48 protein-coding genes (2 of these 48 running past the window's edge) are annotated in these 57,115 nt (G+C 71.6%); 24 read left to right on the forward strand and 24 right to left on the reverse strand.

The window, feature by feature from the left end; genetic code table 11:
- Window positions 1-199, reverse strand: the start of a protein-coding gene (locus ACZ49J_RS00525) for an acetyl/propionyl/methylcrotonyl-CoA carboxylase subunit alpha (protein WP_467454779.1). The gene continues 1,718 nt to the left of window position 1, outside the view; the window shows 199 of its 1,917 coding nt (coding positions 1-199); its start codon is at window positions 197-199; the stop codon falls past the left edge of the window.
- Window positions 200-210: 11 nt separating this feature from the next.
- Window positions 211-1,842, reverse strand: a complete 1,632-nt coding sequence (locus tag ACZ49J_RS00530) for a carboxyl transferase domain-containing protein (protein WP_467454778.1) — start codon at window positions 1,840-1,842, stop codon at window positions 211-213.
- Between the two features lie 86 nt (window positions 1,843-1,928).
- On the opposite strand from ACZ49J_RS00530, the gene ACZ49J_RS00535 reads away from it, so the two are divergent.
- The 3 genes from ACZ49J_RS00535 (at window position 1,929) to ACZ49J_RS00545 (ending at window position 5,006) form a co-directional block, all read left to right on the forward strand.
- Window positions 1,929-2,531 carry an SACE_7040 family transcriptional regulator gene (locus tag ACZ49J_RS00535; RefSeq protein ID WP_467454777.1) on the forward strand — a complete coding sequence of 201 codons (603 nt, stop codon included), beginning with the start codon at window positions 1,929-1,931 and terminating at the stop codon, window positions 2,529-2,531.
- A gap of 316 nt (window positions 2,532-2,847) precedes the next feature.
- Window positions 2,848-4,005, forward strand: a complete 1,158-nt coding sequence (locus ACZ49J_RS00540; protein ID WP_467454776.1) for an acyl-CoA dehydrogenase family protein — start codon at window positions 2,848-2,850, stop codon at window positions 4,003-4,005.
- A 104-nt stretch (window positions 4,006-4,109) separates the two neighbouring features.
- Complete coding sequence (locus tag ACZ49J_RS00545) at window positions 4,110-5,006, forward strand: acyl-CoA thioesterase (RefSeq protein WP_467454774.1); 897 nt, start codon at window positions 4,110-4,112, stop codon at window positions 5,004-5,006.
- On the opposite strand, the gene ACZ49J_RS00550 is transcribed toward ACZ49J_RS00545, so the two are convergent.
- Both ACZ49J_RS00550 and ACZ49J_RS00555 read right to left on the reverse strand, forming a co-directional pair.
- A complete protein-coding gene (locus tag ACZ49J_RS00550) occupies window positions 4,996-5,787 on the reverse strand; it encodes a phosphatase (RefSeq protein ID WP_467454772.1) in 792 nt (263 codons plus the stop codon). The two genes, ACZ49J_RS00545 and ACZ49J_RS00550, sit on opposite strands and share 11 nt — an antisense overlap.
- A 107-nt stretch (window positions 5,788-5,894) precedes the next feature.
- The gene (locus ACZ49J_RS00555) at window positions 5,895-7,415 is read right to left on the reverse strand and encodes a PucR family transcriptional regulator (protein ID WP_467454771.1); all 1,521 of its coding nucleotides are present in this window, start codon (window positions 7,413-7,415) and stop codon (window positions 5,895-5,897) included.
- A gap of 125 nt (window positions 7,416-7,540) precedes the next feature.
- Here ACZ49J_RS00555 and ACZ49J_RS00560 point away from each other — a divergent pair, with 125 nt between their 5' ends.
- The 3 genes from ACZ49J_RS00560 to ACZ49J_RS00570 are packed head-to-tail and all read left to right on the forward strand — an operon-like array spanning window position 7,541 to window position 11,741.
- Window positions 7,541-9,010: a sodium:solute symporter family protein gene (locus tag ACZ49J_RS00560; protein WP_467454770.1), complete on the forward strand. Its 1,470-nt coding sequence runs from the start codon at window positions 7,541-7,543 to the stop codon at window positions 9,008-9,010.
- A gap of 56 nt (window positions 9,011-9,066) precedes the next feature.
- The gene (speB, locus tag ACZ49J_RS00565; RefSeq protein WP_467454768.1) at window positions 9,067-10,038 is read left to right on the forward strand and encodes an agmatinase; all 972 of its coding nucleotides are present in this window, start codon (window positions 9,067-9,069) and stop codon (window positions 10,036-10,038) included.
- The gene (locus tag ACZ49J_RS00570) at window positions 10,035-11,741 is read left to right on the forward strand and encodes a thiamine pyrophosphate-binding protein (protein ID WP_467454766.1); all 1,707 of its coding nucleotides are present in this window, start codon (window positions 10,035-10,037) and stop codon (window positions 11,739-11,741) included. Before speB ends, ACZ49J_RS00570 begins: the two co-directional genes overlap by 4 nt.
- A 302-nt stretch (window positions 11,742-12,043) precedes the next feature.
- On the opposite strand, the gene ACZ49J_RS00575 is transcribed toward ACZ49J_RS00570, so the two are convergent.
- From ACZ49J_RS00575 to ACZ49J_RS00595, 5 genes are all read right to left on the reverse strand, one after another.
- Window positions 12,044-13,534, reverse strand: a complete 1,491-nt coding sequence (locus ACZ49J_RS00575) for an FG-GAP-like repeat-containing protein (RefSeq protein ID WP_467454764.1) — start codon at window positions 13,532-13,534, stop codon at window positions 12,044-12,046.
- Between the two features lie 150 nt (window positions 13,535-13,684).
- Entirely contained in the window at window positions 13,685-14,488 is an 804-nt protein-coding gene (locus tag ACZ49J_RS00580; RefSeq protein WP_467454763.1) for an endonuclease I family protein, read from the reverse strand.
- Between the two features lie 127 nt (window positions 14,489-14,615).
- Window positions 14,616-15,266: a hypothetical protein gene (locus tag ACZ49J_RS00585; RefSeq protein ID WP_467454762.1), complete on the reverse strand. Its 651-nt coding sequence runs from the start codon at window positions 15,264-15,266 to the stop codon at window positions 14,616-14,618.
- A 92-nt stretch (window positions 15,267-15,358) separates the two neighbouring features.
- Window positions 15,359-15,631 (reverse strand): DUF397 domain-containing protein, encoded by a 273-nt coding sequence (locus tag ACZ49J_RS00590; RefSeq protein WP_467454760.1) that lies wholly within the window; start codon window positions 15,629-15,631, stop codon window positions 15,359-15,361.
- Complete coding sequence (locus ACZ49J_RS00595) at window positions 15,624-16,418, reverse strand: helix-turn-helix domain-containing protein (RefSeq protein WP_467454758.1); 795 nt, start codon at window positions 16,416-16,418, stop codon at window positions 15,624-15,626. The genes ACZ49J_RS00590 and ACZ49J_RS00595 overlap by 8 nt, the downstream gene beginning before the upstream one ends.
- 108 nt (window positions 16,419-16,526) lie before the next feature.
- Between ACZ49J_RS00595 and ACZ49J_RS00600 the strand changes: the two genes are divergently transcribed.
- The 4 genes from ACZ49J_RS00600 to ACZ49J_RS00615 all read left to right on the forward strand — a co-directional run bounded on the left by ACZ49J_RS00600 (window position 16,527) and on the right by ACZ49J_RS00615 (window position 19,335).
- On the forward strand, window positions 16,527-16,847 hold the full coding sequence (locus ACZ49J_RS00600; protein WP_467454757.1) for a hypothetical protein: 321 nt from the start codon (window positions 16,527-16,529) through the stop codon (window positions 16,845-16,847).
- A complete protein-coding gene (locus ACZ49J_RS00605) occupies window positions 16,847-17,146 on the forward strand; it encodes a hypothetical protein (protein WP_467454756.1) in 300 nt (99 codons plus the stop codon). The genes ACZ49J_RS00600 and ACZ49J_RS00605 overlap by 1 nt, the downstream gene beginning before the upstream one ends.
- Before the next feature lie 121 nt (window positions 17,147-17,267).
- Window positions 17,268-18,197, forward strand: coding sequence for a serine hydrolase (locus ACZ49J_RS00610; protein ID WP_467454754.1), 930 nt, complete (start codon window positions 17,268-17,270; stop codon window positions 18,195-18,197).
- Window positions 18,198-18,258: 61 nt separating this feature from the next.
- Complete coding sequence (locus ACZ49J_RS00615; RefSeq protein ID WP_467454752.1) at window positions 18,259-19,335, forward strand: esterase-like activity of phytase family protein; 1,077 nt, start codon at window positions 18,259-18,261, stop codon at window positions 19,333-19,335.
- A gap of 11 nt (window positions 19,336-19,346) precedes the next feature.
- Here ACZ49J_RS00615 and ACZ49J_RS00620 read toward each other — a convergent pair whose 3' ends face one another.
- Complete coding sequence (locus tag ACZ49J_RS00620) at window positions 19,347-21,905, reverse strand: ABC transporter substrate-binding protein (protein ID WP_467454751.1); 2,559 nt, start codon at window positions 21,903-21,905, stop codon at window positions 19,347-19,349.
- 257 nt (window positions 21,906-22,162) lie between these two features.
- On the opposite strand from ACZ49J_RS00620, the gene ACZ49J_RS00625 reads away from it, so the two are divergent.
- The 3 genes from ACZ49J_RS00625 to ACZ49J_RS00635 all read left to right on the forward strand — a co-directional run bounded on the left by ACZ49J_RS00625 (window position 22,163) and on the right by ACZ49J_RS00635 (window position 28,048).
- A complete protein-coding gene (locus tag ACZ49J_RS00625; RefSeq protein ID WP_467454750.1) occupies window positions 22,163-25,879 on the forward strand; it encodes an ABC transporter ATP-binding protein in 3,717 nt (1,238 codons plus the stop codon).
- 202 nt (window positions 25,880-26,081) lie between these two features.
- On the forward strand, window positions 26,082-26,486 hold the full coding sequence (locus tag ACZ49J_RS00630) for a hypothetical protein (protein WP_467454749.1): 405 nt from the start codon (window positions 26,082-26,084) through the stop codon (window positions 26,484-26,486).
- Window positions 26,487-26,617: 131 nt separating this feature from the next.
- Complete coding sequence (locus ACZ49J_RS00635) at window positions 26,618-28,048, forward strand: S28 family serine protease (protein ID WP_467454747.1); 1,431 nt, start codon at window positions 26,618-26,620, stop codon at window positions 28,046-28,048.
- A gap of 57 nt (window positions 28,049-28,105) precedes the next feature.
- On the opposite strand, the gene ACZ49J_RS00640 is transcribed toward ACZ49J_RS00635, so the two are convergent.
- The 6 genes from ACZ49J_RS00640 to ACZ49J_RS00665 form a co-directional block, all read right to left on the reverse strand.
- Window positions 28,106-30,382 carry a protein kinase domain-containing protein gene (locus tag ACZ49J_RS00640; RefSeq protein WP_467454746.1) on the reverse strand — a complete coding sequence of 759 codons (2,277 nt, stop codon included), beginning with the start codon at window positions 30,380-30,382 and terminating at the stop codon, window positions 28,106-28,108.
- Window positions 30,383-30,512: 130 nt separating this feature from the next.
- Window positions 30,513-31,220 (reverse strand): hypothetical protein, encoded by a 708-nt coding sequence (locus ACZ49J_RS00645; protein WP_467454745.1) that lies wholly within the window; start codon window positions 31,218-31,220, stop codon window positions 30,513-30,515.
- Between the two features lie 118 nt (window positions 31,221-31,338).
- Window positions 31,339-33,222 carry a glycoside hydrolase family 3 protein gene (locus ACZ49J_RS00650; RefSeq protein WP_467454744.1) on the reverse strand — a complete coding sequence of 628 codons (1,884 nt, stop codon included), beginning with the start codon at window positions 33,220-33,222 and terminating at the stop codon, window positions 31,339-31,341.
- Between the two features lie 120 nt (window positions 33,223-33,342).
- Complete coding sequence (locus tag ACZ49J_RS00655) at window positions 33,343-37,716, reverse strand: caspase family protein (RefSeq protein ID WP_467454743.1); 4,374 nt, start codon at window positions 37,714-37,716, stop codon at window positions 33,343-33,345.
- Entirely contained in the window at window positions 37,713-38,600 is an 888-nt protein-coding gene (locus tag ACZ49J_RS00660; RefSeq protein WP_467454742.1) for a hypothetical protein, read from the reverse strand. The genes ACZ49J_RS00655 and ACZ49J_RS00660 overlap by 4 nt, the downstream gene beginning before the upstream one ends.
- Before the next feature lie 80 nt (window positions 38,601-38,680).
- Complete coding sequence (locus ACZ49J_RS00665) at window positions 38,681-39,598, reverse strand: LysR family transcriptional regulator (RefSeq protein WP_467454741.1); 918 nt, start codon at window positions 39,596-39,598, stop codon at window positions 38,681-38,683.
- Between the two features lie 218 nt (window positions 39,599-39,816).
- Here ACZ49J_RS00665 and ACZ49J_RS00670 point away from each other — a divergent pair, with 218 nt between their 5' ends.
- The 3 genes from ACZ49J_RS00670 (at window position 39,817) to ACZ49J_RS00680 (ending at window position 42,466) form a co-directional block, all read left to right on the forward strand.
- The gene (locus ACZ49J_RS00670; protein ID WP_467454740.1) at window positions 39,817-40,773 is read left to right on the forward strand and encodes an EamA family transporter; all 957 of its coding nucleotides are present in this window, start codon (window positions 39,817-39,819) and stop codon (window positions 40,771-40,773) included.
- 111 nt (window positions 40,774-40,884) lie between these two features.
- Window positions 40,885-41,625 (forward strand): Type 1 glutamine amidotransferase-like domain-containing protein, encoded by a 741-nt coding sequence (locus ACZ49J_RS00675; RefSeq protein WP_467454739.1) that lies wholly within the window; start codon window positions 40,885-40,887, stop codon window positions 41,623-41,625.
- A gap of 298 nt (window positions 41,626-41,923) precedes the next feature.
- On the forward strand, window positions 41,924-42,466 hold the full coding sequence (locus ACZ49J_RS00680) for a DUF4232 domain-containing protein (protein ID WP_467454738.1): 543 nt from the start codon (window positions 41,924-41,926) through the stop codon (window positions 42,464-42,466).
- Between the two features lie 56 nt (window positions 42,467-42,522).
- Here the strand turns inward: ACZ49J_RS00680 and ACZ49J_RS00685 are convergent, their stop codons facing one another.
- From ACZ49J_RS00685 to ACZ49J_RS00705, 5 genes are all read right to left on the reverse strand, one after another.
- Window positions 42,523-43,398 (reverse strand): MHYT domain-containing protein, encoded by an 876-nt coding sequence (locus tag ACZ49J_RS00685; RefSeq protein WP_467454736.1) that lies wholly within the window; start codon window positions 43,396-43,398, stop codon window positions 42,523-42,525.
- Window positions 43,399-43,702: 304 nt separating this feature from the next.
- A complete protein-coding gene (locus ACZ49J_RS00690; RefSeq protein ID WP_467454734.1) occupies window positions 43,703-44,500 on the reverse strand; it encodes a sugar phosphate isomerase/epimerase family protein in 798 nt (265 codons plus the stop codon).
- 169 nt (window positions 44,501-44,669) lie between these two features.
- Window positions 44,670-45,605 carry a bifunctional helix-turn-helix transcriptional regulator/GNAT family N-acetyltransferase gene (locus tag ACZ49J_RS00695; protein ID WP_467454732.1) on the reverse strand — a complete coding sequence of 312 codons (936 nt, stop codon included), beginning with the start codon at window positions 45,603-45,605 and terminating at the stop codon, window positions 44,670-44,672.
- Between the two features lie 159 nt (window positions 45,606-45,764).
- A complete protein-coding gene (locus ACZ49J_RS00700; RefSeq protein WP_467454843.1) occupies window positions 45,765-46,511 on the reverse strand; it encodes a GNAT family N-acetyltransferase in 747 nt (248 codons plus the stop codon).
- Window positions 46,512-46,837: 326 nt separating this feature from the next.
- Window positions 46,838-47,413, reverse strand: a complete 576-nt coding sequence (locus tag ACZ49J_RS00705) for a TetR/AcrR family transcriptional regulator (RefSeq protein WP_467454731.1) — start codon at window positions 47,411-47,413, stop codon at window positions 46,838-46,840.
- A 128-nt stretch (window positions 47,414-47,541) separates the two neighbouring features.
- Here ACZ49J_RS00705 and ACZ49J_RS00710 point away from each other — a divergent pair, with 128 nt between their 5' ends.
- Both ACZ49J_RS00710 and ACZ49J_RS00715 read left to right on the forward strand, forming a co-directional pair.
- Complete coding sequence (locus ACZ49J_RS00710) at window positions 47,542-47,940, forward strand: nuclear transport factor 2 family protein (RefSeq protein WP_467454730.1); 399 nt, start codon at window positions 47,542-47,544, stop codon at window positions 47,938-47,940.
- Window positions 47,940-48,812, forward strand: a complete 873-nt coding sequence (locus ACZ49J_RS00715) for an NmrA family NAD(P)-binding protein (RefSeq protein WP_467454729.1) — start codon at window positions 47,940-47,942, stop codon at window positions 48,810-48,812. Before ACZ49J_RS00710 ends, ACZ49J_RS00715 begins: the two co-directional genes overlap by 1 nt.
- A 29-nt stretch (window positions 48,813-48,841) precedes the next feature.
- Here ACZ49J_RS00715 and ACZ49J_RS00720 read toward each other — a convergent pair whose 3' ends face one another.
- Window positions 48,842-49,882: a LacI family DNA-binding transcriptional regulator gene (locus ACZ49J_RS00720; protein ID WP_467454728.1), complete on the reverse strand. Its 1,041-nt coding sequence runs from the start codon at window positions 49,880-49,882 to the stop codon at window positions 48,842-48,844.
- 1,124 nt (window positions 49,883-51,006) lie between these two features.
- On the opposite strand from ACZ49J_RS00720, the gene ACZ49J_RS00725 reads away from it, so the two are divergent.
- The 5 genes from ACZ49J_RS00725 (at window position 51,007) to ACZ49J_RS00745 (ending at window position 54,928) form a co-directional block, all read left to right on the forward strand.
- The gene (locus ACZ49J_RS00725; protein WP_467454727.1) at window positions 51,007-52,158 is read left to right on the forward strand and encodes a Gfo/Idh/MocA family protein; all 1,152 of its coding nucleotides are present in this window, start codon (window positions 51,007-51,009) and stop codon (window positions 52,156-52,158) included.
- A complete protein-coding gene (locus ACZ49J_RS00730) occupies window positions 52,155-53,309 on the forward strand; it encodes a dihydrodipicolinate synthase family protein (protein ID WP_467454725.1) in 1,155 nt (384 codons plus the stop codon). The genes ACZ49J_RS00725 and ACZ49J_RS00730 overlap by 4 nt, the downstream gene beginning before the upstream one ends.
- 74 nt (window positions 53,310-53,383) lie before the next feature.
- Complete coding sequence (locus tag ACZ49J_RS00735) at window positions 53,384-54,181, forward strand: sugar phosphate isomerase/epimerase family protein (protein ID WP_467454841.1); 798 nt, start codon at window positions 53,384-53,386, stop codon at window positions 54,179-54,181.
- 76 nt (window positions 54,182-54,257) lie between these two features.
- Entirely contained in the window at window positions 54,258-54,539 is a 282-nt protein-coding gene (locus ACZ49J_RS00740) for an Arc family DNA-binding protein (protein WP_467454723.1), read from the forward strand.
- A complete protein-coding gene (locus tag ACZ49J_RS00745) occupies window positions 54,536-54,928 on the forward strand; it encodes a PIN domain-containing protein (protein WP_467454721.1) in 393 nt (130 codons plus the stop codon). Before ACZ49J_RS00740 ends, ACZ49J_RS00745 begins: the two co-directional genes overlap by 4 nt.
- Window positions 54,929-54,964: 36 nt before the next feature.
- Here the strand turns inward: ACZ49J_RS00745 and ACZ49J_RS00750 are convergent, their stop codons facing one another.
- The gene (locus ACZ49J_RS00750) at window positions 54,965-56,119 is read right to left on the reverse strand and encodes a MalY/PatB family protein (RefSeq protein ID WP_467454719.1); all 1,155 of its coding nucleotides are present in this window, start codon (window positions 56,117-56,119) and stop codon (window positions 54,965-54,967) included.
- A complete protein-coding gene (locus ACZ49J_RS00755; protein ID WP_467454718.1) occupies window positions 56,103-56,243 on the reverse strand; it encodes a hypothetical protein in 141 nt (46 codons plus the stop codon). The genes ACZ49J_RS00750 and ACZ49J_RS00755 overlap by 17 nt, the downstream gene beginning before the upstream one ends.
- A gap of 289 nt (window positions 56,244-56,532) precedes the next feature.
- On the opposite strand from ACZ49J_RS00755, the gene ACZ49J_RS00760 reads away from it, so the two are divergent.
- On the forward strand, window positions 56,533-57,115 hold the 5' portion of the coding sequence (locus ACZ49J_RS00760; protein WP_467454717.1) for an NPP1 family protein. 194 nt of this gene lie beyond the right edge of the window; the window shows 583 of its 777 coding nt (coding positions 1-583); it begins with the start codon at window positions 56,533-56,535; its stop codon lies off the right edge, out of view.

Below are 57,115 nucleotides of genomic sequence, written 5' to 3' on the forward strand. Positions count from 1 at the left end.
GAATCCGCTCCACGGACAGATAGCTCTCGGCCGCCGGCGCCGGGCCGATCCGTACGGCGGTGTCGGCCTCGCGCACATGCCGTGCGTCGGCGTCCGCGTCGGAGAAGACGGCTACCGAGCGCACACCCAGCGAGCGGAGCGTACGGATCACGCGGACGGCGATCTCGCCCCGGTTGGCCACGAGCACTGTGTCGAACATGGGTCCCTTCCTCACATCCGGAAGACGCCGAACCGGGGCGCCGCGTCGTCCCTCGGGGGCAGTGGCGCGTTGGCACAGGCGGTCAGGGCCAGGCCCAGCACCTGCCGGGTCTCCAGCGGGTCGATCACGCCGTCGTCCCAGAGGCGGGCCGTCGCGTAGTAGGCGTTGCCCTGGTGCTCGTACTGCGCGCGGATCGGGGCCTTGAAGGCCTCCTCGTCCTGAGCCGCCCAGTCCTCGCCCCGGGCCTCCAGCTGGTCGCGCTTGACGGTCGCGAGGACCGAGGCCGCCTGCTCGCCGCCCATGACCGAGATCTTGGCGCCCGGCCACATCCACAGGAAGCGCGGCGAGTACGCCCGGCCGCACATCGAGTAGTTGCCCGCGCCGTACGAGCCGCCGATCACCACCGTGAGCTTTGGGACCCTCGTGCAGGCCACCGCCGTCACCATCTTGGCGCCGTGCTTGGCGATGCCCCCGGCCTCGTAGTCCCGGCCCACCATGAAGCCGGAGATGTTCTGCAGGAACACGAGCGGGATGCCGCGCTGGTCGCACAGCTCGATGAAGTGGGCGCCCTTCTGGGCCGACTCGGAGAACAGGATGCCGTTGTTGGCGACGATGCCGACGGGGTGGCCGTGGACGCGCGCGAAGCCCGTGACCAGGGTCTGCCCGAACTCCGCCTTGAACTCGGCGAACCGGGAGCCGTCCACCACGCGCGCGATGACCTCGCGGACGTCGTACGGGGTGCGGGAGTCCACCGGCACCGCGCCGTACAGCCCGTACGGGTCGACCTTCGGCTCGGTGGCCGGCTCGACCCGCCAGGGCAGGGGGCCGCGCGCGGGAAGGGTGGAGACGATGGTCCGCACGATGCGCAGCGCGTGCGCGTCGTCCTCCGCGAGGTGGTCGGTGACACCCGACACGCGTGCGTGGACCTCGCCGCCGCCGAGCTCCTCCGCCGTCACGACCTCGCCGGTGGCGGCCTTCACCAGGGGCGGGCCGCCGAGGAAGATCGTGCCCTGGTCGCGCACGATCACCGCCTCGTCGCTCATCGCCGGGACGTAGGCGCCGCCGGCCGTGCAGGAGCCGAGGACGGCGGCGATCTGCGGGATCCCGGCGCCCGACATGCGGGCCTGGTTGTAGAAGATGCGCCCGAAGTGCTCGCGGTCGGGGAAGACCTCGTCCTGCATGGGGAGGAAGGCGCCGCCGGAGTCGACGAGGTAGAGGCAGGGAAGGCGGTTCTCCAGGGCGACTTCCTGCGCGCGCAGGTGCTTCTTCACCGTCATCGGGTAGTAGGTGCCGCCCTTGACGGTGGCGTCGTTCGCGACGATCACGCACTCGCGGCCGCTGACCCGCCCGATGCCGGCGATGACGCCGGCGGCCGGGGCCTGCCCGTCGTACATCCCGTCGGCCGCCAGCGGGGCCAGCTCAAGGAAGGGCGAGCCGGGGTCGAGAAGCGTGTCGACGCGGTCGCGCGGCAGCAGCTTGCCGCGCGCGGTGTGGCGCGCCCGTGCCTTCTCGCCGCCGCCGAGGCGGGCGGCCGCCAGCTTGGCGCGCAGCTCCTCGCCGAGTGCGCGGTGCGCGGCCTCGTTGGCCCGAAAGGCCTCCGACGCGGGGTCGGCCGCCGTCGTCAGCTCCGGTGCCTGGTCCATCGTGCGGTCCCCTCATCTTGTTAATGAGCGTTAACGCGTTTCCTTCAGGTTAACGACCGCTAACCTGCCTGTCTAGAATCGTTCGTATGGCCACGCGAACCGATGCCCTCACCCGCCGCGAGCAGATCCTCAAGGAGGCCGCACGGCTCTTCGCCGAGCGGGGGTTCCACGGGGTCGGTGTCGACGAGATAGGGGCGGCCGTCGGGATCAGTGGTCCTGGCCTGTACCGGCACTTCCCGGGCAAGGACGCGATGCTCGCCGAGCTGCTGGTGGGCATCAGCGGGCAGTTGCTGACCGGGGGGAAGCGGCGGGTGGCCGAGTCGGAGGGGGACGCGGAGGCGGTCCTCGACTCGCTCATCGAGGGGCACATCGACTTCGCGCTCGACGACCGTCCCCTCATCACCCTGCACGACCGTGAGCTGGATCGCCTGCGGGACAGCGACCGCAAGCTCGTGCGGCAGCTTCAGCGGCAGTACGTGGAGCTGTGGGTGGGGGTGGTGCGGGAGGTGTATCCCTCGCTGGCCGAGCCCGCGGCTCGCTCCGCGGTGCACTCGGTGTTCGGGTTGCTGAACTCGACGCCGCATCTGGGGCGGCCGGGGGCGTTGCCGGGGCGGGCGGGGACGGCGGCGTTGCTGCACCGGATGGCGCGGGGGGCGTTCGCCGCGGCGGGTTCGCCGGCGGCGGGCTGAGCCGGGTGAGTGGGTGCCTGGGGTGGGTTGGTTGGGTGCGGGTGGGGTGTGGCTGGTCGCGCAGTTCCCGGCGCCCTTGACGCATCGGCCTCGCCCGGCGAATCTCAGCCCCTCCGGCGTTTGAGGAGCGGGGTCCGGGGCGGAGCCCCGGGATGGGACGGGTAGGGGCGGCGGGGGCGAGAAAACCCCCGGGCTCCCCCCAACCGTGACGAGCGTTACTTCAGGTGTGGTCTGGACGGGTGTTCGTACTCGCCGGTACCTTTCTCTGAGCAAGCGCTTAGACAAGCTCAGACGTACGCAGGTGGAGGTGGCGGCGGTGCGCCGTACGGTGTTCAACGAGGATCACGAGGCGTTCCGGGAGACCCTGCGCGCCTTCATCGAGGCCGAGGTCGTCCCCGTCTACGACGAGTGGCTCGCCGCCGGGCAGGCGCCGCGCGACTTCTACTACAAGCTCGCCGAGCTCGGCGTCTTCGGCATCCGCGTCGACGAGGAGTACGGCGGCGCCGGCATCGACTCCTACAAGTTCGAGGCCGTCCTCTACGAGGAGACCGCCCGCGCCGGCGTCACCTTCGGCGGCTCCGGGGTGCACGTCCTGCTCGGCCTGCCCTACATCAAGCTGCTCGCCACCGACGAGCAGAAGAAGCGTTACCTGCCGAAGTTCGTCTCCGGCGAGGAGATGTGGGCCATCGCGATGACCGAGCCGGGCACCGGCTCCGACCTCGCGGGCATGCGGACCACCGCCAAGCTCTCCGAGGACGGGACGCACTACGTCCTCAACGGCGCCAAGACCTTCATCACCGGCGGCGTGCACGCCGACCGCATGATCGTCTGCGCCCGCACCTCCGCGCCCACCGCCGAGGACCGCCGTCACGGCATCTCCCTCTTCGTCGTGGACACCAAGGCCGAGGGCTATTCCGTCGGCCGCAAGCTGGACAAGCTGGGCCTGAAGACCTCCGACACCGCCGAGCTGGCGTTCGTCGACGTCAAGGTCCCCGCCGAGGACCTGCTCGGCGAGGAGAACAAGGGCTTCTACTACCTCGGCCACAATCTGGCCTCCGAGCGCTGGGGCATCGCCTACGGCGCCTACGCCCAGGCCAAGGCGGCCGTCCGGTTCGCCAAGCAGTACGTCCAGGAGCGGGTCGTCTTCGGGCAGCCCGTCGCCGCCTTCCAGAACACCAAGTTCGAGCTGGCCGCCTGCCAGGCCGAGGTGGACGCCGCCGAGGCCGTCGCCGACCGCGCCACGGAGGCCCTGGACGCCGGTGAGCTGACCCCGGCCGAGGCCGCGAGCGCCAAGCTGTTCTGCACCGAGGTCGCCCACCGCGTCATCGACCGCTGCCTGCAGCTGCACGGTGGCTACGGGTTCATGAACGAGTACCCGATCGCCCGCCTGTACGCGGACAACCGCGTCAACCGCATCTACGGCGGCACCAGCGAGATCATGAAGTCCATCATCGCGAAGGACATGGGGCTCTAGGCCGCCCGGGTCCGCGGCCACCGCGTCGTGTGATCTTCAACCGATCTCTACTCGTGGGTAACAAACGGCGGCCTCCTGTAACAAGGGGCTGGCAGACTCACGGCATGAGTCAGGCACCACTGCAGTCTCTCCTCGATCTGCTCGACCTCGAGCAGATCGAGGAGAACATCTTCCGCGGCCAGTCCCGCTCCGGAGTCATCCCCCGCGTCTTCGGCGGCCAGGTCGCGGCCCAGGCGCTCGTCGCCGCCGGGCGGACGGTCCCCGAGGACCGCCTCGCCCACTCCCTCCACGCGTACTTCCTGCGCGTCGGGGACGCGGGCGCGCCCATCGTCTACACCGTCGACCGCATGAACGACGGCCGCTCCTTCACCACGCGCCGCGTCGTCGCCGTCCAGCACGGCCAGCCCATCTTCGCGCTGTCCGCGTCCTTCCAGCGGTACGAGGAGGGGCTCGACCACCAGGCTCCGATGCCGCCCGCGCCCGACCCGGCGACCCTGCCCACCGCAGAAGAGAGGCTGCCCGGTTACGGCCTTGACCCCGTGGTCGTGGAGAAGTTCCTCCAGGCGCGGGCCGCCGTCGACCTGCGCTACGTCGACGACCCGCCGTACGGCCGCTACGGCGAGCCGCGCGAACCGCACTCCCAGGTGTGGTTCCGCGCCAACGGCAAGCTCGACGACGACCCCCTCCTGCACGTCGTCCTCGCCACCTACGTCTCCGACATGACGCTGCTGGACTCCATCCTGCTCGCCCACGGGCGCGGCGGCTGGGCCGTGGGGGACATCGTCGGGGCCTCGCTCGACCACGCCATGTGGTTCCACCGCCCGTTCCGGGCCGACGAGTGGCTGCTGTACGACCAGGAGTCGCCGTCCTCGTCCGGCGGGCGCGGGCTCGGCCAGGGCCGTATCTACACGCAGGACGGGCAGCTGGCGATCTCGGTGATCCAGGAGGGGGTCGTCCGCGTTCCGCGGGGCGAGGCCGGCTGCGCGGCGCTCAGCCGGTGAGGCCCGCCTGGTCCAGCAGGTACGCCGTCATCGGGTCGTAGTGGCGCGGGCTCAGCACGTGGTCGTCCAGGGGGACCGTGACCTGGACGGTGCCCTCGGACTCGGCGAGGAACAGGGCCGGGTCGTTGCAGTCCGCGTAGCCGACGGAGTCCACGCCGTGCTGTCCCGCGTAGCCCGCCCAGCCGTGGTCGGCGACCACCAGGTCGGGCAGCGGGCGGCCCTCGCGCTCCAGGCCGGTGAGGATGGCCTTCATCGGCTCGCCGGAGTGGGTGTGCCACAGGGTGGCGCCGTGTTCGAGGACGGCCACGTCGGCGAACTGCATGACGTACCCCTCCTCCGTCTGCAGCCCCTCCGGGATCACCACGATCTCGCAGCCTGCGGCGCGCAGCGCGGCGGCCGTCGCACGGTGCACGTCCAGCAGGCCGCCCGGGTGGCCGGTGGCGAACAGGACGCGCTGCTCGCCGTCCGCGGCCTTGCGCAGCCGCGCCGCCATGCGCTCAAGGGCGGCCACCGTCAGCTCCGGGTCGATGGTGTCCTGCCCGTAGCGGTGCTCGGCGTCGTCGTTCACGCCGACGCGCTCCGCCATCACCGCGAGCACGTCCTGCTCGTCGGTCCAGCGGTCGCCGAGCTCCAGGCCCAGCCAGTAGTGGCGGTCTCCGTTGGCCAGCTTCCGGTAGTGGGAGAGGTTGTTCTCGCGCGGCGTGGCGACGTCGCCCGCGATACGCGTCCGGACAAGGTGGTCGACGAGTTCGGTGCGGCTGGGGGTCCCGGGTATCGGCATGGTTCCCATTGTGAGGCAGACAACTGTGCGGTACGCCGACGTCCCGAACGCTGGGACGCGGGTCACTCGGCGTCCCCACCCCCCTTGCGGCCCTCCTTACCGGCCCGTCACCGCCGCCGCAGCGCGAACCACAACTCCATGCGTACGTCCGGGTCGTCGAGGTCCGTGCCCAGCAACTTCGCGCACCGGCCGATCCGCTGGCGCACGGTGTTGCGGTGCACGGACAGGGCCACCGCCGTGCGGTCCCAACTGCCGTGCAGTGACAGCCAGGTGCGCAGGGTCTCCGTGAGGGCGGGCGTGTCCGCGAGTGGTGCGAGGAGGGCGCGGGCATGGGAGTCCGCGTCCTCGGCGGGGAGCAGGTCGGCGAGGGCGGGCCGTGCCGCGTGGTGGACCAGCGGCGTGCGGGTGGCGCGGGCGCGGGTCAGGGCGCGGGCGGCCTGGGTGTCGGCCAGGGCCCACTCGTGGGGGCCGGCGGGCGCGCTGACGCCGCAGGTCCAGCCCGGCTGAGGGGCGAGAGCCCGCCCGGCCGGCACGAGGACCCGTACGACGTCGCCGCCCGCGTCCACCAGCGCGGAGCCCAGCGCCGCCCCGAGCGCGGACGCGGCCAGGGCGTCCGGTGCGGTGCCGTCCCCGGCGGGGCGGGCGTGGACGACGACCCAGAGCCCCTCACCGATGAGCGGCGCGACGTCCTCGGGGGACGCCCCCAGCAACAACCGCACCAGCGCGGCCGGCCACGCGGCGCCCGAACCGCTCCGGTGCTCCGCGGTGAGCAGGGAGAGCAGCACGGCGGCGACGGAGGCGATGGTGTGGTCTCCGGGCTCCCGGCCCGCCGTGGCCACGCCCAGGACGAAGCCCTGACCGCCGGCGAGGGCGTAGGCGGCGAGGTGGGCGCCGTGGGCGGTGTCCGTGGCGGAGGAGGGCGTGGGGCCGAGGGTGTCGCCGGGCCGTACCACCGCCGACAGCTCGGCCAGACGGTCCACGACGGCCGCCCCGGCACCTCTGCCCGCCGCCGCCAGCTCCGCCCCGTCCGGTCCGTACAGCACTGCCCCGCCGCCCACCCGCTGGGCCAGCTGCCGCAGGACCGCCGGTACCGGGTCCGGGCGGGACGCCGCCGCGGCGAGGCTCTGCTGGGCCTCCGTCACACGGCGCAGCTCCGCGTGGCGGGCCTGGGCCATCAGCTGCCAGACGGCACGGGCGACCGCCGTGAACGTCGTCCGTGGCGGGACCTCGACGAGCGGCAGCTCGTACGCGTCGCAGGCCGCGACCAGGGCGCGCGGCACCGTGTCGTGCACGGGCGCGATGCCGAAGCCCAGCGCGGCGCCGCCCGCCTCCACGATCCGGGACACGTAGTCGTCGAAGTACGTGCCCGACCCCGCCGCCTCCGGGATGTGCACCCCGGCCGTGAGCAGCAGCTCCCCGCCCAGCAGGTACGGGTACGGGTCCGCCATCTCCGAGGTGTGCGCCCAGTGGATCACCGTGCCGGGGTCCACCGGGCCCGCGATCTGCCGCAGGGCGAGGTCCTCGCGGGCCAGCAGCGCCGAGAGGGGGACCGGCGGGGTGGGAGGTACCGGCGGTGACGGTGGTACCGGTGGGGGCGACGGGGCCGGCATGGTGGATGTTTCCTCCATTCCGCCGAGGGTGCGATGGATGAAACGTACACTTCAGCGCTGCTTTCCAGCCACCTAGGGTCAACCCACGAACCTGCGGTGCGACCGCGAGAAGGCGCGAAAAGGCGCGAGAAGGGTGGCCCCTCATGGCCGTCGACTACACAGTGATCGTCGTCTATCTGGCCGGCATGCTGGCCATGGGCTGGTGGGGCATGCGCCGCGCCCGCTCCAAGAGCGAGTTCCTCGTCGCCGGGCGCCGCCTCGGGCCCACCATGTACTCGGGCACGATGGCGGCCATCGTCCTCGGCGGCGCCTCCACCATCGGCGGTGTCGGGCTCGGCTACCAGTACGGGCTGTCCGGCGCCTGGATGGTGTTCACCATCGGGCTCGGCCTCCTGGCCCTGTCCGTCTTCTTCTCCGCCCGCATCGCCCGCCTGAAGGTCTACACCGTCTCCGAGATGCTCGACCTGCGCTACGGCGGCGGCCGGGCCGGTGTGGTCTCCGGCGTGGTCATGTGGGCGTACACGCTCATGCTCGCGGTCACCTCGACGATCGCGTACGCCACGATCTTCGACGTCCTGTTCGACATGAACCGCACGGTCGCGATCGTCCTGGGCGGCTCGATCGTCGTCGCGTACTCGACGCTCGGCGGCATGTGGTCGATCACCCTGACCGACATGGTGCAGTTCGTCGTGAAGACCGTCGGCGTGCTGCTGCTCCTCCTGCCCATCGCCGTCGTCAAGGCCGGTGGCTTCGGCGAGATGAGGGCCGAGCTGCCGACGTCGTACTTCGACCCGCTGGGCATCGGCGGCGAGACGATCTTCACCTACGTGCTGATCTACACCTTCGGCATGCTCATCGGGCAGGACATCTGGCAGCGCGTGTTCACCGCCCGCAGCGACAGGACCGCCAAGTGGGGCGGCACGGCCGCGGGCACGTACTGCCTCGCGTACGCCCTCGCCGGAGCCGTCATCGGTACGGCGGCCAGGGTGCTCTACCCGAAACTGGGCAGCGCCGACGACGCCTTCGCGACCATCGTGAAGGAGGAACTGCCCCTGGGTGTCCGAGGGCTGGTGCTCGCCGCAGCCCTCGCCGCCGTGATGTCGACGTCCTCCGGTGCCCTCATCGCCTGCGCGACCGTGGCCAACAACGACATCTGGTCGCGGCTGAGGGGAGCCGTGGAGAGGACCGACGGCGACGGCACCCACGACGAGGTCAGGGGCAACCGCGCCTTCATCCTCGTCATGGGGCTCGCCGTGATCGGTACGGCCATCGCGCTCAACAACGTCGTCGAGGCGCTGACCGTCGCGTACAACCTCCTCGTCGGCGGCCTCCTCGTCCCCATCCTCGGCGGCCTGGTCTGGAAGCGCGGCACCGTGCAGGGCGCGCTGGCCTCCGTGATCGTCGGTGGTGTCGCGGTCATCGGCCTGATGGCGACGTACGGGATCCTCGCCAACGAGCCCGTCTACTACGGCCTCCTCTCCTCCCTGGTCGCCTATGTCGCCGTGTCCCTGGCGACCCCGGCGACGGACGAGGCCGTACTCGCCGACTGGCGTGAGCGCGTCGCCGGACGGGCACCCGAACTCGCGTCCGAGCCCGTCCCGGCGCCCCAGTAGAGTCGTACAAGAAGCAGTACATACGCGACGAAGCGCAGGAAAGAAGGCATTACTCCATGAGCGGCAACGAGACGCCCCGCGGCCCCGTCGACTCCTCCCGCATACCGCGGTACGCCGGGCCCGCGACCTTCGCCCGGCTGCCCCGGCTCGACGAGGTCGGCGGACGGGCCGACGTCGCCGTCGTGGGCGTGCCGTTCGACTCGGGCGTCTCGTACCGGCCGGGCGCCCGCTTCGGCGGCAACGCGATCCGCGAGGCGTCCCGGCTGCTGCGCCCCTACAACCCCGCGCAGGACGCGTCCCCGTTCGCGCTGGCCCAGGTGGCGGACGGCGGCGACATCGCCGTCAACCCGTTCGACATCCACGAGGCCGTCGAGACGATCGAGGGCGCCGCCGACGAACTGCTGGGCACGGGCGCGCGCCTGATGACCCTGGGCGGCGACCACACCATCGCGCTGCCCCTGCTGCGCTCGGTGGCCAGGAAGCACGGCCCGGTGGCGCTGCTCCACTTCGACGCCCACCTCGACACCTGGGACACCTACTTCGGCGCCGAGTACACGCACGGAACCCCGTTCCGGCGCGCGGTGGAGGAGGGCGTCCTCGACACGGAGGCGCTCTCCCACGTCGGCACGCGCGGGCCGCTGTACGGCAAGCAGGACCTGGACGACGACGCCAAGATGGGCTTCGGCATCGTCACGTCGGCGGACGTGATGCGACGCGGCGTGGACGAGGTCGCCGACCAGCTCCGGCAGCGCATCGGCGACCGCCCGCTGTACATCTCCATCGACATCGACTGCCTCGACCCGGCCCACGCGCCCGGCACCGGCACCCCCGAGGCGGGCGGCATGACCTCCCGCGAGCTCCTGGAGATCCTGCGGGGCCTGGCCTCCTGCAACCTGGTCTCCGCCGACGTCGTCGAGGTGGCGCCCGCGTACGATCACGCCGAGATCACGTCGGTGGCCGCGTCCCACACGGCGTACGAACTGACCACGATCATGTCCCGTCAGATTGCCGAGGCCCGCTCCAAGTGACCCACGACCACGACCTGGTGCTCCGCCCCACCGCCGCCCAGACGGAGGCCGCCCTCAACCCTCCCCCCGGCCGCAACGGCGGAGACCTGGTCGTGGAGACCCTGGCCGGGCTCGGCGCGACGACCGTCTTCGGGCTGCCCGGCCAGCACGCCCTCGGCATGTTCGACGCCCTGCGCCGCTCGGACCTCAGGTACGTGGGCCTCCGGGTGGAGAACAACGCCGGCTTCGCCGCGGACGCGTACGGCCGGATCACCGGCGAGGCGGCCCCCCTGCTGCTGTCGACGGGCCCTGGCGCGCTGACGTCGCTGGCGGCGCTGCAGGAAGCGGCGGCTGCCTCGGCGCCCGTGCTCGCCATCAGCAGCCAGGTCCCCACGGCCGGTCTGGGCGGCGGACGCCACGGCTACCTGCACGAACTCCCGGACCAGTCCGCGTCGTTCCGGGGCGTGGTCAAGTCGGTCCACACCGTCCGCACCCAGTCCCAGATCCCCTCCGCGATCGCGGCGGCCTGGCAGTCGGCGCTGTCGGCCCCGCACGGCCCGGTGTGGGTGGAGATCCCACAGGACGTCCTGCTCGCCGGGACAGCGCTCCCGGTGGTGACGGGCGCGGACGCGACACCACAGGACCTGGCCCCGCGCCCCGAACTGACGGCGGTGGCCGCGGACCTGCTGTCCCGTGCCGACCGCCCGGCGATCATCGCGGGCGGGGGAGTCGTACGGGCGGACGCGTCGGGCAAGCTGAAGCAGCTGGCCGAGAAGGTGAACGCCCCCGTGGTCACCACCTTCGGCGGCAAGGGCGCCTTCCCCTGGACCCACCCCCTGTCCCTCCAGTCCTGGCTGGAGGACCGCCACACCACGGACTTCCTTCAGGACGCGGACGTCCTGCTGGTCGTCGGCTCGGGCCTCGGCGAACTGTCGTCCAACTACCACACGTTCAAACCCCGCGGCCGTGTCGTCCAGATCGAGGCCGACCTCGGCAAGCTGGAGTCCAACCATCCAGCGCTGGGCATCCACGCGGACGCCCGGCTCGCGCTGCAGGCACTGCTGGAGACCGTCGAGCCGCGCGAGGACGCCACGGCGCCGGACCGGGTACGGGACGTCCTCGACCGGGTGCGCTCACGCATCGACTCGCAGGAACTCACCCTGGAGCAGGACCTGTTGGCGTCGATCCGCCGGGCCCTCCCGTCCCGGGCCCCCTCGTTCTGGGACATGACGATCCTGTCGTACTGGGCGTGGTCGGCCTTCGACCCCCAGGGGCCCAACACCATGCACTCGGCCCAGGGCGCGGGCGGCCTCGGCTACGCCTTCCCGGCGGCCCTGGGAGCGGCGGCGGCCGACCCGACCCAGCCGGTCCTCGCGGTCTCGGGTGACGGCGGCGCGCTGTACTCGATCGCGGAGCTGGCGACCGCGAGGCAGTACGACCTGAACGTCACCTGGCTGATCGTCGACGACGGCGGCTACGGCATCCTGCGCGAGTACATGACGGACGCGTTCGGCCAGGCGACGGGCACGGAACTGGCCCGCCCCGACTTCGTGGCGCTGGCCGAGTCGTTCGGGGTGCCGGGGGTCAGGACGGCCCCCGGCACCCTCGAACAGGACCTGGCGAAGGCGCTCGCCGCACCAGGCCCGTCCGTGGTCGTCCTCCCCGCGAGGCCGCGCATGTTCGCGCCGACGCATCTGGAGGGGGACGCGGCCGGCGTCAGCTGACGTCCGACGGGTCCAGGCGGTAGAGCGCGGACTGGTTGGTCCGGGACGTGGAGTCCGAGTCGGACGATGCCGCGCTGCCGCCGTACTCGCTCGCCTTCACGCCGTCCCGTGCTCCTGCACCCAGGCCGTGACCTCGGAGCTGAGGCTGTCGCCGCCGCCGGGGCGCCGCCCATGCCGGGCGTTGCCCTCGCCGCCGAGGATTTGGCCGAGCCCGTGTAGCCCATGATCAGGGGGCAACGGGCCGTACAACCCTTCCCCAACGGGGCTGGGCGTACGGCCCGTACCGTCACTCTGCCGGCGGGTCAGCGCAGGTCGTACCCGAACTGCGCGTCCGTGGCGGGCGCGGACAGGTCGCCGGGGCCGAAGGCGATGGCGGACGTCGTGGTCAGACCGGTGGACGTGCCGCGCAGCGACCAGACGGCGCCGTTGTCGCTGTTCTCGGCGCTGGACGCGACCGCGATGTCGCGGCGGCCGTCGCCGTTGACGTCGAGGAGCTCGGCGGCGGTGCCGAACCTGTCTCCCGTCTCGGCGACTCCGGGCACCCCGGCGGTGTTCTGGTGGAACACCTGGCTGCCGGTACCGGTGAACCCTGAGGCGCTGCCGTGCACCAGGGCGAACGAACCGGCGTCGGTGAGGCCGCTGAAGTCCTCACCGGGGATGCCGAGCGCGATGTCGGCGTAGCCGTCGCCGTTCACGTCGTCCACGGAGACCGCCGCGCCGAGGCCGTCGCCCTCCTCCTCCGCGCCGTAGAAGCCGGGCAGGCTCTGGTCGAAGGACTTCGTGTCCGCGTCGGACAGGCCGGAGGGCGAACCGTAGGCGACACGGACCTTGCCGCTCCAGCTGTCGCCGCCGACCACCACGTCGTCGAAGCCGTCACCGTCCACGTCACCCACGCCGGTGCCCGGGATCTCGCCCGTGGTGTCGCCGGGGGCCCGTTCGGTGGTGAAGCCGGACGCGCCGCCGTACAGCAGCCGGTTGCCCCAGGTTCCGTCGCCGGTGTAGGTCCACTGGACGATGTCGTCCTTGCCGTCGCCGTTGATGTCGCCGACGTGGCCGTTGCGGACGGGCCCGGTGATCGAGTCGGGGCCGTCCTCGCAGCCGCTGCCGGTGGCGCAGGAGGCGTCGTCCTCGTCCCAGCCCCACCACTCGGACTTGTCGAGGATGTCGAGCACCGAGGCGGGCGTGCCGCTCCGGGAGATCGGGCCCTTCCACAGGGCGGCCGGGGCGCCGGCGGGCTCGTCGCCGCCGACGGACTGCGCGGAGAACAGCGCGAGGTCGGTCTTGCCGTCCCCGTCGAAGTCACCGGCCTGCGGGGCGGCCCCGTACCCGGCGATGCTCGTGCCGCCGGTGAGCCCCGAGGCGGAGCCCCACATGACGACGGAGCCCGCGGTGCCGCCCGCGATCACGAGGTCGCCGTAACCGTCGCCGTCGAGGTCGCCCTTGGTAAAGGTCAGCCCGAAGCGCTGACCGGTGGTGGCGGAGCCGGGTATCCCGCTCGTCGACCGGCTCACGATCTTCTTGTTCGCCGTGGACAGCCCGCTCGCCGAGCCGTACGTGACGGCCACGTAGCCGGCTTTCGCCTTGTCGGACACCGTGGCGTTCGGCGCCCCGATGACGAGGTCGGCATAGCCGTCGCCGTTGAAGTCGTCCTGGACCTCCACCGACGGAGCGGGGGCGGCCACGGCCTGGGCTCCGGTGAGAGCCCAGGCGCTGAGACCTCCGGCGAGCAGCACCGCGGCGGCCAGGGGTGAGCCCAGCCGGGCGGTACGGGTCCTGCGTCCTGCTCGGGACATACAACTGCCTTTCGAGTCAAACGAGTTCAACACGGCACGCGCGGCGCGCCGCGCCCCCACACAGTCGGACTCGGAACAGGTGTCTCCGGTTGTACGCCCGGATGTCATTTTTCGTTAACTGCCCGAAGGAGCAACGGAAGTCGCCCTCACCTACCAGATCGCCTCCACCCACTCCGGGTGGTCGATGAACGGGTTGCGGTTGCCCTGGTACGAGTCGTAGATGATCTCGTTGCGGCGCTCTTCGAAGGAGTCCGGCGGGTCCTCGTCGTTCCATGCCTTCAGGACCGACAGGCGACCGTGGTACGGCACGCTGCCGTTGGTGACGGCGTCGTTGGGTTCGAGGTCGGGCCAGCTGTCGTCGCCCTCGTAACGGACGGCCATGTAGAGGATCATGCGGGCCACGTCGCCCTTCACGGCGTCACGCGGCTCGAAGGAGTTGGAGTCGGTGAGGCTGCCCCCGCTGTTGGTGAAGCCGCTGCCGCCGTTGTCGAAGTCCTTGTTGCCGCGGATGGAGTTGACCTGGACGTCCTCGGGGCGCAGGTGGTGCAGGTCGGTGCCGGGTCCCGCGGAGGTGCCGAAGTCACCGTGGGACTGGGCCCACACGTGCTCGCGGTTCCAGTTGCCCGTGCTGCCGCCGTTCAGTGACTTGCTCCGGGAGATGCCCGAGTAGAGCAGCTTCACGTTGCTGCTGTTGTTCGGGTCCTGGTCGGTGACCTTCAGGGCGTTCCAGACGGCCGAGTAGGAGATCGTCGTCTGGTCGCTGATGATCGTGTGCAGGGAGTCCTTCAGGGCCGTACCGGTCTTGCCGATCGCGTCCGCGTAGTACGTGTCGTCGTACGCGGTCGTCGTCGCGGCGGCGGGGGAGGCGGTGGCCGTCGGCAGAGCGAGTCCGGCGAGCAGGGCCGAGGCCGTCAGCGCCAGGAGTCTCCGGCGGCGTGTGTGCGTGGCGGGCATAGGGGGCGTCCGTTCTACGCGGGTTGAATGAGCGGCCAACGGACAGGAGGGTGACATGGACATGCGGTCAAGTAAATGACCAGTGCGTGTCGGTTGTGTGTCGGGATTCAGTGAGCCGGTGAGTCGGTCACCCCGAGGGGTTCATGTCACGGGCCTCGGGCGAAGGTGTGCGGCTGACGGTGGCCCAAGGGGCGAGCAGGTCCCGGAGCAACTCGGTGAAGGCGCCGTCCAGAGCGTCCTCCCACTCCTGATTGCCGACAGCGTCAGGGCAGAGGGCGGCGGAACGAGCGATCCACAGGATTTTCCAGGGCCTGCTGTTCAGTGCGTGGTCGCCCCAGATCCCGCCGTGCGGGACGAGCGGGTGCAGCAGATCGCCGATGCGTTCCGTGGCGACCCGCAGCAGTGGACCCTCGATCGCCGTGTGCGCGCTCATGAAGGCACCGGGAGATGAGCGGGCGACGGCGGCCGTGGTCGGGTGGCGACGGATGATGCGCGCGACCTGTGTCAGATGACGGGTGATGCCCGTGACGGTGCCGTCGCTGGGGCAGGTGCGGTGCGCCTCGTCGAAGGCCTGCGCGAGTTCCGTCCTGAGCGCGAGCAAGTGCAGTGCGGAGGCGGACTTCCAGTTGGCGTACAGGAAGTTGCGTGACGTACCGCAGCTGCGGGCGATGGCTGCGAGGGACACGTCCAAGCCGTCGGTGCGCATGAGTGTGCGCACGGTGGTGATCACGTGTCCCGTGCTGAGAGGGTCGTGCTGGTACGAGAATCCCGGGCTCATGACCCCACCCTGCACAAAGCGTGAGCACCTGGGGGCTGGATGCCAGGCAAGCGCTCAAACGAGCGACATGTGAACGGTGGGGGCTGGAATGCTCACGGTTTCGCGGAGGTACTGCCTGTCCGGCCGGGTGCCTGCGATGTGTTCAGGGCGGGAAGTCGGCTGTCCTTGATGGCGGCGACGAATGTTGACCAGGCGTCGGCTGAGAAGACCGGTGCAGGGCCCTGCGGCATCTTGGAGTCCCGGACGGGCACGCCACATGGGTATCCGTCGAGGACTTCGACGCAACTGCCGGCTTCGCTCCCGCTGTAGGACGACTTCCGCCATCCACCCAGCACGGCAGCGTTCGGGATGATTCGGTCAGCCATGATGTCCGTAGTCCTTCGCTGTTGCCTTCAGCAGGGCCAGTGACTCTCGCCGCGACAGCGCGTCGCTCAGTGCAAGATCGTAGCGACTCTGCAACTCGTGAACTACGGACGGGGAGTCGTGCAGTTTCCCCATCCGCACGCCCTCGCTGTACGCCAGGGGCGGTTGGTCCTCGAACCACATCAGCGTGAGCATGCTCTCCATCAGCGGGTGAAAGCCCATGGCGAACGGCATCACATGCACGCGGACACGCCCAGTCTCGGCGAGGCGAACGATGTGCGCAACCTGCTCCGCCATGACGTCCTCGCCGTCCACAGGGCGCCGTAGAACTGCCTCGTCGAGAAGCGCCCACACCACAGGCCTGACCTGATCTTCGAGGATCCTCGCGCGTTCGAGGCGTGTGACCAGGCGCCTGTCACATTCCTCCTCACTCACTGGTGGGAACGCCATGCCGAGCACTGCACGCGCGTACCCCTTCGTCTGGAGGATGCCGGGCACGAACGAGAGGGCGAACTCCCGGATCATCACCGCTTGTTGTTCGAGCAGCCGTACTGCCTCGAAGTAGTCCGCCGCAGCCGCGTCCTCCTGCGGGAGAAAGCTGCTCAGCACATTCCCCGTGCCCAGGGCCCTGTCCAGCCGCCGCGCGTCCTCCTTCGACGGCACCCGGCGTCCCGCCTCGATGTGCGCGATGTGTGAGCGCGTCATGATCGCCATTTCGGCGAGCTGCTGCTGCGTCAGCCCCGCCGCCTCACGCTGTTCCTTGAGCCAGTCGCCGTAAATCGTGGCCACGGAGTCAACTCCCTTGCGACAAGTGCCTGGTCACACCCGACCCTCTGGCGAGCCTAGCCCGACTCGTCTCAGTCTGTGAGTGGGTCGCTACAGAACGGAGTTGACGACATGAGTCACCGCATCGCCCGCCGCCTCTTCGAACCGCTGCTACGGCTCCTGCTGCCTGGAACAGGACGTCGCCGATATGCCCCCGGCGAACCGAGCCGCGAGGGCTCCGACATCACATACGTGGGCGCGCCGACCGCCCGGCGCGTCGGCACCCGCCCTCTGCGCGGCGAGGACAACGCCCTGGTCCGTCCCTACCTCGTGGCACACGAACGGCGCAGCCAGGCACAACAGCAGCGGGCCCGCCGCCGCGCGCTGTGGCTGGCCGTTCACGGGATCGATGTCGGACCGCGCGTCATCCACGGCGTGGAGGTGGCGGGGTGATGGACGGCATCCGTGGGGCGCGCTTGCTGCCGTGGACGGGGCCGGAAGGCCAACGCTGCTACCTCGTGACCGACGGGACGGGTCGTCTCTCCCGGATGGCGGACGACATCGAGGCGGTGCAACTCGGCATGGCGGCCGAACTCCTCGGTCATGCCGCCGACATGCTGGCCGACCGTCGAGCGACATCCGCGCAACTCCGGTACCTGGTGCAGCGCATGAGTGAGGCGCTCACAGACGTGCACCGCATCGCGGAGAGCCGGGGCGCACGCCTTCCGCTGGTCCACTCCACCCACCCCTGACCGGCGGGCGCCTCCCCACGCAGGGGAACGGACATACAACTTTCGGTCATTCGTGTGAGTCAAACGGGGCGAGCACGCCGTAAGGGTGCTCACGTCTTTTCAACGGGGATGGGAAGCCTTCATGACTCACCGGACATCCCGGCGTGCGCGCGTGCTCGCCGGAGCCCTCGGGGCCGGACTGCTCATACCGTGCGTGGCCGCCGCCGCGCCGGCCGCGGCGGCGACGCCGCAGGTCAGCTGTACGTCCGACCGGGCGGGCCTGGCCACGAAGTTGCAGCGAGACATCACCGCGGCCCTCGCAAACCGCACGGGGACCGTAGCGGTCGGCCTCTACGACCGGTCCACGAACACCACCTGCACCCTGCGCGGCAGCACGGCCTTCGACTCGGCCAGCGTCGTGAAGGTGACCGTGCTCGCCACCCTCCTGTGGGACGCGAAGAAGCACAACCGCTACCTCACCCAGCGCGAGGCCGACCTCTCCAAGGCCATGATCACCAAGTCCGACAACGCGGCCACCAGCGCGCTGTGGCGGCAGCTCGGGATGACGAAGATCAAGGGTTTCCTCGCCGCCGCCGGCATGACGCAGACCAAGCCGGGCGCGGACGGCTACTGGGGCCTCACCCAGATCACCGTCCGGGACGAGCAGAAGCTGCTGAAGCTCATCACCGCCAAGAACACCGTGCTGAGCGACAACTCCCGTGCCTACATCCTCAAGCTCATGGGCCAGGTCATCTCCTCCCAGCGCTGGGGCACACCGGCCGGGGCACCCTCCACGGTCTCCGTGCACGTCAAGAACGGCTGGCTGCCCCGCGCCACGCACGGCTGGCGCGTGCACAGCATCGGCGCCTTCAAGGGCGCCGGGCACGACTACATGATCTCCGTCCTCACCCACGGCAACAGCAACATGACCTACGGGGTGAACACCATCCAGGCGGTGGCCAAGGCCATCCACAAGGACCTCGTGCCGGTCACCAGCAGCGCGGGCGTTCAGCGGTACGTGCCCACGGACGAGCCGAAGGAGGCGTCCGTGCCGGTGCCCGCGGGCGGCTGAACTCCTCTGCGTTCACGGGGAGTCCACCTCACAGGCGCCCTGGCCGTCCTACGGTGACGGCATGCGCCACAGAAGCCTGAGAACTCTCCTCGCGACCGTCACCGCCGGTCTGGCGGCGGCCACCACACTCGCCGCCACCGGACCGGCCCACGCCAACGCACCGGGCAGCAACGCCTGTTCACCCGCCGTCTCCATCGACGGCTTCTCCGACGCACTCGACAAGACCACGTACGACGGCACTTTCGTCGGCAACTTCTCCGCCCTCGCCGTCGACGGTGACGGCTCCCTCCTCGCGCTCTCCGACCGCTCCGTCCTCTTCACCCTGGACCGCGAAACCCTCGCGCCGAAGGGAGTCGTCCCGCTCGCCGACGAGAAGGGCGCCGCGCTCGACTCCGAGGGCCTGGCCGTCGACCTCCCCCACTCTCGGCTTCGCTCGAGCGGGGGAACCCCCATCGGCACCCGCCTCGTCAGCTCCGAGACCGAGCCGTCCATACGCCGGTACGACCGCGACGGCCGCCTCCTCGGCGACAGCCTGCCCGTACCGGACGCGCTCAAGGTCGCCCCGGCCGGGCGTGCCACCACCAACCAGACCTTCGAGGGGCTCACCCTCTACCCCGGCGGCCGCACCCTCCTCGCCTCGATGGAGGGCGCGCTCTCCGGCGACGCGACCGGCATCGTCCGTTTCCAGACCTGGGACCGGCGTCACGGGCAGGGCTTCCGGCTGTCGGCGCAGTACGGCTACCGCGCCGACACCGGCCTCGGCGTCGTCGAGACCGCCGCCCTCCCCGACGGGCGGCTGCTCGTCCTGGAGCGCGGTTTCACCGCCGGCGTCGGCAACACGGTCCGCCTCTACCTCGCCGATCCGCGGCACGCGACGGACACCAGCGGCGTGGAGAACCTCACGGGCCAGGCCGGTGTGCGGCTGGTCAAGAAGACCCTGCTCACCGACCTCGTGACCTGCCCGTCACTGGGCGCGACCGCCAAGCAGCCGCAACCGAACCCGTTGCTCGACAACATCGAGGGCATGGCGGTCACCGGGCGTGACCGGCAGGGGCGGCTGCGTGTGCTGCTGGTCAGCGACGACAACCAGGGCGCGACCCAGACCACCCGCTTCTACCGGCTCACCGTCCGCGTCTGACCTACCTGCGTTCACCGGTCGGGCCGGGTGCACCTCCCATGGCTGTCGGCCGCGAGGCTGTGCGGCGCCAGACACAGGAAGAGAGGGCGCCTGGCCCGCTCCTTCTCGGTGAGCGGCAGGGTGAAGTTGCGGTCCCACGCGATGCTGTCCCGGACGGTGACGCCGTTGCGGAGGGCCTGGAGGACGTTCGACGGGGACGCGGAGCCGCCGGACTGGGCGGATGCCGTCTCGATGGCAGCCGCTGCCGCCCGGAAGGAGTCCCCTCCGCTGGCGTAGTCACTTCCGCCCTTGATGCTCCGGCGGACCGGCTTCTTCGAGAACGAGATGTAGTACAGGTTCACGGCGGTGTACTGGTGGATGCGCGCCGAGGCCGGCACTTTCTCGTACTCGATCAGTGTGTTGACGTCGGACGAGATGATCGGGATGGGCGAGGACCTGATGTCGTCGTCACTGCCGCAGGTGGCCTGCACCTTGGCGAGCACCTTCGGCAGCTGCGTGCCCCGGGCGGCGTAGAAGGTGATGCCGTTCTCCCCGCGGAGTGCGCAGATCCTCTCGGCGAGGTCGGGCAGTCCCAGGGCGGTGACGCCGCTGTTCTCCGGCGTGGGGGCCGGTACCTGGGCGAACCACGGGTCTTCCGGGGTGATGCCACGGGCTGTGAGTTCCCCGGCGATGTCGTCCCGGAGTTCCTTGCTGTAGCGGTCGTTCCTGTCGTAGACGATCAGCGCCTTCCTGCCGCCCAGGTCGCGCGCGTGCCGCACCATGACCTGGGCCATGCGCGCGTTGGTCGGCTGGGTGTGGAAGAAGTTGCGCGCCTCTTCGGCCATGAAGTCGCCGGTGACCGAGGCTCCGATCACCGGCATGCTGTCGCCCAGGCGGTTGATCGCGTCGACCGACTCCTGACGGCTCTGGGTGATGCCGATGACCGCCGCCACGGTGCTGTCCTCTGCCGCCAGCTCCCTGACCTGGTCCGCGACTGCTCGGCCCGAGCCGAAGGCGAAGCCGGCGTTCGCCACCACGATTTTCAGCGGGGGCATGTTCTCGTTGATCGCGGTCTGGCCGTTCCATGCCTTCTGAGCGTCCGCGGCGCCCTTGAGCTGCAGCACTCCCGCCGGCACGATCTGCCCGCGTCGCGCACGGGGGTTGGCGGTCAGCGGCGCCAGGAACACCAGCGTGCGATGCTCGCCCGTGACCGCGGCGTTCTGTTCACGGATCTGGTCCTGCACCTCACGCAGCAGCGCCTGGGAAGCGAGGTCGGTGAAATAGCAGCCCCTGGTCGCGGGGGCGATACCGACGATTTCCTCCCCTGCCGTCCCGGGCCCGGGACACCGCGAGCCCCACGGCCACCAGGGGACCGGCAGGAGCCACGCCGCGCAGCTCATGGCCACCAGCACCGTGGCCGGCACCACCCATCCGGCGTGCGCGCGGACCGCGCCCACCTCCTTGGGCGTGACCTTGGCGTTGAGCCTCAGCCACCTGGCCACCTTCTCGGACTGCTCATCGCCGCTCGGCAACCGTACGGCGATCCGAGGGGGCTCCTGCGTCCGCGCCTGCTGACGGGCCTTCTTGAGCACGGTGACGGCCTCTCCGATGCCCAGCAAAGGACCGTCGAGGACCTCGGCCGACGGCTGGCCCCGGTGCCCTGCCAGCACCAGCAGCGGGGGCCGGGCACCCTGCGTGACGAGCTCCCGGTGCGCCTCCAGCAGCTGCCGCACAGCGGTGTTCTCCGCGGCGGCGGCATCCGGCACCAGCAGGACGAAAGGCCACACCCGGCGGCGGCGCCCAGGGTGGAACCGGCTGGGTGCGACTGCCTTGGAAAGGTCCTTGAAGAGCGCTTCCAGCAGCAGGTTCATCCGCAGCAGAGCCTGCTGCTGGGCATCCGCCGCGCGCAGGCGGAGTGCGGCCTGGACGAAGTTCCGGGCGGCCGGGCCGGCATGGGCCACCCGATGGGTGTACCAGCGCATGGTGCGATTGAGCCGCCACCGATGCCAGAGCTCCAACGGCCAGGAGAGAGCCACGGTCAGCGCCCCGGACAGCCAGCCGGGCAGCGCGCCGTTGTTGCCCGCCTGGCGCACCGCGCCGAGAACGGGAGTGCGTTCTTGCCACGCGGCCCACAACCCCTGCGCCATGGCCCGGGCCGGATCCTGCGGGACGCCCGCGTCCGGCGGTGCGTCGCCGGGCAGCAGCGCGTCGAGCGCGTCCCGGCAGGTGCGGAACATCGGCAGACGCAGCCTTCCCGCACCCTCCGGCATGGTGTTCTCCCAGTCGCTGACCAGATGGTCGAGCAGATCGACGTCCGGTCTGGTCGCGTCCGGCTGCTGGGCCCTGGCCATGGCGCGGGGAACGTGGAAGGCCTGGTCGGCTTCCGGAGGCCCTCCTTGCCGGTCGTCTTCCGGGTCGCCCACCCGCAGGCGTTCGGCGTAGCCGGACACGAACGCGTCGGCGTGCCCGGGGTCCGTTCCGTCGTCCCCGATCACCACCACCGGCAGCCCTCGTCCTTGCGCCGGCTGGGTCACCAGCGCGTCCAGGGCCGCCACGAGTTTGTCCACATGCGCGAGAGCCGGTATCGCCACAGCTCTTCCCCCCTTTTCCTGCCGCCGGCGTGTGCGGAGTGATCATTCCGTCGCGGCAGGCGGCAAAAACGCACATGTCATATTTCGAATGAACTTGCCTGAATGATTTATGGAAAGGACGATTGTGATCGGCTCGGGAGGACCGCGCAGCAGCTCGGGATCCAGGTCCCTGGCCCGTCTTTATTGCGGAGGGATGAAATCCGCTTTTTCCCGCGTTGGAGCCTTCCGGTACATCAGGACGGACGGGAGGCACCGGCGTGGCAGCGGAGCAGGGGGACAAACAGGGCTGGGCACGGAGGCTCGCCGGGTACGCCTGGCGGCACCCCAGGGACGTCGTCCTGGCCCTCGGCTCCTCCCTGGCCGGTATGGCCCTCATGGCCGTCGTCCCCCTGATCACCAAGGTGATCATCGACGATGTCGTCACGGACCACACCCGGAGCATGGCCCCCTGGGCCGGCGCCCTGATCGGCGCCGCCGTCCTCGTCTACGTGTTCACGTACATCCGCCGCTACTACGGCGGACGCCTCGCCCTCGACGTCCAGCACGACCTGCGCACCGAGATGTACGGGACGATCACCCGGCTCGACGGGCGCCGCCAGGACGAGCTGTCCACCGGGCAGGTCGTCGGGCGGGCCACCAGCGACCTCCAGCTGATCCAGGGCCTGCTCTTCATGCTGCCGATGACCATCGGCAACTTCATGCTGTTCCTGATCTCCCTCGTGATCATGGCGTGGCTGTCGCTGCCCCTCACCCTGGTCGCCCTCGCCGTCGCCCCCGCCCTGTGGTGGATCGCGGGGCGCAGCCGCACCCGTCTGCACCCGTCCACCTGGTACGCGCAGGCCCAGGCCGCCGCCGTCGCCGGCGTCGTCGACGGTGCCGTCAGCGGTGTCCGCGTGGTCAAGGGCTTCGGACAGGAGGAGCAGGAGACCGGCAAGCTCCGGGAGGTCGGACGCAGGCTGTTCGCCGGACGGCTGCGCACCATCCGGTTCAACGCGAAGTACACGCCCGCGCTGCAGGCCGTCCCCGCCCTCGGGCAGGTCGCCATGCTCGCCCTCGGCGGCTATCTGGCGGTGCGCGGGCACATCACGCTCGGTACGTTCGTCGCCTTCTCCAGCTACCTCGCCCAGCTCGTCGGCCCCGTCCGCATGCTCGCCATGGTCCTGACCGTCGGCCAGCAGGCACGGGCGGGCACCGAGCGCGTGCTGGAACTGATCGACACCGAGCCGACCCTCCAGGGCGGTACGAAGACGCTCCCCGCCGACGCACCGGCGACGGTCGAGTTCGACGACGTCTCCTTCGGCTACGACGACGAGCACCCCGTCCTCGACGGCCTCAGCTTCGAGATCCGCCCCGGCGAGACCCTCGCCGTCGTCGGCTCCTCCGGCTCCGGGAAGTCCACGGTCTCCCTGCTCCTGCCGCGCTTCTACGACGTCACGCACGGCGCGGTCCTCGTCGGCGGCCACGACGTCCGCGAGCTCACGCTCGACTCCCTGCGCGCCGCCATCGGGCTGGTCCCCGAGGACTCCTTCCTCTTCTCGGACACCGTCCGCAACAACATCGCCTACGGCCGCCCCGACGCCACCCAGGAGCAGATCGAGACCGCCGCCCGCGCCGCCCAGGCGCACGGCTTCGTCACCGAGCTGCCCGAGGGGTACGACACCAAGGTCGGCGAGCACGGCCTGACCCTCTCCGGCGGCCAGCGCCAGCGCATCGCGCTCGCCCGCGCGATCCTCACCGACCCGCGCCTCCTCGTCCTCGACGACGCGACCTCCGCCGTGGACGCCCGCGTCGAGCACGAGATCCACGAGGCGCTCAGGCACGTCATGGAGGGCCGGACGACCCTGCTCATCGCCCACCGCCGCTCCACTCTCAACCTCGCCGACCGCATCGCAGTCCTCGACCACGGCCGTCTCGCCGACCTCGGCACCCACGAGGAACTCCAGGAGCGGTCCGCCCTCTACCGCAGGCTGCTCACCGACCCGGACGAGCTCGGCGGGGTCTCGCCCGGGCACGTCAAGCCGGAGTGCCCGCGGGAGGACACCTCCGTACGGGACGAACTCGACGCCGAGTTCGACGCCGAGCGGGGCATCACCCCCAGGCTGTGGACCGGCGACCGGGAGCCCAGGGACCTCGCCCTCGACGGCACTCCCGCCACCCCCGAACTCCTCGCGCAGGTCGACGCGCTGCCCCCGGCCACCGACACCCCGGACATTGACGAGGCCCGCGCGGTCACCCCGGAGGAGTCGTACGGCCTCAGGCGCCTGCTCCGCGGCTTCGGCGCGCCCCTGCTCGTCAGCCTCGCCCTCGTCGCCACCGACGCCGGCATGGGACTCCTCCTGCCCGTCCTGGTCCGCAACGGCATCGACGACGGCGTCTCCCAGCTGGCCCTCGGCGGAGTGTGGGCGGCCTCCGTGCTGGCACTGCTCGCCGTACTGGCGCAGTGGGCGGCGCAGATCGGCGAGACGCGCATGACCGGACGGACCGGTGAGCGCGTCCTGTACTCGCTCCGGCTGAAGATCTTCGCCCAGCTCCAGCGGCTCGGACTCGACTACTACGAGCGGGAGCTGACCGGCCGGATCATGACGAGGATGACGACGGACGTCGACGCCCTGTCCACCTTCCTCCAGACGGGCCTGGTCACGGCGTTCGTCTCGGTCGTCACGTTCTTCGGCATCATGGTCGCGCTGCTCGTGATCGACGTTCAGCTGGCGCTGGTCGTCTTCGCGACGCTGCCGCCGCTGATCATCGGCACGTTCTTTTTCCGCCGGGCGAGCGTGAAGGCGTACGAGCTCGCCCGTGAACGTGTCGCGCTGGTCAACGCCGACCTCCAGGAGTCGGTGGCCGGGCTGCGGATCGTGCAGGCGTTCCGGCGTGAGCGGGACGGCGGCGAGCGGTTCGCGGCCGGCAGCGACAGCTACCGCGAGGCGCGTGTCCACGGGCAGTGGCTGATCTCCGTGTACTTCCCGTTCGTGCAGCTGCTGTCGTCCGTGGCGGCGGCCGCCGTGCTGGTCGTGGGCGCGCACAGGGTGGACGCCGGGACGCTGACGACGGGCGCGCTGGTCGCGTACCTGCTCTACATCGACCTGTTCTTCGCGCCCGTGCAGCAGCTCTCCCAGGTCTTCGACGGCTACCAGCAGGCCACGGTGTCGCTGGGCCGCATCCAGGAGCTGCTGCGGGAGCCCACGTCGACGAAGGCGGCGGAGAAGCCGATGGAGGTGGTGTCCCTGCGGGGCGACATCACCTTCGAGGACGTGCGCTTCGCGTACGGGGATGACGAGGAGGCCCTGGGTGGTGTCGCGCTGACGATCCCGGCCGGGCAGACGGTCGCGTTCGTCGGTGAGACGGGCGCGGGCAAGTCGACGCTGGTGAAGCTGGTCGCGCGCTTCTACGACCCCACGGGCGGGCGCGTGCTCGTGGACGGCACCGACCTGCGTCACCTGGACCTCACGTCGTACCGGCACCGGCTGGGCGTCGTCCCGCAGGAGGCGTACCTGTTCCAGGGCACCGTCCGCGACGCCATCGCCTACGGCCGCCCCGACGCCACCGACGCCGAGGTGGAGGCCGCGGCGCGGGCCGTCGGCGCGCACGACATGATCGCCAGGCTGGACGGCGGCTACCTCCACGAGGTCGCCGAACGCGGCCGCAACCTCTCCGCCGGGCAGCGCCAGCTGATCGCGCTGGCCCGCGCCGAACTCGTCGCCCCCGACATCCTGCTCCTCGACGAGGCCACCGCCGCCCTCGACCTGGCCACCGAGGCCCAGGTCAACCAGGCGACGGACCGCCTCGCCGGCCGCCGCACCACCCTGGTCGTCGCCCACCGCCTCACCACGGCCGCCCGCGCCGACCGCGTCGTCGTCATGGACCACGGCCGGGTCGTCGAGGACGGCACCCACGACGAGCTGCTCCGCCTGGGCGGCCGTTACGCGGAGCTGTGGCGGACGTTCGTGGGGGAGCCGGTCAGCGCGGCGAGCTGACACGCTTTCAGCCCGTCCGGCGCTTGAGGACGAGGCCGAAGGCCGACAACGGGGGTCTGGGGGTGCAGCCCCCAGGGACGGGACGGGTAGGGGCGGCGGGGGCGTTTGCCGGTTTGGGCGGTCTCGTCCCCCGGCCGTGCAACCATCCGGCGGACATCCGCGTCCGTACACCAGTACGTCTTCGGCGGGGAGAGGTGAACTGATGAGCGGTCAAGTGACGGGAACGCGACGCTCCGTACGGCGGCCGATGGCGCTCGTGCTGGCCGTCCTGACCGCGGCCGCGCTGCTCGTCGTGGCCGGGCCGGGCAGCGCCGAGGCGGCCTCCTGCGGGGCGCGCAAGGTCCGTACGCTGTCCTTCTCCACCGGCTACGTGCACGTCTACAAGCGCGGGGGATACGTCTGCGCCGTGACCGTCGCCAAGAAGCGCAACGGCACCCTCAAGCGGATGTCCGCCAGCGTGCAGGCGCGGGGGAACCGCCCGATGATGCGCAAGGGGGAGCGCAGGTACCGCATCGCCACCGACGCCGTGCACGCCGGACGGCGGTGCGTCAGGGTGACCGGCTCGGTCGGCGGCGACGGCGTCACGTCGAGGTGGATCCTGTGCTGACGCCCCGTACCGCACACAGGGTTTTCCCTAATCTCCCCTGGTACATGGCCAGTTGACGCCCTCCTCCCCTGGTGCGCCCACCACCCGCTCCACTAGGTTCCGGCGCACAGATGAGTCACAGGGGAGATTCCATGCGCAAGGCGCTCAGATGGCTGCTGTCGCTCGTGGTGCTCATAGGCACCGTGAGCACGGCCGGAGCGGCCACCGCCGCTCAGCCGCAGACCACCGACATCAAGGACCGGCTGCTCGCGATCCCGGGCATGAGCCTGATCGAGGAGAAGCCGTACACCGGCTACCGCTTCTTCGTCCTCAACTACACCCAGCCGATCGACCACCGGCACCCCTCCAAGGGCACGTTCCAGCAGCGGATCACCGTGCTGCACAAGGACACCAGCCGCCCGACGGTCTTCTACACCGGCGGCTACAACGTCTCCACGAACCCCGGCCGCCGCGAGCCCACCCAGATCGTGGACGGCAACCAGGTCTCCATGGAGTACCGCTTCTTCACCCCGTCCCGCCCCGCCCCCGCCGACTGGTCCAAGCTCGACATCTGGCAGGCCGCCAGTGACCAGCACCGCATCTTCACGGCGCTGAAGAAGATCTACGACAGGAAGTGGATCTCCACCGGCGGCTCCAAGGGCGGCATGACCGCCACCTACTACGAGCGCTTCTACCCGCGCGACATGGACGGCGTCGTCGCCTACGTCGCGCCCAACGACGTGGTGAACAAGGAGGACTCGGCCTACGACCGGTTCTTCGCCACCGTCGGCACCAAGGAGTGCCGCGACCGGCTGAACGCGGTGCAGCGCGAGGCCCTGGTGCGCCGTGAGCCGCTGGAGAAGAAGTACGCCGAGTACGCCGCCGCGGAGGGCCTCACCTTCAACACGGTCGGCAGCCTGGACAAGGCGTACGAGGCGGTCGTCCTCGACTACGTGTGGGGTTTCTGGCAGTACAGCCTGCTCGCGGACTGCGACAGCGACACCATCCCGAAGGACGCCAAGACCGCCACGGACGACGAGATCTGGACATCCATCGACACGATCTCCGGCTTCTCCGCCTACGCCGACCAGGGCCTGGAGCGGTACACGCCGTACTACTACCAGGCGGGCACGCAGCTCGGCGCGCCGACCATCGAGTTCCCGCACATCGAGAGGAAGTACATCCGCTACGGCTACCAGCCGCCGCGGAACTTCGTGCCGCGCGAGATCCCGATGAAGTTCCAGCCGTTCGCCATGCGCGACGTGGACACCTGGGTCCGCCACAACGCGAACCGCATGCTCTTCGTGTACGGAGAGAACGATCCGTGGGGCGCCGAGCCCTTCCGCCTGGGCAAGGGCGCGCGTGACAGTTACGTCTTCACGGCACCGGGTCTCAACCACGGTGCGAACGTGGCCGGTCTGGTGGCCGACGAGAAGGCCCTGGCCACGGCCCGCATCCTGGAGTGGGCGGGCGTGGCCTCCGCCGCGGTCCAGGCGAACCCGGACGTGGCGAAGCCGCTGGCCAGGTACGACGCCAAGCTCGACAAGCGCGACATCGAGCGTGAGATGACGCTCAGGCCGTAACGCGCCACATCCGCACGCGAGTCGAGCCCCGGTACCGCCGTCACGCCGTACCGGGGCTCACTCCTGCCCGGTGTCCTGCGTGTCGAGACTCACCCAGCCCGCCTTCGACGACGGGGCGTAGAGGATGCCGCCCGCCACCATCGGCTCGGTGTCCAGGCCCAGTTCCATGCCGCTGTCGTCCTTGATGTCCGGCACGCTGTGCCGGTAGAGGAGCTTGCCCGTGCGCGCCTGGTAGACGGCGACGCCCCGGAGGTTGGCGACGTAGACGCGGTCGCCGGCCTGGACGGGAGGCGCGTCGGCCGGGCCCCTGCCGGGCAGCGTTTTCCGCCACAGCTCCCTGCGCGCGACCGGATCCACGGCGACGAGCTCGCCGCCCGTTTCGGTGGGCGCCACGAACAGCACTCGTCGCGGGGTGACCGACAGCTCGGCCGCCCCCACCTGACCGTTGCCCAGGGCCGCGTCGACGGGGGTGCGCACGCCCTTGGCGCCCTTCTTCAGCTCCTGGCGCAGGACGGCGTGGTCCGTGCCCGTCTCGTCCGTCACGGCGCAGTACAGCCGGGTCGTGCCGCCCTCGTCGAGCAGCGCCTCGCTTCCGGTGTCGCACGGCGCCGACAGTTCGAACGCGGCGACGCGCGCGCCGCTGTCCGTGTCGACGACCGTGACGAAGTTGTCGCCGATGACCGCGGAGGAGAGGCTGGTGAAGACGTGGAGCCGGTCGCCGACGACCCGCAGCGCGGGCGGATGCCCGCTCCCGCCGTCCGCGGACACGCGGGCCGTCATCGTCCAGCGCTTCGTGCCCGAGCGCGCGTCGACGGCGTGCACCAGCCCGTCGTGGTCCACCGCGTACACGCGCTCGCCGTCGCCGATGAGCCGCTGGGTGAGCGTCGCCGTCGGGTAGCGCCACTTCACCGTGCCGTCGGCGAGCGAGAGCCCCACGATCCGGTCGCCGACGTTGACGATCGCGGTGCCCCCGGCGACGACCGGGGTGTTCTGGCCGTACGACGACGCCTTGTCGGTCCGCCACAGCTCCTTGCCGGTCGCGGCGTCGAGCCGGACCGTGCGGTCGCCGACGCACACCAGGGACGACCGGGCGTACACGCAGTCGCTGTTCTGCAGGTTGTACTGCCACTGCCGCCAGCCCTTCGGCCGGCGCTCCGGGCCGTCGCGGTAGGCGAAGGTGAAGCCGCCCGACCCGGACTGTGTGCTCAGGTAGTCGGCGGAGCCCGCCGGCTGGGTGACGGTACGCGCGCTCGCGCCGGGGGCCGCGCCGGGCTTCGCGCCGGGACCCGCGGTGGAACCGGGGGCGTCCGCACCGCTGTCGAGCGCGTACATCAGCCCGCCCGTCAGCGTGGAGACCGCGACGACCGCCGCCGCCACGGACAGGACGAGCCGCCGGCGCCGCAGGGGCGGGGGAGTGGGCGCGGAGCCCGCGCCCGCGGTGGCCGGCTCGGCCGGAGGGCGGGGCGCGGACGCGCGGAGCACCACGGTGTCCGGCGAGTCGGGGAGGGACGGGCAGGACGTGCTCTGCAGCAGGGCGAGCAGCTCGTCCGCCGTCGGGCGGTCCGCGGGCTCCTTGGCCAGACAGCGCTCGACCACCGGCAGCAGCCAGCCGGGCACCCCGTCCAGGTCGGGCGGTTCGTGGACGAGCTGGTACGCCACCGCGTACACGTCCGTGGCGTCGAACGGCACATGGCCGCTCGCCGCGTACGTCAGCACCGAGCCCAGCGAGAAGATGTCGCTCGGCGGCCCGACGTCCTTCTGGGCGCGGATCTGCTCCGGCGACATGAACGGCGGGGTACCGACCGTGATGCCGGTGCCCGTGGGCATGTCGGCGTCGGCGGCGCGCACGATGCCGAAGTCGATGACCCGGGGGCCGTCGTCGGCGAGCAGGACGTTGGCCGGTTTGAGGTCGCGGTGCACTATCCCGGCACGGTGGATGTCGCGCAGCGCCTCGGCGAGGCCCGTCGCGAGGCGGTACAGCTCGTCGGCGCCGAGTAAGGGCCCCAGCTTGATGCGCTGGTCGAGGGGCTGCCCCGGCACGTACAGGGTGGCCATCCAGGGCGGGTCGGCGTCCGGGTCGGCGTCCACGACCGGTGCGGTGAAGGCGCCGCTGACCTGGCGGGCGGCGGTCACCTCGCGCCGGAACCGCTGCCGGAAGTCGGGCCGGTGGACGAGGTCGGTGCGGATCACCTTGACGGCGACCTGGCGGCCGGAGGGCGACGTACCGAGATAGACGCGGCCCATGCCGCCGGAGCCGAGGACGGACTCGAGGCGGTAGCCGGGGATCTCGGGCAGTCCGCCCTCGCCCGGGTCGTCCTGAGCGTCCTGGGCCATGCGTTCCCCCATCGTCGTACGGCCTGCGAACGGATGATATCGAGCCGGGCCCGCACCTCAGCAGACCCTCGTGCGCCAGGAGCGGAAGTGCCCGCGCCCGCCCGTACCGGGGGTGCCGTGGGCCGGGTCCTCAGACGGGTCGGGCGCAGCCCACCGGGTCGTCGCCGCCGAGCTGGACGTAGAGAGCCGTGGACGCGGGGCACTCGGTGCGCCTGCCGACGGCCTTGGTCACCTCGTACTCCGGGGCCCTGTCGCCCTTGCCGTCGCAGGACGTCTCGCGCACCTCGCCCTTGCCCGTGCCGTACACGCAGTCCCCGACGATCGTGCGGGGCCCGCCCCCGCCGCCCGGGTCGCCCGGATGCGGCGGGACGAGCTTGCGCATGCAGGCGTAGCCCCGCGGGACGATGCCGTCGCCGTCCTCGTCGTAGGCGGGACGGGACTCGCTGATGTGGAGGACGAAGTCCGTGGTCGCGGGACAGCGCGGCCCCTCGGACACCTTGCCCGCGTGCCGGGCGACCACCCGGGCCGCCGCCCGCTCGCCCGTGCAGGGCACCTCCGTGAAACTGGTCGTCCCGAAGGAGCTGCACTCGTCGACCCCGAGGAACTCCGAGCCGAACTCGGACGCGGGGGCCGGCGAAGCGGAGGAGGCGGTGGCCCCACCGCCTCCCGCGCCGGAACCAGAACCGGAGCTGGAGCCGGAACCAGAACCGGAGCCGTCCGCCCCGGACCACTGCCGGCACCCGCTGAGCACCGCCATCGCCACCAGCGCCACCACCAGCGCCACCGTCACCGCGACGGCCCGCGCAGCGGCCCGCGCCCCTCGTCCGACCACGACCATGAATCCGTCCCCCCGACGCACCCCCGCCGTCCAGCGTGGCCCGCCACGGAGAGGCACGTCACGGGAACGGGATGCTTTACCCCCAACGGGGGCGGAGCGCCCGATGCGCGGCGTAGGTCTAGTACGTCAGCCCGTGCCCGACCGGATACAGCACCTGCGCCGGGTCGTCCGCACGCTGCACCGGCACCGGCAGCCTCCCGCGTGGCGCCACGCGTCCCGCGATCACCCGTGCCGCGGCCCGCAGCTCGACGTCCGTCCAGGAGTACGACGCCAAGTAGGCACCCACGCCCGGGAGTTGGGCAACGTCGTACGGGTTGCGCACGGCGACGGCGACAACGGGGACACCGGTGCCGAGGAGCGCCTCGACGAGCGCCCTCTGCGAGCTCGCCGCCGTCACGTTGTACGTCCCCACGACCACCGCGTCCTTGCCGCCCGCCGCCGCGACCGCCCTGTCGATGACCGCCTGCGTGGGCGCCGTGCCGGTGGACAGCGCCGTGGCCGTGAAACCCAGCTCCGTGAGGGCGGTGGCGAGGACGGTCGTGGGCGGTCCCGTGGTGCCGGAGGGGGAGGCCGGGTCGGCGCCGACGACGAGCACGTTCCGGTGCGTACGGCGCGACAGCGGCAGCAGCCGCTGCCTGTTGACCAGCAGTGTGGTCGTGCGCTCGGCGATACGGTCGGCGGCCGAGAGATGGGCCGGGGCGCCGACCACCCGGTCGACCCCGGCATGACTGACGTACGGCTTCCCGAACAGCCCGAGCCGGGCCTTGAGCCGCAGGACGCGCAGGATCGACTGGTCGAGACGGGCCTCGGTGAGCTCGCCGCCGCGCACCGCGTTCAGGACGGCGTTCCAGGCGACGTCCAGGGACGGCGGGTTGAGCAGCTGGTCGACGCCGGCCTTCAGCGCCAGCACGGGCACCCGGTCGTCGCCGTACTTGGTCCGCACGCCCTGCATGCCCAGCGAGTCGGTGACGACCACGCCGTCGTAGCCGAGTTCCTCGCGCAGGATGCCGGTGAGGATCGGGCGGGAGAGAGTGGCCGGGTCCCCGGCCGGGTCGAGGGCCGGGACCATGATGTGCGCGGTCATGATCGAGTCGATGCCGGCCCGGATCGCGGCCCGGAACGGCGGGGCGTCGAGCCGGCCCCACTGCTCCCGGGTGTGCTTGATCTCGGGGAAGCCGTAGTGGCTGTCGGTCTCGGTGTCGCCGTGTCCGGGGAAGTGCTTGGCGGTGGCGGCGACCCCCGAGCGCTGGTACCCGTCGACCTGGGCGGCGACCATCCGGGCCACCGCCTCGGGGTCGGCGCCGAAGGAGCGCACACCGATGACGGGGTTGGCCGGGTTGACGTTCACGTCGGCGACGGGGGCGTAGTCCTGCCGGATGCCGAGGGCGCGCAGCTCGGCGCCGCCGAGCCGCCCGGCCGTGCGGGCGTCACGCCGCGACCGGCCCGCGCCCAGAGCCATGGCACCCGGGAAGAGAGTGGCGGGCTTGCCCACGCGCGCGACGATCCCGTGCTCCTGATCGGTGGAGATGAGCACGGGGAGCCCGCGGGGCAGGTCGAGGGAGGCGCGCTGGATGCCGTTCGACAGGTCGGCGATCTGGTGCGGGTCGCGGGTGTTGTGCGCCCAGGAGAAGTAGATGATCCCGCCGACGCGGTACCGGGCGAGCAGCTCGGCGGCCGTCGTCACGCCGATCTCCTTGAGGTTGGCGTCGATGTCGGCCTGGTCGGGCGCGGTCGCCGAGTGCCCGTACACCCGCATCACGAAGAGCTGGCCGACCTTCTCCTCCAGCGTCATACCGGAGATGAGGGCGCGCAGTTCGCTGTCGCGGGCGCCGGTTTCGTGGCCTGCCGCGTCGGCCGTGGTGCCGTCCAGGGCGAGGGCGGCGGTGACGCCGGCGGAGGCGGCGAGGACGGTACGCCTGGAAGGGGTGGAGGGGGTGGAGGGGCCGGGTGGCTCGGGGGGCCGGGGGGCCTTTCCGGTGCTTCCTGTGCTGGAGTCGCGCACGTGCGCTCCTTCCCTCATGAAGGAAACTTCCGAGGAGTCACGAATATCCAGCAAGTTTCTTCCAGTCAAGGGACCGCACCGTAACCCGGCTCGAGCGCCTGTGACGCGGTGGAGAGGGGGTCAGGGACGTGCGCGGCCCAGGTCGGACAGGCGGAGGCAGATGACGTCGGTTTCGGTCAGGACGCCCAGCGAGTCGTCACCGGCGAAGGCGATCCCCGTCACCGTGGAGCCCACGTCGATGCGAGCCGCCACCTGATCGGCCCCCGCGTCGACGAGGCACAGTCGCTGTGCCGCGTTCTGGCGGATGAGGGCGGTGCGGTGGCCGCGAACGGACAGCAGGTGCAGTTCCGCCACGTTGTGCGCGGTCCAACGCCACAGCAGTCCACCGGAGAGGGCGCAGAACACGGAGATGGTGTCGTCGGCCACCAGGCCGAGCACAGGCCTGCCGTCCCAGAGGGCCAGGTGATAAGGCGTTCCGGCAGAGCGCGGGCCTGCCGAGGGGCCGCGTGCTCCATCGGGGAGCGAGTAGATCTGGAGCCCGGTGCCCTCCATCTCCGGCACCGCTGCGAGCAGGCGCCCGTCATGCTCGACGTACTGCGCCTCGTCCTCGGCGCCGAACGTGCGCCACTCGCCGGCCGGCCGGCCGTCCAGCGACCAAGCCCTCAGCCTGGCGTCACCATGGGCGACGATCACCTCTTCGTCGCCCAGCCGGCAGAGCCGGGGCGCGAACCCGCGATCGGCGGTGAGGCCGGTGAGATCCACCTTGTGGCTCTCCGGGCTGCCGACGACCGTCACGCGGGGATCTGTCCAGCCGTGGTGCGAGTACAGCAGCGGTGGCAGCTCCGGATGCCCGATGAGGCTGTCCGACAACCAGAAGGTCTGGTGCCCGGGAGCGATGTTGCGCCCGGTCGCCACATCGAGAATTCCCTCGCGGGAGAAGAAGGCCCAACGACCGTCGTAGCGCCCTGCCGTCAGCGCGGGTTTCGGTGGGTGGCCTCCATAGCGGCCGGGCACGTGCCGGAGCCCCTCGTCCTCCGGCCGCAGTGTCCACACCCTGGGAGCCTGATGGACGTCCCAGGACACGATGCGATAGCCCTGGGCGTCCGCGTGGGCGAACAGGAGGGACTTGGCGGAGCCGTGGATCGACGTCTTGACGCGTCTTTGGCCGTTGAGTCCCGTCACCTCCACGTCCCTGTCGTGGTAACTGAGCAGAAAGGTCTCCCAAGGGGCGTCCACGAGCGCTGCCCAACTCGGTGTGCGGTTCTCCGTCCATTCCGACAGGCCCGGGTGGTGATGGGTGAGCCTGCCCGCCTCCCCCCACTGGGACGTCACCACCCACGTCCGGTCCTCTGCCACTGCCAGAGCCAGGATCTGGCGGCCCACGGGCTGGTAGGGGCCGCCGTCCGACGAGGCGACGCGCCACCCGGCGTCGGGATCGACGGTCCATTCGTCGATCTGCGCGGGGACGTCCGCTCTGAAGGAGGCGTCCCTGGCCAGTACGACGATCAGCCGCCCATGACGCATGCCCAGTCCGATCTTGAACTTCGGCTGCTCACGACGCCGGCGCCGACCAGACCTCCTGCGGCTGGACGCGTCGGGTCCGGGCACGGTCAGCCGGGCCAGCTCACATCCTTCGGCGGGATCCACCAGGCGGATCGACAGATCCGCTTCCACCAGCGCGACCACATGCCGGTCCCCGACCTCCGCGACGGCCCACGCGGTCGCGCGGCTGCTGATTCCGGGACCCACCGGCAGGCCGGTGCGTACGTCGATGACGCGCAGGATCGTGCGAGCGTCGTACTCCCGGCTCTCCTTGAGGACGACGGCCAGTCGGCCGGCGTCCGCGCCGGGAAGCGCGGCGAGTCCCTCGATGACGGGTTCGGCGCCCGTCCGCAGCTCACTCAGCGGCGCCCCGGTCGCGAAGTCCCACACGCGCAGCCGGGGCGGGTTCTCCGCCGTGACCAGCACCGTGCGGCCATCGAACGTCAGCAGGGCGACACCCGCCAGATGGCCGTCGTAGCCGCCGATCGTCCGGTAGCTCCTCGACGTCTCCTCGAGCGGCAGGGCCCACACGGTGTCCCACGGCAGTTCCCGCGCCCGCTCCCGCACCGCCTCGTCGAGCTCACGCGCCCCCGACAGCACGGCGGACAGCCGGAGTTGGGCCATGCGCGCCCGCGGGTCCGGTTCCTTCGACAGCTCCGTGCCCACCCGCTCGTAGGCGACCCGCGCTCCGACCGCCGCAGTGGAGCGCACCCCTGGCAACACCCGCTGCAAGGCCGTCGGTTCGGCCATGACCAGATACCCGGGGTCGCACACCAGCTCGTCGAGAAGGCCGCAGGCCGCCGCGTGCGTGGCGAGGTGGTTCAGGATGTAGGGGTCCGTTCGCGGCCAGTCCCGCAGGCCCGTCGCCGAGTCGGTCGGGACCAGGGAGAGCAGGGCCCGTGTGACGGCGGCCTGGGCTGCCTCGGCCGTGCCCGTGCGCAACTCGTCGGCGAACGACTCGTGGTACAGCCGGTACACGGAGCGTCCCCGCTCGTCCAGCGCCTCGACGATGTGCGCGCCGGCGCTCCGCATGACCCACCGGATGTCGTCGGCGGTCACCTGCCGGCCGGTGAGGGCGGAGGCGACGGCCGGCCACACGGCGGCGCCCGGCAGGCCGGAGCCCTCAGCGAGGGCCAGCGGGAGCAGGAGGGAGCGGCCGCGCTCGGTGTCCGCGCGCAGCTGGTCGCCGAGGGCCCAGCGGAAGGCGGGGCCGGCCAGGAGGGACGGGGCGGCAGCGAGCGAGGGGATCTGCTGCTCCCAGCCCGGGACGTCCGTGTTGATGGGGGCGGGGCGGCGGGCGAGGGTACGGGCCAGCAGACGGGCGGCGAGATAGTTGCCGCCGGCCCGCGTCGAGATCGCCCGGGCGACCCGGCCCGCGGTGTGCCTGTCGGAGAAGTACGCGCCGGTGCTGCCGAGACCGTCGGGCGCCCGCAGCAGTCGGTACGCGTACCCGGCGACATCCCCGTCACGGCCCCACCGGGGATCGTCCAGGTCCAGGGGGTGGAACCGGGGACCGAGCGCCCCGACCACAGCCGGGCGGGTGCCGACGACCAGCCGTACGGCCGGAATCTCGGCGAGTGGTGCCAGAAAGGTGGCGGCGATGTGCTCCGCCTCGCCGCCGAGTCCGTCCCCGCCCGCCACGCCCGCCTCGTCCAGGGCGTCGATCACCAGGACGAGGGGTTCGGACCGCCGGGCCAGGGCGCGCAGCAACTCCTCCTGACCCGTGTCGCCCGGCAGCCCGGCGGCGTCGGCGACCGCGGCCACCATGTCGGGGAGCAGCTTGTGGCGGGCGTGAATCGCCACGTGGACGCGGCCCCTCACACGACGACGGGGCCGCCACAGGTCGTCGCCGAGGAGATCGGAGTGGTGCAGGACGAAGCGGCCGAGCAGCGCGGACTTGCCGACCCCCGGGCTACCGGTCACCACGATCGGTACCTGGCTGCTCAGCGCCGGCGGTGGCGGGGCACTGATGTCGGCTGCGGCGACGAGCATGGCCACGTCCGGATCGTCGTCCTCCACCGTGTCGCCGTCGTCCACCCAGGCGGCCAGGGCCCGCAACGCCTTACCCCGGCCCGTGAAGTACGACCCCTGTTCGGAGGCCCGCTCCAGCCCCCGCCCTCGCGGCCCGAAATGACTGAGCCACTCCTCCCGCCGCCGTCGCCCCTCCGTGCTCAACGCGACCCGCTGCTCGGCGAGGTCGATCCCCTCCTGAGGAACGTCGGGGGCGTAACGGGGATTCGGGAGCAACGGCACCTCGTCCCCGCTGAGCGTCCCGAAGGTGGCGTGTTGCCCGGGGCTGGTGGCGGCGAGGAGGTCGTTGACACGGTCGACGACCTGCTCCACGTACAGCTTCCGCTGCCGCGGGCCCCCGAGGGTGGGGTCGTCGACGGCGTCCCGGAACGCCTCGGCGAAGGCGCCGTCCGCGGCGAGTTCCAGCGGGCGGGCGGCGGCGATGACGGAGAACGACGTGAGCCGGTGCTGGTCGGCCTCGCGGGTCGCGGCCAGGCTGCGGGCCAGCTCACGGACCGCGTCGACGGCTCCCTGCCCGGCGTAGCAGGTGTCGAGGATCAGCAGGAGCCGCCGCAGACCGGTCTCCGTGACGATGCCGACGACGTCCTCCGTGGCCACCGCGGTGCCTTTGAGGAGGCCCGGGCGGCTGTCCTGGCACAGCACGTAGTGCCGGTCGTCGGCGGACCGGTCGCCGTGTCCGGTGTAGTAGAGGACCAGGGTGCCGTCGCCCCGGTCGCCCTCGGCCGCCGCCCAGCCCGCCAGTTCCTCGCGCAACCCCTGTGCCGTACAGCCGGACACGCGACGCGGGGCCTCGTACCCGAGCCTGGTGAGCACGTCCGCCATGACGTCGAGGTCCTTCTCGACGCAGGGCAGTTGCTCGTGGTGCTCGTAGTCCGCGTTGCCGGCCACGAGCGCCCACCGCTGTACGGAATCGCCGGTCACCACACGTCCCCGGCCAGGCCCTCGGCTATGGCGGCGCCCGTTTCGGCGGCCGTCAGATGGCGTTCGACGGCGTGGGCCCGCCAGCCGTTGTCGACGAGGAGGTCGGTGACCGACCTGTCCGCGTCCGGGAAGAGCGGGGCGAGTTCCTTGGCCAGGGCGACGACGTCCCGTCGGTCGCACACGTTGCTCCAGCGGCGTACCGCACCGGGCCAGCGGCCTTTCCCGGCCCGCGGAGCCGGGCGCAGGCGGTCGAAGACGAGATGCGGGATGCCGAGCGGCGAACCGATGGTGACCAGGGTCGTGACCGGCCACTCGGGATGGGCGCACAGGGCCTCGTAGGCCACGACCGATCCGAGGGAGTGGCCGACGAGTACGCGTGTGTCGGGGGCCACGCACGCGGCGACCTCCCGCTGGATTCGGTCGCGGACGCCGTCATCGGTCAGATACCGACGGACCTGCTTCAGCACTCCGATCAGGAAGCGGTCGGCCACGCCGGCCAGGAAGGACGACCTGCTGAGCGCGTACAGCGCCCGCTGCACGGTGTGCGGGACCGCCGCCTTGCTCCGGCCGCTCGCCGGGCCGTCCGGCGCGGGCACCCGGTCGGGCTCCAGCCTGGACGCCTCCCGCCACAGGGCCAGCAGCAGTTCGGCCTCGAAGGGATCGGTGACGTCGCGGTGGGTGTACGCCGGTTCTCCCTTGGCCCGGTCCGGCCCGGGTGGCCTGAACCAGTGTCCGTAGAAGGCGACTTCCACGTCGTCCGGCTTCAGTGGCGGACCGCCGGCCAGGCGCACTCCGTCGAGCAGCGCGGACGCCACGCCGCCGTGGAGCGAGTGCGTGCCCAGATACTGCTTGCCGATGCCGTGCACGACCACAATGGCTGCCATCAGCCTTCTTCCCCCGGAAAAGCTCCAAGTAGGGCCGAGATCCTACCGGCGGTGGCCTGGCGGCGAGTTGGCGCCGCTCGTCAACGGTGTGTGTGTTCCGCCACCTCGGGCCAGTGGCCCTGGAGCGTACGCACCGTCTCCGCGATCGCCGGCCGGCGGGACGCCCCGGTGCGCCACAGGGCGTACAGCCGCCGCACCGGCATGGGGTCGAGGGACACCTCGACAACCCCCGCGGGCAGCGGGCCGCGCCCCAGGCGGGGGATCAGCGCGACACCGAGCCCGGCCGCGACGAGCGCGACGAGTGTCGGGTTCTCGTCGGCCTGGTGGACGATGTCGGGCTCGCACCCGGCCTCCCGCAGCGTACGGACCAGCCAGTCGTGACACACCCGCCCCGGCGGCTGGCAGATCCACCGCTCACCCTTGAGATCCGTACGGCGCACGGAGCGGCGCGCGGCGAAGCGATGCCCCGAGGGCACCAGCAGATCGCACAGATCGTCACCGATCACCGCCTGCTCCACCCCCGCAGGGGCCGGCAGCGGCGCGATGTCCCAGTCGTGCGCGACCGCCATGTCGACCGCGCCCTTGGCCACCAGGTCCACGGACAGATGCGGGTCCACCTCCGTGAGGCGGGTGTCGAGCGCCGGATGACGCTCCGCCAGGTCGGCGAGCACGCCGGGCATCAGGCCCCGGGCCGCCGAAGCGAACGCGGCGACCGTCAGCCGCCCCGCAGGAACCCCGCGCCGCTCCTCCAACTCGGTCTCCGCCCGCTCGACGATCGCGAGCAACTCCTGTGCCGTGGAGGCGAGATGCTGCGCGTGCTCGGTGAGCCGGACACCGCGCCCCTGACGCTCCAGCAGCACCGTCCGCGTCTCCCGCTCCAGTTTCGCGATCTGCTGGGACACGGCAGAGGGCGTGAACCCGAGGGCGGCCGCCGCGGCGCCGACCGTGCCGTGGACGGAGACGGCGTGAAGGGCACGCAGGCGCTGGAGATCGAGCATGGCGGCTCCTGGACGGGCGAGGGCTGGACGGATACGCGGCCACGGATGGGTTCCATGGATGGGTGTCTGCGGACTGGTGTCTGCGGACTGGTGTCTACGGACTGGTGTCTACGGACTGGCATCTATCGACCGGCATCATCTTACGTAAGCATCACTACATCCAACCATGCAGAAATCATCGCTGGTGCTGAACAGTCCGGGCCCCCGATGCTCTAGCCATGCGACCCACCCACCTCTGTCTCGCCGTTCTCGTCGCCGCCGTCTGGGGCGTGAACTTCACCGTCATCGAGATCGGCCTCGACCACTTCCCGCCCCTTCTCTTCTCCGCCCTGCGCTTCCTGGCCGCCGCCCTGCCCGCGGTCTTCTTCGTGGGGCGGCCCAAGGCCGCGTGGAAGTGGATCGTGGGAGTGGGCCTGGCGCTCGGGGTGGCCAAGTTCGGGCTGCTGTTCGTCGGGATGGACGCGGGCATGCCCGCCGGGCTGTCCTCGCTGGTCCTCCAGATCCAGGCGGTCTTCACGGCCGTCATCGCCTTCGCGGTCCTCGGGGAACGGCTCACGCGCCCACGGCTCCTGGGCATGGCCGTCGCCCTGTGCGGGGTCGGTCTCGCCGCCGCGGACGAGGGGGCCGGCGGCCCGCTCGGCGCCTTCCTGCTCGTCATCGCGGCCGCGGTGTGCTGGGGCGTCTCCAACGTCCTCACCCGCAAGGCGTCCCCGCCCGACTCCCTGAACTTCATGGTCTGGGTCAGCACGGTGCCGGTCCTGCCCCTGCTGTTCCTGTCCCTGCTCACGGAGGGCCCGTCCGCCGACCTCGCCGCCCTGCGCGCGCTGGACTGGCAGGGCGTGGGAGTGATCATGTACGTGGCCTGGGTCACCACCGTCTTCGGCTTCGGTGCCTGGGGCTGGCTGCTGCGCCGGCACCCGGCGTCGACGGTGGCGCCCTTCGCGCTGCTGGTACCGGTCTTCGGGATGTCCTCGGCGGCCCTGTTCCTCGGGGAGCCCGTCAGCGGCCTGCGGTGGTGTGCGGCGGCCCTGCTCGTGGGCGGGGTGGCGCTGACCTCACTGGCGCCGGCACCGACGAGCGGCTCGCCGAAGGCCCGGGTGTACGGGACGGGCCGTGCCCTGGCGAAAGGGTCCGACAAGGCGTCCGACAAGGCGTCCGAGAAGGCGTCCGCGTAACCGACTCACGCAACCGCTGCCGGGTGCCCTGCCGTGAACGGTCCCCGAAGGACGCCTACTTGGCGCGGAACCCACGGGACCATGGCCCCGGTGCTTGCTAGGGTCCCGATCATGACGGCTCAGGAACCCACGATCGTCGCCACCTCGGGCGGACTGCGTCCCGGAGACCGCACGAGGGTCACCTTCGACGCGCTCGTGCACCACGCGGTCGACCTCGCGGGGGTGACCGGACGCCGGCCGAGGATCATGTACGTCGGGACCGCCATCGGGGACGCCGAGTCGTTCGCCGCGCGCGCGAGCGAGGCGGCGCGTGTGGCCGGGTTCGACCTGACTCCGCTGCAGCTCTTCCCCATGCCCAACATCGTGGACATCGAGTCAGCGGTGCTGGAGCAGGACGTGGTCTGGGTCATGGGCGGCTCGGTGGCGAACCTGCTGGCGGTGTGGCGGGTGCACGGTCTCGACGCGGTCATGCGGCGGGCCTGGGAGGCCGGGGTCGTGCTCACCGGGGTGAGCGCGGGGTCGATCTGCTGGTTCCAGGGCGGTACGACGGACTCCTTCGGGCCCGAACTGCGGCCGGTGACCAACGCGCTGGGCTTCCTGCCGTACGGCAACGGCGTCCACTACGACACCGACGAGGGCCGCCGACCGCTGCTGCACCGGCTGGTCGCCGACGGCACGCTGCCGGTCAGCCACTGCACCGATGACGGGGTGGGGCTGGTGTACCGCGGGACGGAGCTGGTGGAGGCGGTCACCGAGGTGCCGAAGAAGGGCGCGTACGTGGTGCGGCGTGAGGGCGGCCGGGCGGTCGAGGAGCGCCTGGAGCCGCGCCTGCTGCCGGCGCCGCGCGGCTAGTCCGATGGATCCCCGCGGCGTCGCGACGCCCGGCACGCTCCCCTACTGCCTCAAGGGCGTGGGAGGTACCCGCACTCGCCGCACGACGCGAGGGACAGGTGGCTCCGCCACATGACCGCACCGCATGAGTTCTTGTACGCGGCCACAGTGGGAAGCCCGGCTGATCGGAAGAAGCCCGGCTGTTCGGAAAATAGTTGGCCGGGCCACTGAACCTCCCCCGGGAACCGCACATCTTCAGGTGCGTAGGCGCGCACTGACCTCGCGCGCCGCTTCTTACGCGAGGGGAACCCGAAACTTCATGAAGAGCAAGCTGACCGCCGTGGCCCTTGCGGCTGTCGTCGTCGCCGGCACCGCCGCTGTCGCCGTCCCGGCCTCGGCCGCCTCCGCCACGGCGGAGCCCACCCGATGCCACACCGCCGACCTGAAGGCCGGCTTCGCCATGGGTGGTGACGCGAAGCCGGAGATGGAGCAGCCCGGCAAGCAGACTCAGGCCTACATCTGGTTCACCAACCAGAGCGAGCGCACCTGCACCCTGTCCGGCTTCGCCGGTGTCGACATGATCGGCGCTCAGAGCACTGACGGCACCTGGTCGCTGGCGCGCTCCTCCAAGCAGCCCGTAAAGATGACCCTGGAGCAGGGGGACACGGTGGATTTCAGCATCACCCTGCTCCCGGTGGCCGGGTCCACGCCGCAGAAGGAGAAGTTCGTTCCGGCGAAGTTCCTGGTCACCCCGCCGAACGAGACGGAGCACTTCACTCTGACGTGGCCGTTCGGCGGCCAGATCCTCAAGCAGGACGGCGCCACCCACCCGGCCACCTACATCAACCCGATCGGGCTGTAACCAACGGGGTGGTGCCGCCCGGGTAGACGATCTCAGGGACGGCGGGGCAAGGCGACTCACCACCTCTGCACGCGAGATGCCTCCGGCCGGGGCGCCGGGGGCGACGGCTCGAAGAGAGAGTGGGATCGCGGCTCGGGCCGCGCCGAGCGGCCGCCCGCCACGACGGCCCCCCGCCGCCCGCCCCGGTCCGCCCTCTCGTCACCCTTCACCAGCAACGGATCGAACATCACCACGGCCCCGGCGAGGATCAGGAAGATGACCGGCCCGATGAGCATCGGCAGCAGCAGCGAGATCGGCGACTCACCCGCCCGCGTACCCCCGGTCGTGCCGTGCAGGTGCACACTCACGGCCGCCATCCCCGTGTAGTGCATCCCGGACACGGCGACGCCCATGACCAGACTGGCCCCCAGACTCGTCAGGAAGCCCCGGATCGACACGGCGGCCCACAGCGCGGTGGTCGCGGCCACGATCGCGATGACCACGGAGAGCGCGACGGTGGCCATGTCGTACCGGATGGAACCGCTCAGATGCAGGGCCGCCATGCCCAGGTAGTGCATGGCGGCGACTCCGAGCCCCGTGACGGTTCCGGCCGTGAGCAGCGTGGGCATCGCGACCCCGCGGTATCCCACCGCGAACACCCCGACACCGACCACGGCGATCGCGACGACGAGGCTCAGCACCGTCAGCCCCACGTCGTAGCGGATCCGGGTCTCCTCCACGCGGAAGCCGATCATGGCGATGAAGTGCATGGTCCAGATGCCGCACCCGATCGACGCCGCCCCGAGCGCCAGCCAGCCGGGCTTCCACGACCGGTCGTTGAACACGGACCGGACCACACAGCGCAGCCCCAGGGCGCCTCCTAAGCACGCCATGATGAACGCCGCCACCGGAGTGACAGCGCCGTAACTGAAGCCGTCGATTGTGCCTTGCATATGCCAACTCCCCCGGAGCTTCGTGCCAGTCGAGGGAGGTTCTCTTGTAGTAGGCAGGTAGTGCAATCCGTTACCGCGAGTAGCTGAATGACTTTGTACTGGCGAGTATCGTATTCGGTCAGTAATGGACACGATTCAGCCGGAGTCGCCGTTCCGCTTGCGCCGGCGGACGGGATGGCACTTCGTGTCCTGCCGCCTCGTCGGGCCGCCTCGTCGGGCCGCCTCGTCGGGCCGCCTCGTCGGGCCGCCTCGTCGGGCCGCCTCGTCGGGCCGCCTCGTCGGACCGCCCCGTCGGGCCGCCCCGTCAGGCCGCGTCGTTCATGAGCCGGCCCAGGTGCTCCCGGCCCGCCCGCAGCAGCCCGGGCAGCGGCGCGGCATCCTCGTACCAGCGCTTCTCGTACTCCCAGCACAGCCAGCCGTCATAGCCCTCACGGGAGAGCAGGTCGACGCACTCGGTGAGCGGCAGCACGCCCGCGCCGAGCGGCAGTGGAGTGGTGTCGTCGGCCGAGGCGATGTCCTTGACCTGCACGTACCCCAGGAACGGGGAGAGCGCCGCGTACGAGGCCGCGGGGTCCTCGCCGCCCAGCCAGGTGTGCATGACGTCCCAGAGCGCGCCGACCTGACGGTGGCCGACCAGCCCGAGCACACGCATCGCGTCGGCTGCGGTCCGGTGCGAGTCATGGGTCTCCAGCAGGATGCGCGCGCCGGCGTCGGTGGCGTACTCGGCCGCCGTGCCGAGCCGCCGGGCCGCGATCGCGTCCGCCTCCCCGGCGTCCTGCTCACCGCCGCCGGGGAAGACGCGGACGTAGGGGGCGCCCAGGTCGCGTGCCAGGTCGAGGAGCGCGTGCAGTTCGGCCAGTACGGGCTCGTCGTCGCCCGGCGCCGCCACCCGCGCGTACCCCGCGAGCCCCAGGATCTCGACGCCCGCCGCCTTGAACTCGGCGGCCACGTCGGCCCGTTCGCCGGCTCCCAGCCCGGTGTGCACCGGCTCCTCGGGGTGCGTACGCAACTCGACGCCGTGGTAACCGTGCTCGACCGCCAGTCGCAGCACGTCGGTCAGCGGGAGACCGGGGACGCCGAGGGTGGAGAAGGCCAGTTTCACGAAATCCCACCTCGCTCAGGAACTACGGGCACCCGGGGCAGCCGGGCATGCGGCGGACGATACCCGTCGCACGGCGAACGACAACCGCCACACGGCGAGCGGACACCGGCACCCGGCGGGCGACAACCGTCACACGGCCGACGCCCCCGCCTCCTGGGCCGGTACCCAGTCACTCGGCCGCGTCACCCCGCAGGTCCAGCCGCCAGTCCTGGCCCACGAGATCCACGCCGAAGGAGCGGTGGGGTTTCTCGGCGACCAATGTGAAGCCGTGGTGCTGGTAGATCCTGCGGGCCGAGCCCAGGCAGTCGTTCGTCCAGAGCACCATCTCGCGGTAACCGGCCTCGCGCGCGAAGTCGACGCAGGCCTTCACCAGCCGGTTGCCGATCCCCAGCCCCCGCGCGTCCGGCTCGACCAGGAGCAGCCGGAGCCGGGCCGCCTCCGGCGCGTCGTCGCGTACGCACATCACACACCCGACCGGCCGCCCGTCCAGCTCGGCGACCCACGTACGCTCCAGGTGCGGGTCGTGGTCCTCGGCGTAGTCCGCGACGATCCTGGCGACCAGGCCCTCGTAGTCCGCGTTGAACCCGTACTCCGCCGCGTAGACGGCGGCGTTCCGCTGCACGATCCAGCCCAGGTCACCGGGCCCGGGCTCGCGCAGGGTCACGTCCTCGGGGCGGGGCTCGCGGCCGTCGGCCAGGACCGTTCGGATGGTGCGCATGGCCTCGGCGAGCCGGGGCCGGTCCACGGCCGGAACCCGGGCCAGCAGCGAGCTCACCGCCTCGCTGGACCGCTCGTTCAGCAGCTCGGCCGTCTCCCGCCCGCGCGCGGTCAGGGTGACTTGGCGGCGTCGCGGGTCCGTCGTCGACCGCGACCGCTCGACCAGCCCGTCCTCCTCGAACTTGGCCAGCAGCCGGCTCAGGTACCCCGAGTCCAGCGACAGTTCGGCCCGCAGATCGGCCGCGTCGGTACGCGCGGCGTGCGCCAGCTCCCACAGCACGCGTGCCTCGGTGAGGGTGTACGGCGCGTAGACGTGGCGGCCGTAGTCCAGCGCGCCGATGACGTTCGTGTAGAAGCGGTTGAACGAGCGGATGTCCTGCACGGTCATGATCATCGCCCCCTGAGCCCGAGCCGCGATCTCTGACTCAGTCAGAGATGTGTGGTGCGGCGAGCCTACGACCGGGCCCCTCCGGGCGTCCAGGGACGGGGCGGGAGCCCATCGGCCCGCCCCGTCCGCGGACGTCACCGCCCGGGCCTCATGAAGACGTCACCCCTCAAGCCTCATGTACAGGCGCGTGCCGTGCGGCCGGTAGCCGACGCGTTCGTAGACCCGGCGGGAGCCCTCGCCCCCGTACTCCAGCCAGACCGACCGCGCTCCGCGGGCGAACATGACCTCGGTCAGCGCCGCCGTGACGGATGCGGCGACGCCCCGGCCGCGGAAGGCGGGTCGGGTGCCCACGCCGGCCAGTTCCGAGGTGCCCACGGCCGGCGCGGAGCAGGAGGCCGCCCCGGCGCAGCCGCCGTCGGGAGCGCGGACGAACCGGACCGCTCCGCCGCTGTCCTGGGCGCGCCTGAGCCGGGCCACCCCCGCTGGGGACGAGACGAACGTACCGGTGAAGGCCTCGGCGAGCGCGGCGTCGATCGACGCGTACTCCTCGTCCGTGCGCGGGGTTTCGACCACGTTGCCCGGCGGCAGCGTCAGCGTGGCGGGGACGCAGACCAGGTACTCGTTGACCGCCTCGGTGGTGAATCCCGCATCCCGCAGGGCCTGTTCCACGGCGGGCGCCCCGTCGGGAGCGAACTCCAGCCGGGGGACGAGACCGCGCTCGCGGAACGCCTCGACCAGTGCCGTGACGTCCCGGCGGCCGGGACGGGCGCCCGGCAGAGGGCTCGCGTAGTTGATGTACGGGCTGGGGGTCGAGGGGTCGAAGCCGGCGACGAAACCGCCGACTTCGGCGACCTCGGGACGGCGGCGAAGGTTGGCGACGGCGAAGCTCTGGACGTCGATGTCCATGGTGATGGTGACCTCGCGTGGATGGAGTGGTGCGTCCGGGATGGACACATGACGTGTGATGGTGCGTCGGGCACCGCTTCGTCGGGCCGCCGTGAGGAGACGCGAATGGCACTGGTGGCCGTGCTGCCGCTGGGGCAGACGGTTCGTTCAGTACCGACGGCGGCCGCTGGGGGACGCCGCAGTCATGGGCTTCAGTCCTTCGCCGTGCGTCGTGGGTGACGTGAGTGAGGTGAGTGAGAGGGCTGGTGAGCGCGTCCGCGGGCTGGACGCCGAACGGACGATCTCACCCCCAGGAGGCCCGGGGCAACCGGTTTTCGGTTACGGCGTCAGGCCCCGATCACCGAGTCGCACAGCGCGGCCAGCCCCGCGCGCATCCGCTCCGGCGGTACGCCGTTCCCGCTCAGGTGGTCGACGAGGTCGGCGCGGACCGCGGCGAGCAGGGCGTGGGCCAGGAAGTCGGTGTCGCCGGTCGGGGAGGTGCGCGCCTCGGTGAGCAGGGCGGCGAGCTGGGCGTGCAGGACGGAGTAGGTCTCGTTGCGGTAGGGGCTGCCGACGCCCGCGTTCTCCAGGGCGAGGGTCAGCGGCCGGTGGTCGAGCTTGAAGGACAGCAGCGCGTCCAGCAGTGCGGGGATCCGCTCGCGCGCGGGAGCGCCGGGTCCCAGCGGGGGCGGTCCCTCGGCGACGGCCGTGCGCAGTTCCTCGGTGCGCTGCTCGACGAGGGCGCGGATCAGGCCCGTGCGGTCGCCGAAGCGGCGGAACAGGGTGCCCTTGCCGACGCCGGCCGCGGCGGCGACGTCGTCCATGCTCACGCGCTCCGGGTCGCCGCGCTCGGCGAACAGGCGGGCCGCGGCGGCGAGGACCGCCTCGCGGTTGCGGGCGGCGTCGGCTCGTTCCCTGCGCATGGCCGGTCTTCTCCTTCGGTCGTTTTGCTAAGCGGACTGGCGGTCCGTATATTGGGTCGCCCGCCCTAAGCGGACTATCGGTCCGCATTCTAGGGGTGACAGGAAACCAGGGGAGGAGCGGTCGACTCATGACGCCCGAGGACGTGTACCGCAGGAGCCGAGAGCTGCTGCTGGCCGAGGACATACCCGGCTGGGTGGAACTGTGGGACGAGGACGGAGTGATGGAGTTCCCGTTCGCGCCGCCGGGCGCCCCGGTGCGCCTGGCGGGCAGGGCCGCCGTGTCCGAGTACATGAAGGGCTATCCGGACCTCGTCCGGCTGACCGCCATCGACGAGGTCGTCCACCGCACGGAGGACCCCGAGGTGATCGTCGTCGAGATGCGGGCCCGGGGGCAGGCGGTGGCGACCGGGAAGCCGTACGAGATGTCCTACGTCGCCGTCCTCACGGTCCGGGACGGCCGGATCGTCCACTACCGGGACTACTGGAATCCGCTCGCCGCGGCCGAGGCGCTCGGCTGGGAGCTGTGATGGAAGGCCGCCTCACGACGGGTCACACCAGCGGCGCGGTCCTCGTCACCGGGGCCACCGGCACCACCGGCTCCCGGATCGCCCGGCGCCTGACCGCACTCGGCTTCACCGTACGGGCGGCAAGCCGCCGGCCCCACCCGGCAGCCGCCGGGGCCGTACGGTTCGACTGGGGCGACCCGGCGAGTCACGGCGTCGCCCTCACCGGGGTGAGCCGCGTCTACCTCGTGCCCCCGGTGGGCAGCGTGGAGCCGGAGGCCGTGATGGTGCCGTTCCTGGAGCGGGCGCTGGCGGCCGGGGTCCACCGGATGGTGCTCCTCAGCTCCTCGGCCATCCCGGAGGGAGACCGGGGCGTGGGCGCCGTGCACCGGTGGCTGCGCCGGCACGCCCCGGAGTGGGCCGTGCTGCGGCCCTCCTGGTTCATGCAGAACTTCGTCGGAGACCACACCCACGCCGACTCGATCCGCGCCACGGGCACCCTCACCACCGCCACCGGCGACGGCCGCGTCGCCTTCGTGGACGCCGACGACATCGCCGAGGTGGCCGTGCGCGCCCTGACCGACGAGCACGCGCACAACACCGACCACCTGATCACCGGCCCCGAGGCGCTGTCGTACGCGGACGTCGCCGCCGTCATCTCCACGGCCGCCGGCCGCCCCGTACGGCACGTGCCCGTGTCCCACGAGACCATGTGCGCCCACCTGGCGGCCTCCGGCATCCCCGACCGGTTCGCCGAACTGCTCGCCGGGCTGGACCGTGCCATCGCCGAGGGCGCGGAGGACCGGACGAGCCCCACCGTCGAGAAGGTCACCGGCCGGGCCCCGCGCTCGTTCGCCGCCTTCGCCGATGGGCATCGCGACGCCTGGCGGGCGTAGCGCCGAGGGCCCGAACGTGTGGCGCCGCCTTACTCCCGCGGCACTCCCGTCGACCCCCGCACCATCAGCTCCCCGCGCACGGTGGCGATCCCGCCCGGCGGGGCCTCCTCGCGGCCCATGGCGATGCGGCCCGCCCGGGCGCCCGCCTCCGCGAGGGGCAGGCGGACCGTCGTCAGGGCCGGTACCGCGTCGATGGCGAAGGGGAGGTCGTCGAAGCCGGCCACCGACACGTCGTCGGGGATGCGCAGGCCGGAGTCGCGGAGTGCGGCGCAGGCGCCGAGCGCGACGGTGTCGTTGGCCGCCACCACCGCCGTGAGCGACGGGTCGCGGCGCAGGAGTTCCAGGGTGGCCTCGTAGCCGGCCTGGCGGTCGTAGCGGCCGTGCACCGTGCGCTTGGGGTCGTCCTCGATGCCGTGGGCGGCCAGCGCGTCGCGGTGGCCCTCCAGGCGGTGGCGGGTGGTCGTGCGCTCCTCGGGGCCCGCGATGTAGCCGAGGCGGCGGTGGCCGAGGCCGATGAGGTGCTCGGTGAGCTGCCGGCCGCCGCCGCGGTTGTCGAAGGTGATGGCGATCGCGTCGGGCGAGGGCGGGCGTCCGCACAGGACGACGCGGGTGCCCGCGTCCGCCAGCTTGCGCACCTTGTTCTCGACCGCCGCCACGTGCGCCGCGTCCTCGACGGCACCACCGGTGAGGACCACCGCGGCGGCGCGCTGGCGCTGGAGGAGCGTGAGGTAGGTCAGCTCGCGCTCCGGGGAGCCGCCCGTGTTGCACACCACGGCCAGCCGCTCGCCGCCCGCCCGGCCGCCCGGACCGCCGATCTCCGACTGGATCGCGCTCGCCATGATCCCGAAGAAGGGGTCGGCGATGTCGTTCACCAGGATCCCCACCAGGTCGGAGGTGGCGGCCGCCAGCGCGCTCGCCGGGCCGTTCAGGACGTAGTCCAGCTCGTCCACCGCCCGCAGCACCCGCTCACGGGTGGACGCGGCCACCGGATAGTTCCCGTTCAGCACCCGGGAGACGGTCGCGGGCGACACCTGCGCGCGGGCCGCCACGTCCGCCAGGGTCACAGTCATCGTTCCTCGTCCTCCGGTCCGGTCCTCACCACGTCTGCTCGCCACCGTGTCGGTCGTCCGTCGTCTCGTCGTCTTCGGCACCCTACGGATCCCCGCACGGCACCCTCCCGCCCTCAGCACCACACAGCCACCCACGCCGCGCCGCACCGCACCACTTGCGTCGCCGCACGGTTGTCCGTTTCGCGCCGTTTGCACCGCCGCACGGTCGTCCGTGCCGCGCCGCTTTCGTCGCCGCACGGGTTGTCCGTGCCGCGCCGCTTTCGCCGCCGCACGGTCACCCACGCCGCGCCGCGCCGCACCACTTGCGTCGCCGCACGGTCGTCCGTGTCGCGCCGTTTGCACCGCCGCACGGTCGTCCGTGTCGCGCCGTTTGCGTCGCCGCACGGTCACCCGCCCTGCGCCGCTTTCGCCGCCGCACGGTCATCCGTGCCGCGCCGCCTTCACCGCCGCACGGTCGTCCGTGTCACGCCGCTTTCGCCGCCGCGCCAGCCACCTGCGCGCCGCTTTCGCCGCCGCACAGCCACCCGCGCCGCGCCGCCTTCAGCGCCGCGCAGTCACCCACGCGCCGCCCTCACCCAGACCCCTCAAGCCGTACTCCCACCCCACACGAGCCGTACTCCCACCTCACCCAAGCCGTACTCCACCCCGCGACCCGTACCCGGCCGCGCGACCAGCCGTACAGACGCCCGGCACCGCCGTCCCGGTTGCCGCACGACCCCACGCACTGGGCCGGAGGCCCACAGACCCGGCCGGAGGCCAAGCGGCGCCCGGCCGGAGGCCCACGCACCCGGCCGGAGGCCAAGCGGCGCCCGGCCGGAGGCCCACAGACCCGGCCGGAGGCCCACGCACCCGGCCGGAGGCCAAGCGGCGCCCGGCCGGAGGCCCACGCACCCGGCCGGAGGCCACACGGCACCCAGTCAGAAGCCTCACAGACGCCCCGCACGGGAAAGTCGTACACGAAACCGCGCATCTCTCACCCCGCGCGGTCTTGTCCGATCCGCCGCACAGAGGCTAGCGTCTCATCACATAGAAAGCGCTTGCTGTCACGCTCATCGGTAAAACCTCCGGAGGAACCTCCGAAGTGGGCGTACGCGGCGCAGGGCGCGTACGACGAAGGGAATGACGTGACACGCAAGACGGTGCGTATCGCCATGAACGGCGTGACCGGGCGCATGGGCTACCGCCAGCACCTCGTCCGGTCGATCCTGGCCCTCCGTGAGCAGGGCGGGCTCGACCTGGGCGACGGCACCGTGCTGTGGCCCGAACCGATCCTCGTCGGCCGCCGGGAGCACGCGCTCAGGGCGCTCGCCGAGCAGCACGGACTGGAGCACGTCTCGACGGACGTGGACGCGGTCCTCGCCGACGAGACCGTGGACATCTACTTCGACGCCCAGGTCACCTCCGCCCGCGAGGAGGCGATCAAGAAGGCGATCGCCGCCGGCAAGCACATCTACACCGAGAAGCCGACCGCCACCGGCCTGGAGGGCGCCCTGGAGCTGGCCCGCCTCGCGAACGCGGCCGGCATCAAGCACGGCGTGGTCCAGGACAAGCTGTTCCTCCCCGGCCTGCTCAAGCTCAAGCGGCTGATCGACGGCGGCTTCTTCGGCCGCATCCTCTCCATCCGGGGCGAGTTCGGCTACTGGGTCTTCGAGGGCGACTGGCAGCCCGCCCAGCGCCCCTCCTGGAACTACCGCGCGGAGGACGGCGGCGGCATCGTCGTCGACATGTTCCCGCACTGGGAGTACGTCCTCCACGAGCTCTTCGGCCGGGTGAAGTCGGTGCAGGCCCTCACCGCCACGCACATCCCGCAGCGCTGGGACGAGCAGGACAAGCCCTACGACGCCACGGCCGACGACGCCGCGTACGGCGTCTTCGAGCTCGACGGCGGCGCCATCGCGCAGATCAACTCCTCCTGGGCCGTGCGCGTCAACCGCGACGAGCTGGTCGAGTTCCAGGTCGACGGCACGGAGGGCTCGGCGGTCGCCGGCCTGCGCAACTGCCGCGTCCAGCACCGGTCCGCCACCCCCAAGCCCGTGTGGAACCCGGACATCCCGGCCACCTACTCCTTCCGCGACCAGTGGCAGGAGGTCCCGGACAACGAGGAGTTCGACAACGGCTTCAAGGCCCAGTGGGAGCTGTTCCTCAAGCACGTCTACGCCGACGCGCCCTACCACTGGGACCTGCTGGCCGGCGCCCGCGGCGTCCAGCTCGCCGAGCTGGGCCTGAGGTCCTCGGCCGAGGGCCGCCGTCTCGACGTACCGGAGATCCAGCTGTGACGATCCGACTGCCCGGCGCCGACGGAGAGTTGCGCACCTACACTCCCCGCACGCAGCCGCTCGCCCTCGCCGCGGGCGCCCCCTTCACCTCCCGTACGGTCTTCTCCGCCGCCCACGTGGTCGCCGACCCGTACGCCGACGTGTCCCCCGACTCCCCGGCCGCCGTCGACTGGGACGCCACCCTCGCCTTCCGCCGCCACCTGTGGTCGCACGGCCTCGGCGTGGCCGAGGCCATGGACACCGCCCAGCGCGGGATGGGCCTGGACTGGGCGGGCGCTGCGGAACTGATCCGCCGCAGCGCCGCCGAGGCGAAGACGGCCGGCGGCCGGATCGCGTGCGGGGTCGGCACCGACCAGCTCACCGGCCCGGCCTTTCTGGAGGAGATCCGCAAGGCGTACGAGGAGCAGCTGGCCGTCGTCGAGGAGTCGGGCGCCCAGGCGATCCTGATGGCCTCCCGCGCCCTCGCGGCGGCCGCCAAGGGCCCCGAGGACTACCTGGAGGTCTACGGCCACCTGCTGCGCCAGTCCGCCGAGCCGGTCGTCCTGCACTGGCTGGGCCCGATGTTCGACCCGGCGCTGGAGGGCTACTGGGGGTCGTCGGACCTGGACACGGCCACGGACACCTTCCTGGACGTGATCGCGGCACACCCGGACAAGGTGGACGGCATCAAGGTCTCCCTGCTGGACGCCCAGCGGGAGATCGACCTGCGCCGCCGCCTGCCCCACGGAGTCCGCTGCTACACCGGCGACGACTTCAACTACCCCGAGCTGATCGCGGGCGACGACCAGGGATTCAGCCACGCCCTGCTCGGCATCTTCGACCCGCTGGGCCCGCTGGCGGCCGAGGCGGTCCGCGTGCTGGACACGGGTGACGTGAAGGGCTTCCGCGAGCTCCTCGACCCGACGGTCGAGCTGTCCCGCCACCTCTTCCAGGCGCCCACCCGCTTCTACAAGACGGGCGTGGTCTTCCTGGCCTGGCTCTCGGGCCACCAGTCGCACTTCACGATGGTCGGCGGCCTGCAGTCGGCCCGCTCTCTCCCGCACCTCGCGAAGGCGTACGAACTGGCCGACGGCCTGGGCCTGTTCCCGGACCCGGCGCTCGCGGAGGCGCGCATGAGGAACCTGCTGACGGTGTACGGAGTGGCCCAGTGAGCGCGAACGGTGACACGACCGGCGTCACGAATGGTGAAACGACCGGCGACCTGTCCCGCTTCTCCATCAACCAGATGACGGTGAAGCAGCTGTCCATGCCCGAACTGGTCGAGGCGTGCGTCGAGTTGGGCGTCCCCGGCGTGGGACTGTGGCGCGAGCCGGTCCAGTCGTACGGCCTGGAGGCGACGGCCAAACTGGTCCGTGACGCGGGCCTCGCGGTCACGACCCTGTGCCGGGGCGGCTTCTTCACGGCCATCGACCCGGACGAGCGCGCCAGGGCCCTGGACGACAACCGCCGCGCCATCGACGAGGCGGCCACGCTCGGCACGGACACGCTGGTCCTGGTCTCCGGGGGCCTCCCGGCCGGCTCCAGGGACCTGCACGGCGCCCGTGAGCGCATCGCGGACGCGCTCGCCGAGCTGGGTCCGTACGCCGCCTCCCGTGGCGTACGGCTGGCCATCGAGCCGCTGCACCCGATGTTCGCCTCGGACCGCTGCGTGGTGTCCACCCTGGCCCAGGCCCTGGACCTCGCGGAGCGCTTCCCGGCGGACCAGGTGGGCTTGACCGTGGACACGTACCACATCTGGTGGGACGACAACGCGCCCGCCCAGATCGCCCGCGCGGGCGCGGGCGGCCGCATCCACACCTTCCAGCTCGCCGACTGGACCACCCCGTTGCCCGAGGGTGTGCTGACCGGGCGCGGCCAGATCGGCGACGGCGCGATCGACATGCGGGAGTGGAGGTCCTACGTCGAGGCCGCCGGCTACACCGGCCCCATCGAGGTCGAGCTCTTCAACGACGGCCTGTGGGCACGGGACGGCCGCGAGGTGCTGGCGGAGACGGCGGCGCGGTTCGTGGAGCACGCGCTGTAGCTCCGTGGCCGGGGTGCACCGGGCGTTGTATACGTGACGTACACACCAGGGCGTATACGTCACGTATACTCGTCGCATGTCCGACGTCATGATCCGCGTACCCGCCGAAGTCCGTGACCAGCTTGCCGCCGTGGCCGAGGCGCGGGGCACGAGTCTCCGTGCTCTCATGCAGGACATAGCAGCTCAGACGCTGACTCCCGAGCAGATCAAGGAACGTGCCGACCGCACCCGAGCCCTGCTCGCCGAGCGCTTCGACCACGTCGTGTCGGACGAGGAGTCCGCCGAGATGCGGCGCAGGATGCGGGAGGCCACCGCCGCTCACCGAGCCCGCCTCGCCGAGGCGGAGGACTCCCGTTGAGCCGGACCGAGCATTACGTCCTCGACGCCCCCACCCTCGTGGCGATGGGTGGCAACAAGCAGGTCTTCGGACTCATTCACGCCGCCGCCGCGAGCGACGACGTGCGCCTGTGGGTGCCTGTCCTGTGTCTTCTGGAGGCAGAGCGCGAGCGCGAGGGGATCGTCGGCCACGTAGGGGTACTGGTGGACGTCCTGCATGTTCTGGAGGACGACTACGCGATGGCCGTGACCGTCGCCGAGTTGAGTGGCGCGGGTGTCGCGTTCGGTGTCTCGGCCGCCGTTCACGCCGCGCGGCCGAACCAGATGCTTCCCGTGGGAGGACTGATCGCGACTGTCGCACCAGAACCCTACGGGGGGCTTGGCGTCGGGGTCATGGACCTGAATCGCTGACGCGGCCCGGGTCGCCCGTCTGGCTCGACAACCTGCTCAGACAGCGGCAGCCATCCGCCGTACCGCCTCGGTGATCAGCTCCGGCGAGGTCGCCAGGTTCAAGCGGGCGAAGCCCGCGCCGCCGGTGCCGAACGGCAACCCCGAGTTCAGGGCCACCCGGCCGCGCTCCAGGAAGACCCCGGCCGGGTCGTCACCGAGCCCCAGCTCCCGGCAGTCCAGCCATGCCAGGTAGGTGCCCTGAGCCGGTTCGTACCCGATGGGGGGCAGGTGCTCGGCCAGCAGGTCCCCCAGGAGCCGGCGGTTGTGGTCGAGCCCGGACAGCACCGCGTCGAGCCAGTCGCCGCCGTCCCGCAGGGCCGCGGTGTGGGCGATGATCCCGACGTGGCTGGGACCGTGGCCGACCTCCTCGGGGAGGCGGGCGAGGTCCCCGGCCGCGTCGGGCCCGGCGATCGCGAGGGCGGCCTTGAGCCCGGCCAGGTTCCACGCCTTGGACGCCGACATCAACGACAGTCCGTACTCCCCGCCGGGAACGCTCAGGTACGGCACGAAGGACACGCCCGCGGCCACGATCGGGGCGTGGATCTCGTCCACCACGACACGCACCCCGTACGTCCGCGCCAGCCGGGCGACCCGTGACAGCTCGTCGGTGGTGTGCACGACTCCGGTCGGGTTGTGCGGGCTGCACAGCAGATACGCCGGCCGGTCCGCCCGCTCCGCGACACGTCGGAAGGTCTCCTCCAGGACCGCGAAGTCGATCCGCCCGTCCCCGCCCAGCGGAGCCTCGACGACCGGTCGCCCCATGTTCCCGACGAAATGATAGAAGGGCGGATACACCGGGGAGTTGACGACCACGGGGTCGCCCGGTCCGGAGACCAGCTTGAGCATCTCGACGATGCCCAGCATCACGTCGGGCACGATGGCCGTCCGCTCGACGGCCAGTCCGTCCCAGCCCCACCGCTCCCGGGCGAAGCCGGCCAGCGCCTCGGCGTACGCCGTCCCGGCCGGATAGCCGGTGTCCCCGAGTGCCACGGCGTCGGTGACCGCCCGCGCCACCGGCTCGGCCAACGGCACGTCCATCTCGGCCACCCAGAGCGGCAGGACGTCCTCGGGGTACGTCCGCCACTTCATGCTCGTACGCCGCCGCAGCTGCTCCAGGGAGAGCTGCCGCAGCGGGTCAGCCCCGCGAGGCATGGGCGAGGAAGCCGGTCCAGGCGGTGGCGCTGGTGGCGACGACGGTGGAGGCGGTGGCCACCGCGACGCGGTCGTCGCCGGACGCGCTGCCGCTTGTCGACCAGGCCGGTTCGGGGAAGCTCATGGGTCTCCTCGCGTCCGCTGCGGCAGGCTCACGGAGTCCTGCGTGGTGAGCGCCTGTGCACGCATCCTGACACAGCGCGGCCGGAGGCGCCGAGACAGGTCTCACCGAAGGGTTACTGGCGAGTTCGTTCATCCGCTACTCTCAGCCGACCCCGGCGCCCTCCGGTAGTTGGCCCGCCCTTCGCAGCCCTGACATGTGGTTACTCCTTGCTCTTCACGGGGTGCCGGGACCGTGATCACGCGTGTCAGTCGGACCGCGTTCCCCCCTCGTGACCGTTCAGAAGGACGCAATGAGCCTCAGATCGCGCATCTGCAAGTCATCGTTCGTCATGGGCATGGCGGCAGTGGTGACCGTCACCTTCGCGAGCAGCGCCTCCGCCGCCGTACTGGCGCCCCTCCCGGCCAACGCCACCACGTTCCAGCGGGCGTTCGAGCCGGTCTACGACTACGACACGGACAGCTGTTACCCCGCGGCCGCCGTCGACGCGGGCGGGAACCTCAACGGCGGCCTCAACCCCTCCGGGTCGATCACCGGCGGCTGCCGCACCGCCAGCCACCTCGACAACGACAACAGTTACTCGCGGGCCAAGTGCAACCAGGGCTGGTGCGGGATCATCTACGCCAGCTACTTCGAGAAGGACCAGGCGACCGTGTTCGGCGGCGGCCACCGGCACGACTGGGAGTCCGTGGTGGTCTGGGTCCAGCAGGGGGCGAGCCGGCCCTCCTACGTGTCCACCTCCGCCCACGGCGGCTACAGCACCTACGCCGCCTCCGCGGTCGCGTGGTGGGACGCCGCCAGGACGCACCCCAAGATCGTGTACCACAAGGACGGCGTGAGCACCCACGCCTTCCGCCTCGCGGGTGCCTCCGAGG

The sequence above is a fragment of the Streptomyces sp. NPDC030840 genome (assembly GCF_055572015.1).

Excerpts from the sequence above, each read along its gene's own strand:
- ACZ49J_RS00530 (WP_467454778.1), bottom strand. The coding sequence starts at position 1,842 with ATGGACCAGGCACCGGAGCTGACGACGGCGGCCGACCCCGCGTCGGAG.
- ACZ49J_RS00535 (WP_467454777.1), top strand. The coding sequence starts at position 1,929 with ATGGCCACGCGAACCGATGCCCTCACCCGCCGCGAGCAGATCCTCAAG.
- ACZ49J_RS00545 (WP_467454774.1), top strand. The coding sequence starts at position 4,110 with ATGAGTCAGGCACCACTGCAGTCTCTCCTCGATCTGCTCGACCTCGAG.
- ACZ49J_RS00550 (WP_467454772.1), bottom strand. The coding sequence starts at position 5,787 with ATGCCGATACCCGGGACCCCCAGCCGCACCGAACTCGTCGACCACCTT.
- ACZ49J_RS00555 (WP_467454771.1), bottom strand. The coding sequence starts at position 7,415 with ATGGAGGAAACATCCACCATGCCGGCCCCGTCGCCCCCACCGGTACCA.
- ACZ49J_RS00560 (WP_467454770.1), top strand. The coding sequence starts at position 7,541 with ATGGCCGTCGACTACACAGTGATCGTCGTCTATCTGGCCGGCATGCTG.
- speB (WP_467454768.1), top strand. The coding sequence starts at position 9,067 with ATGAGCGGCAACGAGACGCCCCGCGGCCCCGTCGACTCCTCCCGCATA.
- ACZ49J_RS00575 (WP_467454764.1), bottom strand. The coding sequence starts at position 13,534 with ATGTCCCGAGCAGGACGCAGGACCCGTACCGCCCGGCTGGGCTCACCC.
- ACZ49J_RS00580 (WP_467454763.1), bottom strand. The coding sequence starts at position 14,488 with ATGCCCGCCACGCACACACGCCGCCGGAGACTCCTGGCGCTGACGGCC.
- ACZ49J_RS00585 (WP_467454762.1), bottom strand. The coding sequence starts at position 15,266 with ATGAGCCCGGGATTCTCGTACCAGCACGACCCTCTCAGCACGGGACAC.
- ACZ49J_RS00590 (WP_467454760.1), bottom strand. The coding sequence starts at position 15,631 with ATGGCTGACCGAATCATCCCGAACGCTGCCGTGCTGGGTGGATGGCGG.
- ACZ49J_RS00600 (WP_467454757.1), top strand. The coding sequence starts at position 16,527 with ATGAGTCACCGCATCGCCCGCCGCCTCTTCGAACCGCTGCTACGGCTC.
- ACZ49J_RS00605 (WP_467454756.1), top strand. The coding sequence starts at position 16,847 with ATGGACGGCATCCGTGGGGCGCGCTTGCTGCCGTGGACGGGGCCGGAA.
- ACZ49J_RS00610 (WP_467454754.1), top strand. The coding sequence starts at position 17,268 with ATGACTCACCGGACATCCCGGCGTGCGCGCGTGCTCGCCGGAGCCCTC.
- ACZ49J_RS00615 (WP_467454752.1), top strand. The coding sequence starts at position 18,259 with ATGCGCCACAGAAGCCTGAGAACTCTCCTCGCGACCGTCACCGCCGGT.
- ACZ49J_RS00630 (WP_467454749.1), top strand. The coding sequence starts at position 26,082 with ATGAGCGGTCAAGTGACGGGAACGCGACGCTCCGTACGGCGGCCGATG.
- ACZ49J_RS00635 (WP_467454747.1), top strand. The coding sequence starts at position 26,618 with ATGCGCAAGGCGCTCAGATGGCTGCTGTCGCTCGTGGTGCTCATAGGC.
- ACZ49J_RS00640 (WP_467454746.1), bottom strand. The coding sequence starts at position 30,382 with ATGGCCCAGGACGCTCAGGACGACCCGGGCGAGGGCGGACTGCCCGAG.
- ACZ49J_RS00645 (WP_467454745.1), bottom strand. The coding sequence starts at position 31,220 with ATGGTCGTGGTCGGACGAGGGGCGCGGGCCGCTGCGCGGGCCGTCGCG.
- ACZ49J_RS00660 (WP_467454742.1), bottom strand. The coding sequence starts at position 38,600 with ATGGCAGCCATTGTGGTCGTGCACGGCATCGGCAAGCAGTATCTGGGC.
- ACZ49J_RS00665 (WP_467454741.1), bottom strand. The coding sequence starts at position 39,598 with ATGCTCGATCTCCAGCGCCTGCGTGCCCTTCACGCCGTCTCCGTCCAC.
- ACZ49J_RS00670 (WP_467454740.1), top strand. The coding sequence starts at position 39,817 with ATGCGACCCACCCACCTCTGTCTCGCCGTTCTCGTCGCCGCCGTCTGG.
- ACZ49J_RS00675 (WP_467454739.1), top strand. The coding sequence starts at position 40,885 with ATGACGGCTCAGGAACCCACGATCGTCGCCACCTCGGGCGGACTGCGT.
- ACZ49J_RS00680 (WP_467454738.1), top strand. The coding sequence starts at position 41,924 with ATGAAGAGCAAGCTGACCGCCGTGGCCCTTGCGGCTGTCGTCGTCGCC.
- ACZ49J_RS00685 (WP_467454736.1), bottom strand. The coding sequence starts at position 43,398 with ATGCAAGGCACAATCGACGGCTTCAGTTACGGCGCTGTCACTCCGGTG.
- ACZ49J_RS00695 (WP_467454732.1), bottom strand. The coding sequence starts at position 45,605 with ATGACCGTGCAGGACATCCGCTCGTTCAACCGCTTCTACACGAACGTC.
- ACZ49J_RS00700 (WP_467454843.1), bottom strand. The coding sequence starts at position 46,511 with ATGGACATCGACGTCCAGAGCTTCGCCGTCGCCAACCTTCGCCGCCGT.
- ACZ49J_RS00705 (WP_467454731.1), bottom strand. The coding sequence starts at position 47,413 with ATGCGCAGGGAACGAGCCGACGCCGCCCGCAACCGCGAGGCGGTCCTC.
- ACZ49J_RS00710 (WP_467454730.1), top strand. The coding sequence starts at position 47,542 with ATGACGCCCGAGGACGTGTACCGCAGGAGCCGAGAGCTGCTGCTGGCC.
- ACZ49J_RS00715 (WP_467454729.1), top strand. The coding sequence starts at position 47,940 with ATGGAAGGCCGCCTCACGACGGGTCACACCAGCGGCGCGGTCCTCGTC.
- ACZ49J_RS00720 (WP_467454728.1), bottom strand. The coding sequence starts at position 49,882 with ATGACTGTGACCCTGGCGGACGTGGCGGCCCGCGCGCAGGTGTCGCCC.
- ACZ49J_RS00735 (WP_467454841.1), top strand. The coding sequence starts at position 53,384 with ATGACGGTGAAGCAGCTGTCCATGCCCGAACTGGTCGAGGCGTGCGTC.
- ACZ49J_RS00740 (WP_467454723.1), top strand. The coding sequence starts at position 54,258 with ATGTCCGACGTCATGATCCGCGTACCCGCCGAAGTCCGTGACCAGCTT.
- ACZ49J_RS00750 (WP_467454719.1), bottom strand. The coding sequence starts at position 56,119 with ATGCCTCGCGGGGCTGACCCGCTGCGGCAGCTCTCCCTGGAGCAGCTG.
- ACZ49J_RS00755 (WP_467454718.1), bottom strand. The coding sequence starts at position 56,243 with ATGAGCTTCCCCGAACCGGCCTGGTCGACAAGCGGCAGCGCGTCCGGC.